Below are 57,671 nucleotides of genomic sequence, written 5' to 3' on the forward strand. Positions count from 1 at the left end.
CGCGAGGACTATGAGCGGCGCTTCGGCGCGTCGGCGGCGGACATCGCGCGCGTCGAGCAGTTCGCGAGCGCGCACGCGCTCACCGTGGCCCGCACCGATGCCTCCTCGCGCCGCGTCGTGCTGTCGGGCACGGTGCGGCAGTACAACGCGGCATTCGGCATCGAGCTGCAACGCTACGAACATCAGGTCGACCATACCGTGCATCACTTTCGGCAGCCGAGCGGCCCCGTGCATTTGCCGGAAGACATGCATGAGGTCGTGACCGCCGTGGTGGGGCTCGACAATCGCGCGAAGGTGCAACCGCACTTTCGCATCGTTTCGCCGATTCCGGGCGTCGCGACGGAAGCGAGCGGGGCGCCCATCCGCCCGCCCATCCGCGCGGCGCGCGCCGTCACTCATTCGTTCACGCCCTTGCAACTCGCGGAGCTTTACGGCTTTCCCGCGGGCGACGGCACGGGCCAGTGCATCGCGATCATCGAGATGGGCGGCGGCTACGACACGGCCGATCTCAGCGCCTATTTCGGGGAACTGGGTGTGAGCGCGCCGCGCGTGGAAGACGTATCCGTCGATCAGGTGACGAACGCCCCGAACGGCGACCCGAACGGCCCCGACGCCGAAGTGACCCTCGACGTGGAAATCGCCGGTGCGCTGGCGCCGGGCGCGCTCATCGCGGTGTATTTCGCGCCGAACAGCGAAGCCGGCTTCGTCGATGCCGTGAGCGCCGCGCTCCACGACAGCGAGCGTAAGCCAACGGTCATCTCGATCAGCTGGGGCGCGCCGGAGTCGGCATGGTCGCAGCAATCGCTCGGCGCGCTCAACGATGCGATGCAGACGGCCGTGGCGCTCGGCGTCACCGTGTGCGCGGCCTCGGGCGACAGCGGCTCGGCCGATGGGGTGGGCGATGGCGCCGATCACGTCGACTTTCCCGCTTCCAGCCCCTATGCGCTCGGCTGCGGGGGCACGCACATCGCGGCGTCGAATGGGCGGATCAAGAGCGAAACGGTGTGGAGCAGTGGCGACAATGGCGCGACGGGCGGCGGCGTGAGCGCGACCTTCGCGCTGCCGGACTGGCAAAAGGGTTTGCGCGTCGTGCGCGGCGGCGGGGCAGGCGCGCTGGTGCGGCGCGGCGTGCCCGACGTTTCCGCCGATGCGGATCCGGCCACGGGCTACGTGGTGCGCGTGGCCGGCGCGGACACGGTGGTGGGCGGCACGAGCGCGGTAGCGCCGCTCTGGGCTGCGCTGATCGCACGCATCAACGCGGCGCGCGGCACGCCCGTCGGCTTCGCGAACGCGCGGCTCTATGCCCAGCCCAGCGCCTTCAACGACGTGACGAGCGGCAGCAACGGCGACTTCTCGGCGGCGCCCGGCTGGGACGCCTGCACGGGCCTCGGCACGCCGGTGGGCAGCAAGGTGGCGGCCGCGCTCGGCGGGGCGCAGCATGAGCGCCGTATGCAGCAGCAGCGTGACGTGACGACAGGCGGATAGAAACGCGGCGATGCGCGCGGCATGGACGCTCGAATGCGAGGTCGCATGTGCTTTCCAGGACGGTCACAAGACGGGCTCATTCGCGAGGACACGAAATGAACGACGAGGCGCAGTCCACCAACGGAAACGGCGGAAGCGGCGCGGCGCGAGCGGTGGGCCCCGAGAGCGGCAACGGCAAGCATCGCACCCAGGCCGACGAGCCGTACTTCGATCCCACGGCCTACGGCAACGGTCCCGACGACTTCGTGACCAACATGACCGAGAGCGCCGCGATCACGCATCACGCCATCCAGATCGGCAAGGAAGTCATTGCCTATACGGCGACGGCGGGCCATCTCGTGACCGTCGACCCGAGCAGTTCGCAGCCCAACGCCAGAATCTTCTACGTGGCGTTCACGAAGGACGGCGTGCAGGCGCAGGACCGTCCCGTCACGTTCTTCTACAACGGCGGGCCGGGGTCGTCTTCGGTGTTCGTGCTGCTCGGCTCGTACGCGCCCAGGCGCATCAAGACCTCGATGCCGGGCTTCACGCCGCCCGCGCCCTATGCCCTCGAAGACAATCCGGACAGCCTGCTCGACAAGAGCGACCTGGTGTTCATCAATCCGGTGGGCACGGGCTATTCGGCGGCCATCGCGCCACATCACAACCGCGACTTCTGGGGCGTGGACCAGGACGTGGATTCGCTCAAGCAGTTCGTCAAGCGCTACCTCAGCGCGAACGATCGCTGGAATTCGCCGAAGTTTCTCTACGGCGAATCGTACGGCACGGCGCGCAGCTGTGTGCTGGCCTACCGGCTGCACGAGGACGGCGTGGATCTGAACGGCATCACGCTGCAGTCTTCGATTCTCGATTACACCCAAAGCGGCAATCCCGTGGGGGCGCTGCCCACGGCGGCCGCCGATGCGTGGTACCACGAGCGCCTCGGCGTAACGCCCGCGCCGAAGGACTTGCAGGCGTTTGCCGCAGAGGTCGCGCAATTCGCGCGCACCGATTATCTTCAGGCGCTCTCGAAGTTTCCCGACGCCAACGACAAGACCATCGCGGCTACGCTCAAGACACTGTCGCAATACACGGGCATCGACACGCAAACGCTGGAGTCATGGCGTCTCGACATCGCCTCCTATGACAGCCGGGGCAACTCGCTTTTCCTCACCACGCTCATGAAAGACAAGGGCGTGGCGCTCGGCTCTTACGACGGCCGCGTGACCGCCATCGACACGGGCATTGCCGGCAACATCGATCCCAACTCGGGCGGCAACGATCCGACCATGACGGCGGTGAGCGGCGTCTATACGGCGATGTGGAACAGCTATCTCAACGAGCAGCTCAAGTTCCGCACGAACTCGTCGTTTACGGACTTGAACGACCAGGCGTTCAAGAACTGGGACTTCGGCCATATCGATCCGACCGGCGCGCAAAAGGGCGTCGACGAGCAGGGCAATATCGTGCTCTACACGGCGGGCGATCTCGCGGCGGTCATGGCGCTGAACCCGGATTTGCGCGTGCTTTCGGCGAACGGCTACTACGACTACGTCACGCCGTTCTACCAGACCGTGATCGATTTGCAGAAGATGCCGCTGCTGGACCAGAAGGTGCGCAACAACCTGAGCGCGCGCTTCTATCCGTCGGGCCACATGGTGTACCTGGATGCGGGTTCGCGCACGGCGCTCAAGGCCGATCTCGCGAAGCTCTATCAGTCCGCCGTCACGGACCAGCCCGCGGTCGCGCGCATTCGCGCACTGCAGCGCATGAACACGATGAGCGCCATGCACCACTGATGCGCCCGTGCGCGGTGGCTCGCACCTATTGCGTGCGGCCCTGCGCCATCGCTTCGAGGCAGGCGCGTGCGTCGCCCTGCACGAGGTGCGCCGCACACGCGATCATGAGGTTCACGGGCAGGCCGAAATCTTCCACCAGATAGCCGCGTTCGCACACGCGCCCTTGCGCGTCGGGCAGGGAAGGGACGCGCTCGATGAGTGCGCGCGTGTCGGACGCATAAGCCCAGATTTCCTTGCCGAGCGCGGCCGCATAGCCGATCTCGAAGGCCGTGCCCGAGTCGGGCTCGCCGGGGCCGCGGAAATCGTTCACGTTGGCCATCACGATGTCCGAGGTGCGGATCGATTCGATATTCGCGCGATAGATCCATGCGGCCTTGCGCGGCCCGTCGAGGTCCGCGGGCGCTTGCTTGTCGAGCGGATAGACGCCTTCGAAGCCAAATTCCGCACACGCGGCGACGAGGCGCGCGCCGTGCTCCAGCGCGTCGCGCCGGAAGACGTCGAAGCCGGCGAGATACACCCGCGGACGGCGGGGCAGCGGAGCGGTATTCATTGCGCTAGATTCCTCACTGGTCGGGGTTGCTTCGTCGTTCGGCGATTGTAGCGCCACCTTCCAGCGGGAGGCGCGCGCTCGCGTCTGACCGTGACTTTCCGACGATTGACGGCAATTGCTGTACCTGGGTACGATCTGCCGCTTGCTTTTTTCAATGGATGTCCGATCAAGCCCGTTTGATTCGAACTGCAAATCAATTGCCGCTCCTTGTTATTTTCATCAACGGCTTAAAACGGCTGACGCGCCTGGTATTTCCCACATATTGTGCGAAGATTCGCCATGACGACAATTAGAGGCTTTTGCGCAAGCGCGCCGGCGCGAACCAGACATGACGAGGACCCACCCATGAACCGACCGAAGCTGCCGGCGCTCGCCTGCTGGGCCATCGCGCTGGGCTTTGCGCTGCCCCAGCCGGCGGCCGCCCAGGTCGCGCAGCCCACGCTCGAAAAGGTGCGCTCGGCGAACATCATCGCCATCGGCTATCGCGAGACTTCCGTGCCGTTCTCGTACGTGGTCGGCGACAAGGTGACCGGATTTTCGCAGGACATCTGCGACAAGGTGATCGAGGCGGTCAGGGCGAAGACAAAACGGCCGGATCTGCAGGTGCGATTCATTTCCGTCACTTCGCAAAACCGCATTCCGCTCGTGCAGAACGGCACGGTGGATCTCGAGTGCGGCGTCACGACCAACCTGAAGGCGCGCCAGGCCCAGGTGACGTTTTCCAATACGTTCTTCGTCGCGACCACGCGGCTGCTCACGCGCAAGGATTCGGGCATTCACGACTTTGCGGACCTCGCGGGCAAGACGGTGCTCACCAACCAGGGCACGACGTCCGAGCGCATCTTGCGGCAAATGAACCTCGACAAGCAGATGAACATGCGCATCATCAGCGCGCGCGATTACGCCGAGGGGCGCGCGATGCTCGAAGCAGGCCGGGCGGTGGCCTACATGATGGACGACGTGCTGCTCGCGGGCACGCGCTCGCTCACGTCGAAGCCTGGCGAGTGGGTGATCGTCGGCACGCCGCAGTCATCGGAGGCGTATGCGTTCATGATGCGCAACGGCGACCCCGAATTCCGGCAACTCGTAAACGGCACGATGGCGGGACTCATGAAGAGCGGCGAGATCAATACGATCTATAAGAAGTGGTTCGAGAGCCCGGTGCCGCCGAAGGGCGCGAATTTCCAGTTCCCGATGAGCGAGCAGTTGCGCGCGCTCTATGCGACGCCGAACGACCAGGCCTTCGACTGAGCGTGGCCCGCGTGCCCGAACCGTGAGATCATCTCGTTCCTCACGCGCCGGGCGGCCCACGGTCAATAGGCACGCCGGTTGCGAGACGCGCGTATGAGCCGCAGCGGCCCATGCGCGCGATGCATCGATCAAGACGGGACAGGCGCAATACAAGCGGGAGCGGACATGCAAGAAGAGGGCAGCACGGTGGTGATCGTCGGGGCAGGGCACGCGGGCGGCAACGCGGCGGCGCTGCTGCGTCAATATGGGTTCAGCGGCCGAATCGTGCTGGTCGGCGAAGAGCCGGTGCCGCCTTATCACCGGCCGCCGCTCAGCAAGGGTTACTTGAAAGGCGAGTCCGATGTCGAGCGCCTGTGGCTCAAGCCGCGCGCGTTCTACGACGAGCAGCGCATCGACCTGAAGCTCGGCGCGAGCGCGCAGTCGCTCGACCGCGCGAGCCGCACGCTCACGCTTGCCGACGGCAGTGAGCTTCAGTACGACAAGCTGATTCTCGCGACCGGCTCCGCACCACGCGCATTGACGGTGCCGGGCCACGATCTCGCGGGCGTGATCGCGCTGCGCACGCTCGCCGACGCGGACGTGCTGCGTGAGCGCGTGAAGCCTGGCGAGAAGCTCGTCGTGATCGGCGCGGGCTATATCGGCCTCGAAGCCGCTGCGGCGGCGCGCGCGCTCGGCCACGAAGTCACCGTGCTCGAAGCTGCGCCTCGCGTGTTGGGGCGCGTGACGGGCGAGACCGTCTCCACCTTTTATGCGAACGAGCATCGCGCGCAGGGCGTGGATCTGCGGCTGAACGCGCAGATCGAGGCGCTCGTGGGCGAGCACGGCAAGCTCGCCGGCGTGAAGCTCGCCGGCGGCGAGATCGTGCCCGCCACGCTCGCGCTGGTCGGCATCGGCATCGTGCCGAACGAGGCGCTGGCAAAGGCGGCGGGCATCGTGTGCGCGAACGGCATCCAGGTGGACGACGACGCGCGCACGAGCGACCCGGACGTCTTCGCCATCGGCGATTGCGCGCACCGGCCGCTCGCGCACTATGGCCGCGCGGGACGGCTGGAAAGCGTGCACAACGCCGTGGAGCAGGCGAAGCTGGCCGCCTCGGCGATCGCCGGCAAGCCGCGCCCCGCATGCGACGCGCCGTGGTTCTGGTCCGATCAGTACGACCTCAAGCTGCAAACGGTCGGCCTGCTCGAAGGCTATGACGAGGCGATCGTGCGCGGTGACCCCGCCGCGCGCCGCTTTGCGGTGTACTACCTCAAGGACCGCGTGCTGCTGGCGGTCGATGCGGTCAGTTCGATGCCCGACTTTCTCTGCGGCAAGAAACTGGTGGGCAAGGGCGTGAAGCTCGACCTCGACGCGCTGCGCGATCCGGCCACGGACATGGGCAAGTTCGTGGCGGCGGCGCTTGCGTGAAGGGAGCAGTGGGCGGCGATGTGGACCGGCTCATCGAGAGGCGCGGCGTGAAGCATCGATCCGGACAGCGCCGAACCAGGGCGAACAAAACCTCGAACCGAACTGTCACGACTCTCGGCTAGAATGCGAACGCGGCGCCGCCCACGAGGCGGCTCGATCCGATAAAGAAGCCGCGCCACACGGTGTTCGCGCCAGGACGAACGCCGCGATTCGAGGGGAATGACGCAATGGAACAACGCTCCCGCTTTGGGGCGAGCCTGCTGCCTTATCTGCTCGTCGGCCCGCAGCTTGCGGTGACCGTGATCTTTTTCCTATGGCCGGCCGGGGTAGCGCTCTGGCAGTCCACCCAGGCCGAAGACGCCTTCGGCACCGCTTCGGTGTTCGTCGGCTTTGCCAACTTCACGCGGCTCCTGCACGATCCGCTCTATCTCGGCTCGGTCAGGACCACGCTCGTTTTCACGGCCCTCGTGACGTTCGGCGGCCTCGCCATTTCGCTGCTGCTCGCGGCCATGGCCCACCACGTGACGCGCGGCAAGCGCTTTTATCAAACGTTGCTCATCTGGCCGTATGCGGTTGCGCCCGTGATCGCCGCCGTGCTGTGGGGCTTCCTGTTCAACCCGAGCATCGGCCTCGTGACGTTCGCGCTCGCGCGCTTCGGCGTGGTCTGGAATCACGCGCTCAACCCCGGCCAGGCCATGACGCTCGTTGTGATCGCATCGGTGTGGCAGCAGATCAGCTACAACTTCCTGTTCTTCTACGCGGGCCTGCAGTCGATTCCGCAATCGCTCTTCGAAGCGGCCGCCATCGACGGCGCGGGGCCCGTGCGGCGCTTCTTCGGCATTGCGTTTCCGCTGCTCTCGCCCACGAGCTTCTTTCTGCTCGTCGTGAACGTCGTGTATGCGCTTTTCGATACGTTCCCGGTGATCGACGCCGCCACGGGCGGCGGCCCCGGCCAGGCCACGCGCACGCTCGTCTACAAGATCTTCGACGAAGGCTTTCGCGGGCTCGACATCGGCAGCTCGGGCGCGCAGTCGGTCGTGCTGATGCTGATGGTCACCGCGCTCACGATCTTCCAGTTCCGTTTCATCGAACGACGGGTGCAGTACTGATGGTCGAAAACCGCAAATACTTCAACCTGTTCTGCCACGTCATGCTGCTGCTCGGCGTGGCCGTCGTGGCCTTCCCCGTGTACGTGGCGTTCTGCGCGGCCACGATGAACGAGAAGGAGGTGTTCACGGTGCCGCTCTCGCTCGCGCCCAGCACGCACCTGCTCGCGAACATGGCAACCGTATGGAACACCGGGACGGGCAGCGCGGCGAGCCCGTTCAGCACGATGCTCATGAACAGCGTCATCACGGCGCTGGTGATTTCGGTGGGCAAGATCGCCATTTCGATCGTCTCGGCCTATGCGATCGTGTTCTTCCGCTTTCCGTTCCGGCGTCTCGCGTTCTGGCTGATCTTCGTGACGCTGATGCTGCCCGTGGAAGTGCGCATTTTCCCGACGGTGCAGGTGGCGGCCACGCTGCATCTCACGAACACTTACGCGGGCCTCACGCTGCCGCTCATCGCCTCGGCCACGGCCACGTTCCTGTTTCGACAGTTCTTCCTCACGCTGCCCAACGAACTGATCGAGGCCGCGCGCATCGACGGCGCGGGCGCGCTGCGCTTCTTCTGGGACGTCGTGCTGCCGCTCTCGAAGACGAACATCGCGTCGCTCTTCGTCATCACGTTCATCTACGGCTGGAACCAGTATCTGTGGCCGATCCTCATGTCGAGCACGGCTTCGATGACGACCGCCGTGGTGGGCATCAAGAGCATGATTTCGAGCGGCGACGCGGCCACGCAATGGCATCTCGTGATGTGCGCGACGATGATCGCGATGCTGCCGCCGCTCGTGGTCGTGCTGGCCATGCAGCGCTGGTTCGTGCGCGGCCTCGTGGATGTGGAGAAATGACGATGGGTGCAATTCGGGAGACGGCATGGCGGCATTGAGCATACGGGGCGTGACGAAGTCGTACGACGGCGCGCAGCAGGTTCTGCACGGCATCGACGTGCAGGTGCAGGACGGCGAGTTCATGGTGCTCGTCGGCCCGTCGGGGTGCGGGAAATCCACGCTGCTGCGCATGGTGGCGGGGCTCGAAACGATCACGTCGGGCGAGATCGCCATTGGCGGGAAGGTGGTCAATCGCGTGGAGCCAAAGGATCGCGACATCGCGATGGTGTTCCAGAACTATGCGCTCTATCCGCACATGACGGTCGCGCGCAACATGGCGTACAGCCTCAAGCTGCAGGGGCTCGACCGCAAGACGATCGATTCGCGCGTGAGCGCGGCCGCAGAAATCCTCGAACTGGGCAAGCTGCTCGAGCGCAAGCCGCGCGAGCTTTCGGGCGGCCAGCGTCAGCGTGTGGCGATGGGGCGCGCGATCGTGCGCGAGCCCTCCGTGTTCCTGTTCGACGAGCCGCTGTCGAACCTCGACGCGAAGCTGCGCGTGCAGATGCGCCTTGAAATCCAGCGCCTGCACGCGCGACTGCGCACGACGAGCCTCTACGTCACGCACGACCAGATCGAGGCGATGACGCTCGCGCAGCGCGTGATGGTGCTCAACGCGGGCCGTGCTGAGCAGATCGGCACGCCCGGCGAGGTGTACGACCGGCCCGCCTCGATGTTCGTGGCGAGCTTCATCGGCTCGCCGGCGATGAACCTGCTGCACGGGCGCGTGAGCGACGACGGCCGGCGCTTCGAAATCGCGGGCAACGGGCCCCATCTGCCGCTCGGCGAGCCGCCGGCCTGGTTGCCGAAGGGCACGGAATGCGTGCTCGGCGTGCGGCCCGAGCATATGCACGCGCGAGGCGCCGCGGAGCCGGTCACGCTCGAAGTCGAGACCTGCGAGCTGCTCGGCGCCGACAATCTCGCGCACGGCCGCTGGGGCAACGCGGATGCGGTGGTGCGCCTGCCGCACGAAACGCGGCCCGCGCCCGGCGAGCGGCTGGCGGTGCACCTGCCGCCTGCCCGGCTGCATTTCTTCGATCCGGCGACGGGCAAGCGCCTCGGGTAGAACGCGTCCGGCATGCGGCTGCGCCGCTCGCGGCGGCCTCGATTGTCGTAAACTGTCGCATTGCGCGGGCGCGAAGCTGCCGGCGCGATCGACACAGGCACGTGCCGGCATGAACCGGCACCCCATACGAACAGGCGACATGGCCGCAATCCCTCCTCTTCGCTTTCTCGCCCTATCCGCGCGTTTCGCACGTTGCGCAGTTAACGCGCGGCTTGCACGTTTCGCACGTTTCGCACGTATTGCGCGTATCGCGCGCCGGAGCCCCGCTTGAGCGCGCGCGAACTGCCCACGGGGCTGATGCTGGTACACGGCAATCAGCCCGAGCGCATGCGCGATCTGATCGTCAACTGGATCAGCCAGAATCCGCTCGCACCGCTCGAAAAGGAAATGTTCCTCGTGCAGAGCAACGGCATCGCGCAGTGGCTCAAGCTCGCGTTCGCGGCCGATCCGGAGGAGGGCGGCTGCGGCATCGCCGCGGCGTTCGAAATGTCGCTGCCGTCGCGCTTCCTGTGGCAGGTTTATCGCGCGGTGCTCGGCAACGACGCGGTGCCCGCGGTCTCGCCGTTCGACAAGTCGCGTCTCGTGTGGCGTCTCATGCGCATGCTGCCCGCGCTGCTCGACGAACCGGGTTATGAACCGCTCAAGCGCTTCATGACGCACGACGAGGACCAGCGCAAGTGCTTCCAGCTCGCGCAGCGCGTGGCCGACCTGCTCGACCAGTATCAGGTCTATCGCTCCGACTGGCTCGCCGCGTGGGCGGCGCATGAGGACGTGCTGATCGATGCGCGCAACGCTCGCGTGCCGTTGCCCGAGGAGGCGCGCTGGCAGGCGGCGCTCTGGCGCGCCCTGCTCGCGGACGTGAGCGCTCATGCGCAAGACGGCATCGGCTTGCGCGACACGGGCCGCGCCGCCGTGCACGAGGCGTTCATGCAGCGCGCGCAGGCGTGGGAGGAGGGCGAACCGCGGCCGGCCGCGTTACCGCGCCGCCTCGTCGTGTTCGGCATTTCGAGCCTGCCGCGCCAGTCGGTGGAAGTGCTCGCCGCGCTCGCGCGCTGGTGCCAGGTGCTGATGTGCGTGCACAACCCGTGTATGCATTATTGGGCCGATATCGTCGCGGACCAGGACCTGCTGCGCGCGCGCCACGCGCGGCAGCGCCGCCGCGCGGGCGCGCCTGACCGCCTCGACGAAGCGCAGCTGCATCTGCATGCGCAGCCGCTGCTCGCGGCATGGGGCAAGCAAGGGCGCGACTTCATCGGCCTGCTCGACGAATACGACAGCGACGAGGCGCGCGAGACCTATACACCGCATTTCACGCGCATCGGGCAACGTATCGATCTGTTCGAAGGCGAAGACGCGCTCACGCTGCTCCAGCAACTGCAGGACGACATTCGCGATCTGCGCCCGCTCGCCGAGACGCGCGAACACTGGGATCCGGTCAATGTGCAGGAGGACGAATCAATTCGCTTTCACGTCGCGCACAGCGCACAGCGCGAAGTGGAGATCCTGCACGACCGCCTGCTCGCCGCGTTTGCGGCGGACCCGACGCTGCGTCCGCGCGACGTCATCGTGATGGTGCCCGACATCGAGGTCTATGCGCCGCATATCCAGGCCGTGTTCGGCCTGCTCGACGCCAGTGACCCGCGCAGCATTCCGTTCAGCGTGGCCGACCGCGCGCAGCGCGCGTTCGATCCGCTGATCGGCGCGCTGGAAATGCTGCTGTCGCTGCCGTACTCGCGCGTGACGGTGAGCGACGTGCTCGACCTGCTCGAAGTGCCGGCCGTGCGCGCGCGCTTTGGCATCGACGCCGAAGACGTGCCCACCTTGCACCACTGGATCGACGGCGCGAACATCCGCTGGGGCCTGCATGCGGCGCAGCGCGCGAGCCTGGGATTGCCGCAGGCCGACGAACTGAGCGCGCCCAATAGCTGGGCATTCGGCCTGCGGCGCATGCTGCTGGGCTACGCGGCGGGCGAGCGCGCGGGCGCATGGCGCGGTATCGAGCCATACAGCGAGATCGGCGGGCTCGACGCCGCGTTGCTCGGCCCGCTCACGCGCCTCGTCGATGCGCTCGACCATGCGTGGCGCACGCTGCGCGAGCCGGCCACGGTCGAAGTGTGGTGCGAGCGCCTGCGCGCGTTGAAGGCGGCCTTTTTCGCCGCGCAGGACGAAGACGCCTACACGCTCGACCGTCTCGACGCCGCGCTCGAAACGTGGCGTGAGGCGTGCGACGAAGCCGCGCTCACCGACACGTTGCCGCTCGCCATCGTCGCGGAGAACTGGCTCGCGGCGCTCGAAGGCGGCGGCCTCTCGCAGCGCTTCTTCGCGGGCGCGGTGACCTTCGCCACACTGATGCCGATGCGCGCGATTCCGTTCCGGCGCGTCTGCCTGCTCGGCATGAACGACGGCGACTATCCGCGCAGCCGCACGCCGCTCGACTTCGACCTCATGCGCCGCGACTATCGTCCCGGCGACCGCTCGCGCCGCGAGGACGACCGCTATCTGTTCCTCGAAGCGATGCTTTCGGCGCGCGACCATCTGCATGTTTCGTGGATCGGGCGCAGCGTGACCGACAACACGCCGCGCCCGCCCTCGGTGCTGGTCGGGCAGTTGCGCGACCACCTGAAGGCCGGCTGGCGGCTCGAAGGCGAAGAAGATGCCGATGGCCAGGCGCTGCTCGACGCGTTGACCATCGAGCATCGCTTGCAACCGTTCAGCCCGGACTATTTTCCGGCACGGCCCGAAGAAGCATTGCTTTACACGTATGCGCACGAGTGGGGCAAGCTCGCCGACGTGCGCCCCGGGGCCGAAGCGAATGCGCAAGCCCTGGCGCCGCCCGAGCGCGATGAGCCCCTGACGATTCGCGAACTCGGCGAATTCCTGCGCGACCCGGTGCGCAGCTTCTTCCGGCAGCGCCTGCGTGTCGCCTTCGAAAGCGAGGACGCGGCGAGCGAAAATCACGAGCCGTTCGAAGTGGACGCCTTGCAGGCGTGGCAGCTGCAAGACGAATTGATCCGCGCGCAGGTCAGGGCGATGGAGCGCGGCGAGGACGATCTCGAACCCGCGGCGCTCGCGCGCCTGGAACGGATGCATCGCAGCGGCGATCTCGCGTCGGGCGGCTTTGGCGAAGTGATCGGCGAGGAACTGCTTGCTCCCATGCCCGAGCTTTTCGTCGAATATCGCAAGGCGCTCGCGCGCTGGCCCGAGCCGCTCGACCACCAATACGAAATACGTCTCGATGCGACGTTCGACGGCCGCGTGGTGTCGCTCGACGACTGGCTCGACGATCTGCGTGAGGGCCCGCAAGGCGCGCTCGGCCGCGTGATTCTGGAGCCGGGCACGCTCGTGAAGGATCACCGTTATCGCGGCGACCGTCTCGTCCCGTACTGGGTCGCGCACGTGGCCGCACAGATCGCGGCGGGTCCGGTGACCACGGTGATCGTGAGCAAGGTGGGCGTGGCGGAGTTCGCGCCCCTCGACGAGCAGGCCGCGCGCGACTATCTGCTCGCGTTGCTCGCCGCGTGGGACGATGGTGCCCGCCGGCCGTTGCCGCTCGCCGTGAAGACTGCGTTTGCATGGCTGCGCAAGCTGCCGGATACCTTCGACGGCACGCGCGCCGCAGCGTCCGCGCAAGCGTGGGAAGCCGCTCGCATGGCGTACGAGGGCAACGCGCTGACGCGTGGCGAGCGCGACACGAACGCCTACTTGCGCCGCGCCTTTTCCGATTTCGACGCGCTTGCCGCGCACGACGATTTCATCACGCTCGCCACGACGCTGCTGCTGCCCGTCGCGCGCGCGCCGCTCGCGTCGTCGCGTGGGAAGCGCGCTTCGGTCGAGGCTGGAGAAACTGCATGAATCCGCTCGACAACATGGACGCCCAGGTGCTGGACCCGCTGCGCTTCCCGCTTTACGGCAGCCGCCTGATCGAGGCGAGCGCGGGCACGGGCAAGACGTTCACGATCGCCATGCTGTACGTGCGCCTCGTGCTCGGCCACGGCGCGCTCGATGCGGCGGCGGACGCTGCGGATTTCGCGGACGAGGCGCGCACGTCGGGGCGCGCGCTCACGCCGCCCGAAATCCTCGTCGTCACGTTCACCGACGCGGCGACGAAGGAACTGCGCGAGCGCATTCGCGCGCGACTCATCGAAGCCGCGCAATGCTTTCGCGTGGAGCCTGAAGACGTGCTCGAACGCGAGTCCGGCGAAGACCTGCTGCACGATCTGCGGGAGGACTATCCGCCGGAGCAATGGCCCGCCTGCGCGCGCCGCCTGCAACTCGCGGCCGAATGGATGGACGAGGCCGCGGTCTCGACGATCCACGGCTGGTGTAATCGCATGCTGAGCGAGCACGCATTCGACAGCGACAGCCTCTTTTCGCAGACACTCGAAACCGACCAGACGGAATTGCGCGCCGAGGTGGTGCGCGACTACTGGCGCACCTTCATGGCGCCGCTCGACGCGCGGTGCGCCGCCGAGGTCCGCGCGTGGTTCGCGAGCCCGGACGATCTGCACAAGGCGATTCGGGGGCTGCTTGCCCACGCCGACCTGTTGCCGGATGCGTGCGACCCCGGCGCGGCGCTCGACGACGCGCGCAAACGCGCGCAGGCAGAACTCGAAGCGCTGAAGGCGCCGTGGCGAGTCTGGATCGACGAAGTCGAGGCGCTGCTCCACGCGGCGCGCGCGGCGAAGCAGTTCGATGCCAGAAAGCTCAATTCGAAGCACTGCGAAACATGGATCGGCAAGCTGCGCGACTGGGCCAACGATGCTGATTCCGCGCATCCGGGTTTCGACGACAAGGCGGCGGTGTGGACGCGCCTCACGCCCGCCGGCCTCGCGGAAATCTGGGTAAAGGGCGATCCGCCCGAGCATGCCGCCTTCGTGGCGATGGAAAGCCTGCGCGCATCGCTGGCCGCGCCGCCCGAGGCGAAGCAGGACCTGCTGTGCCACGCGGCACGCTGGGTGGCGCGGCGCTTCGAGGAAGAGGAGGCGCGCCGCTCGCAAATGGGCTTCGACGATCTGCTCACGCGGTTGCGCGCGGCGCTGCAGCGCGAGAATGGCGCGAGGCTCGCGGAGATCATCCGCAAGCAGTACCCGGTCGCGCTGATCGACGAGTTCCAGGATACGGACCCGGTTCAGTATCAGATCTTCGATGCGGTCTACCGGATCGACGAGAACGACACTGGTACGGCGATCGTCCTGATCGGCGACCCGAAGCAGGCGATCTACGCGTTTCGCGGCGCCGACATCTATACCTATCTGCGCGCGCGCCGAGCCTGCGAAGGGCGGCTCTATACGCTGAAGAAGAATTTCCGTTCCACGCGCGCGATGGTCGAAGCGGTGAACCGTTGCTTCGAAGCGGCCGAGTCGCGGCCCGAGGGTAGCGGAGCCTTTTTGTTTCGCAGCCCTGATGGATGCGGGAACGCGCTGCCGTTCGTCGCCGCCGATGCGCACGGACGGCCCGAAAAACTGGTCGCGGCGGGCGCGGCGCTGCCCGCGCTCAACGTCTGGTGGATGCCGCCGGCCGAGGATGGCAAGCCGCTCAGCAAAGGCGCGTATCTCGCCGGCATGGCCGCGAGTTGCGCGACCGAGATGGTGCGCCTGCTCAATCTCGGCCAGGAGCATGCCGCCGGTTTTTCGGGCGAGCGCGGCATGCGGCCGTTGCAGCCCGCCGACATGGCGGTGCTCGTCAACAACCGCAGCGAGGCGCAGGCGATACGCGAGGCGCTGGCCGCACGAGGCGTGCGCAGTGTCTATCTCTCGGATCGCGACTCGGTGTACCAGACGCCGCAGGCCGAAGAACTGCGCTACTGGCTCGCGGCCTGTGCCGAGCCCGACGACGGCCGCCTCGTGCGCACGGCGCTCGCCACGCCCACGCTCGGGCTCGCATGGTCGGAACTCGATCTGCTCGGGCGTGACGAGATCGCGTGGGAAGCACGCGTGCTGCAGTTCCGGGGGTACCGCGACTGCTGGCGCAAGAAGGGCGTGCTGCCGATGCTGCGCCGCCTCTTCAACGATTTTCACGTGCCGCAGCGTCTCATCGGCGAGGCGGCGGGCGCGGGGATGAACGGCGAGCGCGCGCTCACGAATCTGCTGCATCTCGCCGAGCTGTTGCAGCAGGCGAGCACGCAACTCGACGGCGAGCACGCGCTGATCCGCTACCTGGACGAGCAGCGCGAGGACGAAAGCGCGGGCGGCGGGGGCGACGCGCGCCAACTGCGCCTGGAGAGCGATGCGGGACTCGTGCAGGTCGTCACGATCCACAAGTCGAAGGGCCTCGAATATCCACTCGTGTTTCTGCCGTTCGCCTGTGCGCACCGCGCCGTCAAGCCCGACGACGTGCCGTTCAAATGGCACGACGAGGAAGGCGAGTTGCGAGTCACGCTCGAAGCGGACGCGCGCGTGCTGTATCAGGCCGATCGCGAACGGCTTGGCGAGGATCTGCGCAAGCTTTACGTCGCGCTCACGCGCGCGCGCTACGCGACCTGGGTTGGCTATGGACCGGTGCAGGGCGTAGAAGCGAGCGCGTTCGGTTATCTGCTCAATGGCGGTGCAACTTTGCCAACTGAGGAGACCGAAGCATTTCTCGATGCCTTGCGCGGCCCGTGCACGGACATCGCCGTGGCGCCGGCGCCGCAGGCGCATCGCGAAGTGTTCGCGTTGCGCGATACCGGCGCGGTGAGAGGCCATGCGCGCACGCTTGCGCATCGGGAGCGCGAACGCTGGTGGATCGCGAGCTATTCGAGCCTCAAGACCGTGGAATCGTCGATCGGCTCGACCGCGCCCGTCGAAGCGGACGATGCCCGCGGCGCGCCCGATACCCGCAGCGAAGACGTCTTCCTCGAACTGCTCGATGCGAGCGTGCCGCCCGAGGAAGACGAAGGCTTTGCAAACGCCGGGCAAGCGAGCGTCGCGCCCGCGCTCGCGCCGATGCATGGCTTCGAACGCGGTGCGGACGCGGGCACCTTCCTGCACGAGCTGATGGAATGGGCGGCCAACGAAGGCTTCGCCGTCATCGCACAAGACGAGCCGCGCGTGCGCGACATGGTCGCGCGCCGCTGCAACGTGCGCGGCTGGTCGCACTGGATCGAGCCGCTCACGCAATGGATGCTGGGGCTCGTGCGTACGCCGCTGCGCCTGCCCGACATCGAAGGCGAAAGCGTTGCGCCCGTTGCGTTCGCGGCGCTCGAGCCGGGCTCGTACATGGCGGAGCTCGAGTTTTGGGTCACGGCGCACGACGTCGATACGCTCGAAATCGATGCGCTCGTCACCGCCTTCACGCTGGACGGCGAGGCGCGGCCCGCGCTCGACGCCGCGACGCTCAACGGCATGCTCAAGGGTTTCATCGATCTCGTATTCGAACACGAGGGCCGCTATTACGTGGCCGACTACAAATCGAACTGGCTCGGCCCCGACGATGCGTCGTATACGCCCGCGAAAATGCGCGCGCAGATCCTCCATTCGCGTTATGAACTGCAATACGCGCTGTATTTGTTCGCGCTGCACCGGCTGCTCAAGGCGCGCCTGCCCGATTACGACTACGACCGTCACGTGGGCGGCGCCGTGTATCTGTTCCTGCGTGGCGGCCATGCGCCTGGGCAGGGGCTGCATTGCGAGCGGCCGTCGCGCGAGCTGATCGAACGACTCGACGCGTGTTTCGCGCGTCGCAATGCGCTGGAGGATGTGGCATGACGAGGCGCCGCACGAAAGGACCGGACTGTTTCACCGGCGATCTGTTCCAGAATCTGGCCTTGCCCGACGCCGAGCCGGAACCCGAGCCGACACCCACGCGCAGCGCCGCGCGCGAGACGGCCGCGCAGATGCTCGGCGTCCTCGAAAACTGGGTCGAGCGCGGCTGGCTGCGCACGCTCGATGCCGCGTTTGCCCGCTTTCTGTGGACCGAAGCGCCGCACTGTCCGCCGCTCCTGTTGCTCGCGGCGGCGCTCGCGAGCCATCAGCTCGGGCGCGGTCACGTCTGTCTGGACTTGAAGGCCACGCTGGAGGACCCCGCATTTGCGCTCTCCCTGCCGCCCGACGGCCCGCAAGTGCTGGCGGCGACGCCGGCCCAGCCGCCGGCCGAAGTGCTGGCGGGCGTCACGCTCGCGCAATGGCGCGAGGCGCTCGCGGTGCCGGATCTCGTGAGCGAGGAAAGCGCGAGCGCGGAGCCCGCAAACGAGGCAGCAGGCAACACGCCGCTCGTGCTCGCCGGCACGCGGCTCTATTTGCGGCGCTACTGGCAGTACGAGCAGGACGTGCGCGCAGGCATCGAACGGCGCCTCGCGCGCGCCGCACAGGTCGAAGCAGGATTGCCGCTGGAGGTGGCCCGCGCGGCGCTCGATGCGCTGTTCGCGCCGCATTCCAAGGAAAGTCCGCGCGCCGCCGACTGGCAGAAGCTCGCGTGTGCGCTCGCCGCGCGCAGCGCGTTCAGCATCGTCACGGGCGGGCCGGGCACGGGCAAGACAACCACGGTCGTCAGATTGTTGGCACTCCTTCAGACATTGGCGCTCGGCCGCGCCGGGCAGGGAACGCGTGCGGCGAGGCCGTTGCGCATCCGGCTTGCTGCGCCCACGGGCAAGGCCGCGGCCCGTTTGAACGAATCGATAGCGGGCGCGGTGGAGCGATTGCCGTTCGAGGCGTTGCAGGCTCACGTCGATCCCGCGACGCTGCGCAACGCGATCCCGACCGTCGTCGCCACGCTGCATCGCGTGCTGGGCACGCGGCCCGGCAGCCGGCGCTTCAGGCATGACGCCGCGAATCCGCTGCCCGTGGACGTGCTCGTGATCGACGAGGCCTCGATGGTCGACCTCGAAATGATGGCCGCCGTGCTCGACGCGCTGCCGTCATCCGCGCGTCTGATCCTGCTGGGCGACAAGGACCAGCTCGCATCGGTCGAAGCCGGCGCGGTGCTGGGCGAATTGTGCGACCGCGCGCGCGAAGGGCACTACACGCAAGCGTCGCGCACGTGGCTCGAAGCGGCCACGGGCGAGCGCATCGACGCCGCGATGCTCGACGAGGACGGACTGCCGCTCGATCAGGCCATTGCGATGCTGCGCGAGAGCCATCGTTTCGCATCGGAGAGCGGCATCGGCGCGCTGGCCGAACTCGTCAACGCGGGCGATGCAGTCGCTGTCGCGAAGATCTGGTCGCGCGGCTACGACGATCTCGCGCGGATCGTCTGCCAGGCAGACGACGATGGTCCGTTGCGCGCACTCGTCGTCGAAGGCCGCGTGGATGAAAGTGGATCGGTGCGGGCGCAGCGCCACGGCTACCGCCACTACCTGGAAACGATGCGGGCGACGCGGCCCGAGCCCGGCGCGCCGCCCGAGGCGCTCGCCGCCTGGGCCGCCGGCGTGCTAAAGGCGCACGGCGCGTTTCAACTGCTGTGCGCGCTGCGGCGCGGTCCGTGGGGCGTCGAGGGCTTGAACCGGCGCGTCGCGCGGCTGCTGCACGAAGAAGGTCTCATCGATCCGCATGGCGACTGGTACGCGGGCCGCCCCGTGCTCGTCACGCACAACGACTACGAACTCGGGCTCATGAACGGCGATATCGGCATCGCGCTGGAACTGCCCGTCGCGGCGGGCGAGCCGACCGTGCTGCGGGTGGCGTTCCCGGCCGGCGACGGCTCGGGCACCGTGAAGTGGGTGTCGCCGAGCCGTTTGCAAGGCGTCGAAACCGTGTTCGCGCTCACCGTCCACAAGTCGCAGGGCTCGGAATTCACGCACGCCGCACTCGTGCTGCCCGACACGTACAGCCCCATTCTCACGCGCGAACTCGTCTACACGGGTATCACGCGTGCGCGGTCGTTTCTCACGCTCGCCGTGCCCGAGGGGCGCGCCGTGCTCGATCGCGCGGTGCTCGCCAGGGTGCAGCGCGCAAGCGGCCTCATGGCGGGACTCGCGCGCGACGCGCAGGCCGCGTGAGCGGTCGCCAAAGCACGAAGGGCCGCTCGCAGTGGCGGCCCTTCGCTCGTAGTGCGAAATACTTCGTCGAGTGTGCGCGTTAAACGATCGTGAGCGTCACGTCGATGTTGCCGCGCGTGGCGTTCGAGTACGGGCACACGATATGTGCCTTGTCGACGAGCGCCTGGGCGGCCGCGCGGTCCATGCCGGGCAGCGAGACCTTCAGTTCGACTTCGATGCCGAAGCCATTCGGAATCTGGCCGATGCCCACGTTGCCGGTGATCGAAAGATCGGCGGGCAGGGCGATCTTGTCGCGCGCCGCGACGAACTTCATCGCGCCGATGAAACACGCGCTATAGCCGGCGGCGAAAAGCTGTTCGGGGTTCGTGCCGTCGCCGCCCGCGCCGCCCAGTTCGCGCGGCGTGGTGAGCTTGAGATCCAGCTGGCTGGCGGGAATGACGGCGCGGCCATCACGGCCGCCGGTAGCGGTGGCTTCGGCGCGGTAGAGGACTTTTTCGATCGACATGACAGGCTCCTTTGAGCAAAGACGGTGAGTTAAAGGTACGGCTCGGTGCGACTTCCAATCTAGCGGTGCAAGGCGACAGGCATATGCACCGGGGTCCAGCAGAACAGCAAAGCAGCTTGCGAATTCATCGTTGTCAGTCTTTGTATTCTATCTACCACAAGATAGATTCGTAGTCGTAGAAACTCGATCATGATGCACCTTTTACGGCTATCTATCAGAAGATAGAAACCGTAGCCCAACAAAAGAGGCGGCGTACCGCCCCGGCTTGCAGCTTCAGCATTTCACTGGGCCACGCGCCACATGGCTTCTACATCTTCGAGGCGCGACTTCGTTTTGAACAGCCGGCTTGCCAGAACACTGCCCTGCAACGCCGCGAACAGGGTGCGCGCGGCGCTTTGCGCCTTACCCTTCACGACCAGCGTGCCTTCCCTGGCCCCTTGCGCCAGCACTTCGGCCAGCCAGTCTTCGTTGGCGCGGAAGAACGCCTGCACGGCCTGGCGCACGTTTTCGGGCAGCGATTCGATGTCGGCGGCCAGCATGCCGCACAGACAGATCTGGTTGCCGTCGCCCAGCGTCTTGCCGAAGAGCCGCGTGTAGATCGCGAGCTTTTCGCGCGCCGGGAGCGCTGCGTCGATGGATTGCAGTCCTGCCATGACCTCGCTGCTGTACTGGCTTACCGCTTCCAGCACGAGGTCGTCTTTCGATGGAAAGTAGTAGTGGATGCTGGACGTTTTCACGCCCACCAGTTCCGACAGGTCACGGTAGCTGAAGCCGTTGTAGCCGCGCAGCATCATGAGGGTGATGGCGTGGTCGAGAAGCTGCTCCCGCACTGTCAGTTTCGTGTCCATGGACTCCAATTTATCTACTGGAAGATAGATTGTCAAGCGGAATGGGCAATTTGTTTCCGCTGCTCCGGCGCGGCCAGGGGACCGCGCCGGGCGATGTCAGATGCCGCGATGCCCCGCGCTGAAGATCAGGCGCAAGCCGAGCGCCGCGATGGCGCCTGCGGCGATGCGGTCGATCCAGCCTTTTGCCTGCAGATACAGATCGCGCGGGCGCTGACTCGAAAAGCACAGCGCCACGACCGTGTACCAGCCGGTTTCGATCGCGAACACGAGCGGCGGCAACGCGAAGTAGCACCAGAGCGGCGGATGCTGCGGCAACAGCGCCACGAAGATGCCGCCATAGGCAATGGCCGTTTTCGGGTTGCTCAACTGCGTGGTGAGGCCGCTCCAGTAGGACTTGCCGGGCCGCTCGCCGGCCGCGGCCGTCTTGCTCACGGTGACCGGCGTGCCGGCGCCGCGCCAGATGCGCGAAGCGATATAGAGCAGGTAGGCGCCGCCCGCGATCTTCAGCGCCGCGTAGAGCCAGGCAACCGTGGCGAGCACCGTGTAGAGCCCGGCGAGCGCGATGCCGGCAAAGCAGATCGCGCCACTGCCCATGCCAAGCGCGGTGGCCACGCCGTCGCGGCGCGACAGGCCGATCGAGTTACGCGCGACGAGCACGAAGCTCGGGCCGGGACTCATGGCCCCGAGCAGAACGGCGAGGAGAATGCTGGCGACGGCGGCAAGTGCGGACATGACGGGGCTCCGATGAGGGAGGGAACCTCGAAGACTAGCACGCGCGTTTGTTCCGCGATATTCGCCTTCAGAAATTCCGCCTTGTCCGTGTCGATGTCGTCCCAGCCGAGCGTCGAGAGCGTCGAGCGGTGCGCGATGAAGAAAAGCAGAAATTGGCCGTACAGGCCAAACATGCGCACGATGCTGAGGGGATCACGCGCCGGTATGCCGGTCATGCGTTCCAGTCCCACCCGTCAACCGCGCGCTTCGCCACGCGCCATGCTGGCGAGCACACCGTCCCGGCGAATGAGCGCGTGAAAGAGCGCGGCTCCCAGATGCAACAGAATCGTCGCGTAGAGCGCCATGGCGAGCCAGGTATGCGCGGCGCGCAGCCATGCATAGAGCGTCACGTCATGCGGCGCGATGGGCGGCAGATGCAGGCCGCCGTACAGCACGATGGGATAGCCGCCCGCCGATAGCATCGACCAGCCGATCAGCGGCATGGCGATCATCAACAGATAAAGGGCGAGGTGCGAGGCGTGCGCGCCCGCGCGCTGCCAGGCCGGCAACCCGGCGGGCAGGCGCGGCGCTCCGCACCGGAGCCGCGTTGCGATGCGCACGATCACGAGAGCAAGCAGCACGATGCCCAGCGGACGGTGGAGCGCAAGCAGGGCCTCATGCAACCGCGAGACCGTGGAGACCATCCCCACGCCGACGAACAGCATCGTGACGATAAGGACTGCCATCGACCAATGCAGGAGGCGCTGCAACGTGCTGAAATGTTGGCCCGGTTGTTTCATGGCTGGGAGCCTCCATGCGTCTGCGCGAGTTCGGCTTCCTCGCGCGTGCGGCGATTGAACGAAACTGAATAGGCCGCCGAGCGCGCGGCGAGCAACGGGTCGTCGGAAGGCTTCAGCCCGTCGGGCAAAATGGTCGGATCGTAGTTCACGTCGCGGCACATGCCGTTGCTTTGCGGCTCGGCGCGCTGCAATACCAGCGTGCCGGCGTCGATCTGCTCGCGGTCCGCGGGCCATTGCTGCGTGGCGTCGTTCGTCGGATCTGCGGCGGCAGCGACGGTGAGCACGAGCCTCCAGCGCAAAGGGATCGCCGCGGGGCCCGCTGCGAAGCGCGCGGCGAAGTCGTCGGCGAGGAAGTTCGGGTCGGCCTTTTGCGCCGGCGTCTCCGGCGCCCAGGCCGCTTCGGGCACGGTTTGCCAGCGCACGGCGTGCCGGTTGCCGGCGGCGTCCGTGGCGATGAACGCGTTGACGCTGTAAAACGCCGTATTCGCGAAACTGGAGGAGGGCGGATGCGCCTTCACCCAATTGCGGAACGGCAGCGTTTCCGGGTTCGCCCGGAAAAAAGCGTCGAGCTTCGCTGCGTCGGGCTTTCCCGTCGCCGGGTCTGGCTTCGAAGCCACGAGCTGCCTATAGAATTGGTCCGGAGTGCGAACGATGAAGACAGGCACCGAGTTCATGCCGGTGCGCCACTGCTCGCCGTTCTGCAACTGGAATAGCAGAGCCATGCTGCGCACAGGCGTGCTGGCGTCCGGCGCGGCGGGGTTGCTGCCGGGAATGGCGAAGCGTCCGACTACGGGCGTGCGTCCCGGCGCGAACACGGCGGCACGCGACACGCTCGCGCCGTTGCCATTGCTTTCGAACCAGCCCTCCACACAGAGTCCCTTGGCGTGATTGCGCCGATAGCCCGGGTGGACGCCATAATTCGACTCGAACGTGTTGATGATATGCGGGGCGTCGAGGCGCTTCGGCGTGAGCCAGCCGGCCGTCCACGCGAACGCGGCGCCCGCGCAGCCCACCACGGCTGCGATGGCCGCGAATCGGCACGGCACGCAGATCGAGGCGCGATTCACGGACGGGCCCCTGTGCACGGGCGCGCGCCCGGCAATGCATGTGAAAGCGTAAGGTGTGCGAGAGTGTGCATGAACGATTCCAGTCGATGGCCGGAGGGCCGTTACTGGCGTCAACAACGCATGGCTGCGTTCTATTCCCAATGCGAAGAGAAATAATGCGAGCGTGCTCGGGCGTCATGTTTACGGGATTGAAAGCGCGGAATTCGATAGCTGCGCGATAAGCGGGCGGTGAATGCACGAATCGTGCGCGAAGTGAAAGAGCAACATTGACTGGGCTGGTTACGCGGAAAGGGTTCCGCTACCAGATCTTGGCTGCGCCGCCTGGCAGCACGGTGTGTCACTGCGTGGGTGGCCGGCGCGCATCGGGCGCGCCGTACGTCGGCTGGGTCAGCGTGCCGTGGAGTGCGTTCAATCTCGTTGCGTGAGCAACGAAATCGCATGCGTCGAGTCGAGGCGTGGGGCGTCCAGAGGCCGGACCAGCGATTTTTGCTGGGCTCGCGAATGCGTCGGCAGGCACCCGGCAAACTCAGTGCGACGCTCCGCTCACGGTTCCTGGTGGTTGCTGCGCCTCCCATGCCTCGACTGCCCGCTCCAGATTGAAGAACATCCGGTCGCGTCCGAGCGTCTTGCCGAGCGGTGAATTTTGCACCATTGCCAGTACGCCCGGGTTGAGACCCACGAGCCAGAGCATGATGTCCTGCTTGCGCAGCTTCTGTTCCGATTCTGTCAGCATTTTCAGCGCGGTGTACTCGAGGTCGGTTACGGCGCGCAGATGGAGCACGACGACCCTGGGATGCGTCTGCTCGATCAGCGTGCGGACCTTTTGGCCGACGCGCTCGGCATTGGCGAAAAAGATGGTCCCTTCGGGCCTCAACAGCAGAAGGCCGGGAAACGCCTCGTCGTCGGGGTGCTCGGCAGACACCGGACGAAACACGTTCGTGCCCGGCTTGCGGCGCAGCACATGCACGGGTGGATCGGACGTCTGGTGGGCAAGCGCCAGCAGTGACACGACAATGGCGACGAGGATGCCCTGCAACGTGCCAAGCAGTACGACGCCGGCGAGCGCAACCAGCGCCCACACCAGCTCTGTGTGTCGCACAGCGGCGATCGCACGAAATTCCGCGGGCTTGATCAGGCCGATCGAATAGACGATGACAACGGCTGCCAGCGTGGCATGCGGCATCAATCCGATGAAGGGCGCGAGAAGCAACATCGTGCCGAGCGCGACGGCAGCCGTGACCAGTTCGGCGAGCTGAGTGCGGGCGCCCGCGAGACGGTTGACGGCCGTCTGCGTCGTTCCGCCGCCCGCTGGCATGGAGCCCAGCAGCGCGCCTCCGACATTGGCAAGACCAATGGCCAGCAGTTCTCGATTCGCCTGTGGCGCAGGTTCGCCGCTCTCAGCGAATGCTCGCCCCGACGCGATCGTCTCGGTAAAGCTCATCAAGGCAATGCACGCGGCAACTGGCGCAAGCGACGCAACGAGGGAAACGTCGGGCATGGTGATGGGCGAGAAGCCCGTCGGCACCTTGCCGACGATCTCGACCCCATACGAGCGCAGGCCGAAGAGGCTCACGCCGCCGATCCCGCAGGCCACCGCGATCAGCGGTGCGGGTGCACGTGGAAAGAAGTGCTCGATTGCCACGAGGATGCCCACGGTAATCGCTCCCACAGCGACTGTCGCCGCTGACAGGTGAGGAATACCCGTTACGATGGCCAGCACGTTGTGGAAGAACGATCCCTTCGGGAAGTGAATGCCGAGCAGCTTCGGCAACTGATCCAGCACGATGATGACCGCTACCCCTGCCTTGAATCCGGTGAGCACCGGATCGGAAATGAAGTTGGCAACGAATCCCAACCGCAGGACCGCGGCGAGCGTAAGCATGCCCCCGACCAGCAAGGTCAACGTTGCCAAGGCGCTCAGCAGTTCCGCCGTCCCTCCTCGAGGGGCCGCGCGGGCGAGAGCGGCTGCGGCGAGGATGGCGATCGTTGCGCTGGTGCTGACGCTGAGCGGCCTTGACGACCCCAGGAACGCATAGATCACCATCGGAAGGAAGGCCGTATACAGCCCGACCTGGACTGGCAGACCCGCGACAGTCGCATAGGCCATGGCTTTCGGAAGAACGACCGCCGCAGCGGTCGCGCCAGCAATGACATCCGGCCTGAGCCAGTCCTTCTGGTAGTCGTGGACCCACTCGAGCACCGGAATGCGAAAGCCGCCTGCGGGATGGGTTGATGAAGCGTGTCTCATGAGCGACTCCCGAAGCCACGAGGCCAGTTTTGCGGAGCAACGTGCAATCGCGCCGACAACGGGCGGCAGACTACCCGCAGATCGCACCTGTCGAGCGATATGCTTTATGAGCGGTGCTGCGCCTGCCGTGCATCGCTCTCGCGCACCATGGCGGACGCAACGATGTCGTTCTCGTCAATGACAGTCGACGCGCCTGCCCTCAGGAGTAACAATCTGCGCAGTTCGTTCTCGCCCGACACCACGATCTTGAGCGCGGGATTGAGCGTGTGCGCCACCAGCGTGATCTCGAGGTTGCTGTTGGGATCGGCGCCCGTCACGAACAACGCACGGGCGGTATCCAGCCTGGCGCGCTCAAGTACGTCGTCGAAGGACGTCTGATCGCCGAGAATGACCATGTATCCCAGTCCAGAGGCTTTTTCGGCGCGCTTTGCGTCGCTATCCAGCACGAGCACGGTCGCTCCGGCATCCAGCAAACGGGCGGCGACCAACTGACCGACCGGACTAAACGGGCACACGACGATGTGGTTGTTCAGTGTTTCGAGCTTGTGCTCCATGGCCCTGTTCTCCCAGAAGACCATCACGTCGTCGCCCGACAGCATCCCTGCCAGTTGCCGTAATGCATAGCCGGCGACCACCACCGTCGCAAGCATCGCGACCAGCATGAATACCTTTTGGTCCGTATTGAAATCCGAGAAGTCGCCCAGGGTCGTGACGAGATTCACCGCATCCCAGAGGGCCGTGAACATCTTCGTGGTCAACGGCGCATCGGAACGATCGAGCAGCACCAGCCCGACCGACGAACCTAGCAGCACCAGAATCAGCAGGCCAATCGCGAAGCGTGCGCGGCGGTGCCATTCCTGGATGCGTAGTCCGCCAAGGCGTGGTTCTGCGATCCGGTACATCCGATCATTCCTCGAATCCGCTTTTTGAATTGCAGTCCGAACCATTCATGGAGGGCACGGACGAATAACCTGCTTTCCATACTGCCGCTTGACCAATCGGATCATGTCCTTGCCCGCGCGTTGCAGGAACACGTGGAGGCATTCGGTCGCGCGTCGTTTGCGACTTCGGCGTGCAATCCCGGGTCTCCTTTCTGGCGGACGCGATGCGGCGCTACTCAATATTTTTCGGGCACGTACCTGAAAGGATGGTCCAGTTCGCGGTACCCCCCGGCCTTTTGCCGGTGAGGCAACGACACCTTCTCCCTCGGTACGCTATGGTACGGAATCTTGCTGAGCAAATGACTGATCGCATTCAGCCGCGCGCGCTTTTTGTCGTCGGAACGCACGACGAACCAGGGTGCGATGTCGGTGTCGGTCAATGCAAACATTTGGTCGCGGGCCCGTGAATAGTCATACCAGCGACGATAGGACTCGAGGTCCATCGGCGAAAGCTTCCAGACTTTGCGCTCGTCGTGGATGCGGTCTTCGAGCCGCCGGGTCTGCTCCTCGGGACTCACCTCAAGCCAGTACTTGATCAGGATGACGCCCGAATGAATGACTGCACGCTCCACGAGCGGCACGATCATCAGGAATTCCTGCGCCTCATCCTCCGTGCAGAAGCCCATGACGCGCTCGACGCCCGCGCGGTTGTACCAGCTCCGGTCGAAAAGGACGACCTCGCCGGCGGCCGGCAGGTGCGGTATATAACGCTGCATGTACATCTGGGTCTTTTCGCGTTCCGACGGCGCAGGCAGCGCAATCACCCGGAACACGCGCGGGCTCGTGCGCTCGGTGATAGCCTTGATGGTGCCCCCCTTGCCGGCACCGTCGCGCCCTTCAAACACCACGCAGACTTTCGCCCCGGTGTGCACAACCCATTCCTGCATCTTGACCAGTTCGACGTGCAGGTGACGAAGTGCCTCCAGATACATCTTGTCGTCGACTTTGCCGTCTGCGTTCGGCTTGTCGCCCCTGGCTTCTTTAGGTGTTCCAGACATTTCGCTACTCCTGGAAAAAGCCATGCCCACTTTCCAGTCGTGTCACCGTGCAGGGAATGCGAGCAGAATGACCGATTCTGTCGGACCGCCCACGAGTTGAACACGACGAGAGTGCTCGGGTAGCGGCTCGGCATTTAAAGCCTAAGAGAACGCACTTTGCGATGATTGACCTAGATCAGCGAACAGCGTCTATTGCCATGCGGAGCCAACATCGCGATCGGAGGGACGTAACCCATCCGCTCAGACTGTTGCAGTGCTGCCGCCGCGAACCTGCTGCTCGAAGGACCGAAATGGAGGAGCGCGTGATAAAGAACGAGTATCGGTTCCACCGGTAGTCCGGTCAGCGAGCACGTTAACTAACATTCGGATTAGCTTGCTGAAATTCGACCTGCATTTCGAATGACTACTGCTACGTTCGTTCAAAACAAAGACGCTCGCCGATACGCTGGACGATTTTCTGATGCTCGGTGCATATGATATTCATCCCATCAGAAATCCTTACTACAATTTTTGGATCGGGTTAATGTCGGTCCTCGTGGCCGTGCCGATTGGCGGTTCTGGATCGTTCCATGTCAGCGAACAAGGAGAGAGCAAATGCCCGGCTATGAGGTCATCAGTAAATATCGATTCCTGAAAACCAAAAAGGAGAAGGGCAAGGACCGGGAAATCGTGAAGCAGGACGGTGATGCGCTGGACGCCGATTACCGGGACTTTGGGAAGATTTTTGATCTCTTTGAAAATCTCGATAGTTTCAAAGCGGGCCTCGAGACCGTGTCGGGTTTGTTGTGGGAGAACTATCGCACGATCACCAATCAGCGCAACCAGCGTCTCTACACGCCTGTTCCTGCGCCTCCTCCCGGCAATCTGTTCACGCGGTGCCTGGGCATGCTGGCACATCAATATGGCTTCACTTTTCAACAAGGGCTTTCCGCCGAGACGGATTTCAATACGGCGCCAATCGGGACCACGCTCATCGCCGGCGATCCGTTCATTGGCTCCTTGATCAGGGCGAAGCTGTTCTGGAAAGATGCCATCAGCGCCGATCATGGTGAACACAGTCACAGCCTGCAATGGCTCGTGGCCGCGCAGCTATTGAACGGCCAGACAACGAGCAGCATTCCCGACCTGTACGCCAGAACGGTGGACTACTGGATCATGAGCCGGGGCGTGGACACCATCAATTTATGGCAGCTTCTCGTCGACAGTTTTCCTGCCACCGGCACCACCGCGCGGGATCCCGACAAGCGGCTGCTAACCGATTCCTGGCGCTGCCCGCAAAATGTCACCCGCTACCTGCTTGGGAACCGCAATGGCTTCCAGCCCATTGCCGGGCATTTCGTTTCCAACTATCTGTACAAAAGATATTCAAACAGGAACTGGATCAGCATCACGACAAACAAGGAGACAAATACGAGCAAAATTAATCTGGCGAACATTTATACCGATACCGCCGCCAAAGCCAAAGAAGGCTGGAAGCAGGGTGAAGTCAACCCCGCGCGGCTGACACGCAAGACCGTCACGCCCGGCGACATAGGCGATCGCGGCGTGACTAAGGTGGAGTTTCACAGCGCTCCGGGGCTGTTGTATATGAAAGAAGGATGACGAAAATGCAATGCGGCGAACTCAGTGCTCGGTCGTCGAATTCCCGAGCGCTGAAGCGCCTGGTCGAAATCCAGTGAACCACGGGGCGAGGTAAAAAAAGCGGCGCCCGGAAGACGCCGCAACCAGGGAATAGACAGGAAACCTGATGGTGTAAGCAGCTTCGCACCGGGCTCAGCCTAGCCTGCTCACCGGCACGACCGCCGCCGGGTCGCTGATGCTCGGCCGGCCGTTCTCGATGTGTCCGGCGAAGCGCCACGCGAAGGTGGCGTCGTCGCGGCTGGTGACCGTGAGGTCATACCAGTGATGGCTCGACGCAAGAACCCAGACTTCCTCGATGTGGCCGCCTGCCGGCACGATCACATTGCGCCCGTGTGCGCCATAGGCGTTGTCGGTCACGTTCAGGTGCGCGACGCTCGTCCCCGTGTTCGAGAACGCGAGGAAGAGATTGCCGTTGGCGATGTCGTAGTGCGCCGACACGTAAGGTTGCGGCGAGCGGCCTGACTTCCCCGGACCCGATTGCGCGGCCGTGCCCGCGAAGCGCCGCACGAAACCGTTGGGGCCGTGCACTTCGAACGCGTAGATGCCGTTCGTCACGCTCAGATCCCATGTGTCGTCGAGCGACTTGCCCGCTTCGACGGTATAGCGCCAGGGACCGTCGCTGCGATTCGTGCCGTACACGTAGAAGTGCGCGCCCTCGCGGCCCGTATTTGCGATCGTGATTGAAAGCGTGTTGTTCAGCGCTTCCGGCTTCGCATTCACATGAAGCTCGTAAGGGAGCGCGCGTGCGTAACGCACACCGGGCTCCTGCGGGTCGATCGGCTGGGGCGTGGCCGGCACCGTCGGCGCCGAGTTGACCGAGCACTGGTTGTCGGCCAGCGCCATGTAGTTGCTCGTGTCGGGCAGTGAGGGCATCGTGGCGTCGGGCGTGCGGAAGTCGAAGCATGTCGTGAGATCGCCGCACACCGCGCGTCGCCATGCCGTGATGTTGGGCTCCTGTACGCCGAACCGTGCTTCGATGAAGCGGATCACCGAAGTATGATCGAACACCTGCGAGCAGACGAAGCCCCCCTTGCTCCACGGCGAAACCACGGTCATCGGCACGCGCGGGCCCAGGCCATACGGCAGGCCGTCGGCGGTGTACTTGCCGCCGCGCAGCGGGTTGACCACGTTGTGAATCTCGCCGTCCACGCTCACGGTCGACTTGCCCTGGGTAGGCAGCGTGGGCGGCTGCGGCGGCACGATGTGGTCGAAGAAGCCGTCGTTCTCGTCATACATGATGAATAACACGGTCTTGCTCCAGACTTCGGGGTTCGAAGTCAGGGCGTCGAGAATCTGCGACGTGTACTCCGCGCCATAGGCCGGCGTGTACTTCGGGTGCTCCGAGAACGCCGCAGGTGGCAGGAGCCACGAGACCTGCGGAAGATTATTCTGGAGTACGTCGTTTTTCAGCTCGGCGATCGTGCGCACGGTTTGCGCGCGCTGGTACAGCGCCGAGCCCGGCTGCGCGTTGATGAAGTTCGCGAAGTTCTGCAGGATGTTCGTCCCGTAGTTGCCGTTCAGCGGATCGCTGCCGTTCGTGCCCTGCTGGTAGATCTGCCACGAAATGCCGGCGGCTTGCAGGCGCTCGGGGTAGGTCGTCCACGAGAGGAGTTGATACGTGGGCGGCACGTCGTTGTCCACGTAGTCGTTGTTGTCGAGCAGCGGGCCGCCCATCGTGCCGGTCGGATCGACCATGCCGGTCATGAGGTAGGCGCGGTTCGGATGCGTCGGACCGGGCAGCGAGCAGAAGTAGTTGTCGCACACCGTGAAGGCATCGGCCAGCGCGTAATGGAATGGAATGTCGGCGCGCAGGTAGTAGCCCATCGTCATGTCGGTCTTGTACTGCGGCCACTGGTTGTAAAGACCGTTGTTGATCGCGTAGTGCGTGGGGTACCACGCGTGGTCGAGATCGCCCACGCATTGTGCGCTCGTCTTGAACGTGTCGAGATGGAACGGCAGCACGGGTTTCGTCGCGTCCGCCTTCGAGGGCTGATACCACACGGGCAGGCCGCCGGGCAGCGGAATCGGCAGGCGGTCGTTGTAGCCGCGAACGCCGCGCAGATGGCCGAAGTAGTGGTCGAACGAGCGGTTCTCCTGCATGAACACGACGATGTGCTCGACATCGCGGATCGTGCCCGTGCGCGAATTGGCCGGTATGGCCAGCGCATTGCGGATCGATTCGGGGAGAACGGTCATCGCGGCGGCGGCGCCCGACTGCGCGACGGTCTGCAGGAAACGGCGGCGACTGGTTGACGTCATTGCTGTTCACCTTTCTGCTTGAGGTTGGCGTGTCGTGCCCCGACGGTGGGCTGGCACAGGGGCACGCAGGTGCGGTGCTTCAATGGCTGGGCATGGCCGAACTGCTGGAATCGTTGCCGTTGCTGGCCTGGGTTTGCGCGGTTTCGCCTGGCGCGTAGCTCATGACCGGCGTGACCTGATCGCCGTCGGCGGCGAGGCTGGCCTGTGCCCTCTGCACGGAGTCGCTCGCGGTGGTTGCCACGTTCGCGCCATGAGCGGGCGTGGCGCCCGGGTTCGCCAAAACGCGCGCATCGGGCTGCGGCGATGTCGCCGCGCTGTTTGCCGATGGCGATGGCGATGGCGTTGCGGCTTGCTGGCTTTGCGCGGACGTCGGCGTTAGCGGCGTCGATGAGCCGTAACCGGGGCCGCATGCATCGAGCATGATCGTTGCGAGCACAACGATAACTGCGGTCGGCAGGGTCGCCGACACGCGGTAGGGGAGGTGCATTCTCACGTGCGCATCCGTTCTCTGAGGATGGGTCGCGCACAGTTTCGTCGCCGTTGAAGAAAAAATTGTGAAACGCGAGAAAACGTTTGCGCGAGTCGAAATCAGCGCTTCAACGCTCCGCATTACAAGCATGTGCTCGCAGATTCTCTGCTAACGAAATGCTTTCGCGTCGTGTGTCACGCAGCGGGAGGATCGCTGTCATGGTGGGCGGCGCGCAGAACGTCGGTAGCGCGATGCGGCATCTCGACCTGATCGATCAGGAACACGTCGCCGCGCGAATGTCCGGTGCGCAGCGGCAGGATCGCCTGATAGGCGCTCGAGCGATACCACTCGCGCGCGATTTCGCGGCTCGCGAACTCGATCATGATGAGGTCGCCGGAAAACTTGCCTTCGAGCCGCTCGACGCGTCCACCATGAATGATGAAACGGCCGCCATAGGGGGCGAGGGTGGCGTCGATCTTCCCCAGGTACTCGACGATGGCGGGGCACGGTTCGACGTCGCGCAGATGGGCGATAGCGTAAGCGGTCATGGCAGTCCTCGTGAGCGTGAAGCAGGATGAAAGGGGCTAACGCTTGCGAGAATAGGGCGCGCCGGGCGGCGAATCGATTACCTGGGAGGTAAGGCCGGCGGAGTAAAATACGCACATTCCGAAGCCCGGCCCGGGACGTTCCCGCTTTTCGCCACCGCCGCCATGAACCCGTCACCCGAGAACAAGCCTGCGCGCAAGCAGCCGCCCAAATGGCTGTTGAACACCCTCACGGCGCTCGTGGGCGTGCTGACGCTCGCGCTCGGTATCGGCTGGATCGTCTACAAGTGGGTCGTCGATATGGAGATTCCGTACTTCGCCATTCCGCTCGTGATGTGCGTGCCGGTGATCGTCGCCGTGGCGTTCCGCAACATCTGGGATTGAGGCGCGCCCAGCACCGCTTTCAAATCCCGAAGCGCTCGGCGCACGCCACCCGCACGCGCTCCACTACGGCCGGCCACGCTTCGTCGACGCGCTGGCGGAAGAGGCGCATCGTGCCCGGATACCACGGCGAATCTTCGCGCTCGTGCATCCAGCGCCAGTCCAGGTCGTAATGCGGCAGCAGCACCCAGCACGGCTTGCCGAGCGACGCCGCCAGATGCGCGGTGGACGTATCCACGCAAACCATGAGATCGAGCTGCGCGACGATGGCCGCCGTATCGACGAAATCGCGCACGTCCGAGCCGAGGTGCAGCAGCGGCAGGCTCGCGGGCGGGTTGCGGGCTTCGTCTTCGCCCTGACCTTTCTGCAGGCTCACGAAGCGCACCCCCGGCAGGTTCCAGAGCGGCGCGAGCGCGGCGAGCGTTGGCAGCGAGCGGTGCGCGTCGTTGAAATGCTTCGCGTTGCCCTTCCAGACGATGCCGATGCGCGGCCCCGGCGCGAGCGTGGCAAGGCGCGCGCCCCAGTGCTCGACGAGCGCGGGCTCGGGCGTCACGACGAGCGGCGCGGGGATCGTGTCGAGCGTCGTGCCAAGACGGTGAGGCACGCTTATCGGGCTCACCCAGTAGTCGAACTGCGCGGTGGCAGCGGCGGCGGCTTCGTGGCCCAGCACGGCGTCGATGCCGTCGGCGCCGCTGAAGAGCCGATGCAGCGGCGCCTGGCACGCGAACGCGATGTGCGCCGCGCCTTGCGCCTTGAGCACGCGAGCATAACGCCCGAATTGCAGCATGTCGCCGAGGCCGTCTTCCTGCCACAGCAACAGCGACTTGCCGGCCAGCGGTTCGCCCTGCCAGACGGGGCACTGCAGCAGGCCTTGTGTCGCGTGATGCACGAAACCGGGCATCGTATAGCGGCATTCGTAGCGCGCGAAGCCTTCCTCGAATCGGCCCATGCTGATGAGCAGCGTGGCGAGGCGGAATTTGGCGTCGCCGTACTCGGGGTTCGCGTCGAGTGCGCGGCGGTAGGCCGCTTCCGCTTCGTCGAGCCGGCCGTATTCCTTCAGCAGGCTCGCCACGTTGAAATGCGCCTCGGCGAAGTCGGGCCGCACGGCAAGCGCCTCGTGAAGCACGTCGAGCGCTTCGCCGCGCCGCCCGAGCGCCATCAGCACGCAGGCGAGATTGTTCCAGGCCTCGACCCGGCCGGGCAAGCGGCGCATCGTCTCGCGATAAGCGGCCTCAGCTTCGGGCAGCCGCTCCAGCGTATGCAGCGCGACGCCCAGGTTGTAATGCGCCTCGGCGTGATCGGGCGCGAGCGCGAGCGTCTCGCGAAAGGCCGCCTGGGCCTCGGGCACGCGCTTGAGATCGGTGAGCACGCAACCCAGGTTGTTGAGCGCGTCCACGAAATTGGGGCGTATCTGGAGCGCGAGGCGCACCGCGAGTTCCGCTTCGGCGAGCCTGCCGGATGCCTTGAGCAGCATGGCGAGATGGTTGAGCGCCTCCGGATACTGCGGCTGGATCAGCAGGGCCTGGCGAAAGGCCTCCGCCGCGTCGTCGCCTCGTCCCAGGTCTCGCAGCAACGTGCCGAGGCCGTTGTACGCCTTCGCATGGCGTGCATTGGCGGCAATGGCGGCGCGCAACGCGCTTTCGGCTTCGGTGAGGCGGCCTTGCCGGTGCAGCAGCAGTCCCAGGTTGTAGTGCGCGTCGGCGTGGCTGGGGCATTGCGCGAGTACCGCGCAAAACGCAGCTTCCGCTTCGGCGTGCCGCTCCTGGCGCTGCAGGACGACGCCGAGATTGCTGCGTGCGTCGATGTCGGCGGGCGTGAGGTTCAGCAGCCGTTCATAAAGCGCCTGCGCTGGCGCGAGGGCGCCGAGCGTCGCATAGAGCCCAGCGAGTCCGCGGTACGCCTCCGCGAAGTCCGGTTTTGCGGCGAGGCAGCGCTGCCAGAGCGTCTCGGCGCGCGCGACGTCGCCCATGCCCGTTGCGCTGAGCGCCGCGAGATTGAGCGCCGGCGCGAGCGTCGTGTCGTCGGTCGTCGCGCCCTCGCCGACGAGCGGTTCGAGCAGCGCGAGCGCTTGCGCGAAGCGGTGCGCCTCGCAATGCGCGTTGGCTTCGCGCAGGATGTCGTCGGGGGCGGGCGCGAGGGGCGTCGTAATGATCACGGTGAACGGTAGAAGCGGTGGTGCGCAGCTGTCTGCCTCGCACGAACAATGGGCCAGTCTCGAGGTTACGACAGCTGCGCTTCAGGCAACGGCGCGAACTGGGCGCATACGTTGCCCTTATTCGAGCAATGAGCGCGCAATGAGCCGGGTTGGCTGGCCAAGGCTTGCAGAACGCTTGCGAAATGGCGCGGCGCAGTGGGGAGACCGTAAGGGACATTGTTCGGCACGCACGGGCAGACCGGATGTGCCGATTTCTCGCTGGCGCCGCGCGCTCGGCGGCCACGTTCCCGAACTGCCGGAAACCCGCGCGAGCAAGAGCCGCCACGCGCTCACGCCGACACTCGCGCGACACGAGAATCCGGGCCCCGGCGCCCGCAGGCGCGATATGCGTGGGAACGGGAGGCGACTCAACCGGTGAATTGATTCGGCATCCGGATGACATGGCATCGCGTGCGGCGAGCGCCCGCGCGCAATGCCATGCCGCGTGCTCACGGCACGAGAACTTGCCGCCCGACCACCTTGCCTTGTGCGAGCGCCTCGAACGCGTCGTTGATTTCCGTGAGCGGCCGCGCCGAGACCGGCGAAGGCTGCATCCTGCCTTCGCGCGTGAGCGTCACGAGTTCGCGCAACTCGGGCAGCGTGCCCACATAGCTGCCTTCGATCTTCAGCGGCCGCATCGGGATGATGGGTAGCGAGAGCGTGAGATCCCCGCCCATCAGCCCGACGATCACGACATGGCCGCCGCGCGCGCAGGAATCGAGCGCGAGCCTGACCGTAGGCGTCGCGCCCACGAGGTCGAGCACCGCGCGCGCGCCGCCGCCCGTCGCGGCGATGACCTGCTGTAGCGCGTCGCTCGCTCGCGCGTCGATGGCGGCTAGCGCGCCGGCGGCGAGCGCCGCTTCGCGCTTGGCGGGGTCCACGTCCACGACGACCGCGCCCTGCGCGCCCAGCGCCTTGAGCACTTCGAGCGCCATCATGCCAAGACCGCCCGCGCCGATCACGACCACGGGGCCTTCGTGTATGCGCTCGCCAAACTTCTTCACGGCCGAATACGTCGTCACGCCCGCGCAGGCGAGCGGTGCGGCCTTCACGGGATCGAGGCCGGCGAGATCCACGAGATAGCGCGGATGCGGCACGATCACGTAGTCGGCGAAACCGCCGTCGCGCAGCACGCCGAGCGACTGCGGCTTCGCGCAGATGTTCTCTTCGCCGCGCTTGCAGGCCGCGCATTCGCCGCAGCCGATCCACGGATGCACGACTGCGGACGTCCCCGCTGGGAGTGCTTCTGTAGCGGCTTGCGCATCGGGCCCGAGCGCCACGACCTCGCCGCAGATTTCATGGCTCGGCGTGAGCGGCAGCTTGATGCCGCGATCGGCGAGCGAGAGTTTCTTGCCGCCGCCCAGATCGTAGTAGCCCTCCCAGATGTGCAGGTCGGAATGGCACAGGCCCGCGGCCTTCACGCGCAGCAGCACCTCGGTGCCCTTTGGCTGGGGCACCTCGCGCTCGATCAGTTCCAGTGGCTTGCCGTGATGGATAACGCAGTAGCAGCGCATTTGCATCGATGTCTCCGTGATTGTGGTGTTCGACGGCCAGGCGATGACGATTGCTTCGCATCATAACGGATGCGGTGCAAACGCTATTTCCCTTGCAGGGTGCTCGATTCGTCCGAGGGTAGACGCAACACATGCTGATCGTTGCATAGCTAACGATATCCGGATATGCTACGCACATGTTCGATCATTGCCTTTACTTCAACACCACGGCGCTCGCGCGGCGCCTGGAGCGCGAATGGGCGGAGGCCTTCGAGCGCTTCGAGCTTACGCCGCCGCAGGGTTTCATGCTGCGCGCGGTGCTGGAGCGGCCCGGTTCGCTCCAGCGCGAACTGGCCGAGTTGCTTTCCATCGCCCGGCCCACGGCCACGCGCGTGCTCGACGGTCTGGAGGCGCGCGGCTATGTGGAGCGCCAGCGCACGGAGGGCGACGGACGCGAAGTGGCGATCGTGCCCACGGCACAGGCCCTTGCGATTGGCGAGGCGCTCAACGCCGCGAGCGCGACGGTCACGAGCCGCATGAAGCGCACGCTGGGTGGCGAAGCGTTTGTCGATACGGTGTCGCGCCTGCGCACGGCGCGCGCCACATTGGGCTGAATCCGCACGGCACGCGCGAAGCCCGGCAGGCTACAAGAAGGGCATCAAAGCGGCATCAAAGTGGCATCAAAAAATACGGAGTTGCATCATGCGGCGCATCGGCGCTTTTTGTATTTCGACGTGGCTCGCGGCCGCCGTTCTTTTTCTCGGCCGTCACTCGGTGCCGTTGATGGCGCTGAGCGGTGTAATCGTGTTTGCGGGCTTCGATCTTTTTCGTCCCGATTCCGGCGATCAGCAATAAAAGCCGGCGGCCGCCGCGCGGCGCCCGCCGTGTCTCACATTACATTTCCTCGGCCCACGAGAGGTTCTCGCGCGCGAGCAGCGCCGACGATGCCGCCGGCCCGAACGTGCCCGACGTGTAAGTGCGCGGGCGGTCGTTCAGTTCCTTCCAGCCGTGCAGAATCGGCTCGACCCACTTCCATGCGGCTTCCAGTTCGTCGCGGCGCATGAAGTGCGTGAGGCGCCCGCGAATCACGTCGATCAGCAAGCGCTCGTAGGCTTCCGCGCGGCGCTCGGGAATGGCCTGCTGGAGATCGAGGTTCAGGCTCACCGGCAGCATGTTCATGCCGCTGCCCGGTTCCTTCGCGAGCATCTGCAACTGGATCGATTCTTCGGGCTGAAGCTGGATCACGAGACGATTGCCGTAATTGCGCGGACCGCTCGGGAAGATCGAGAACGGCAGGTCCGCGAATTCGATCACGATCTCCGACTGGCGCTTCTGCAGGCGCTTGCCGGTGCGCAGGAAGAACGGCACGTTGGCCCAGCGCCAGTTGTTGATGTGCGCGCGCAGCGCCACGAACGTTTCGGCCTTGCTGTCGGCCGGCACGTTGTCTTCTTCCAGGTAGCCCTTCACCGGCTGGCCGTCCACGGCGCCCGCCGCGTATTGGCCGCGCACGGTGTCCCGCGCGATATCGGCGAGCGACATCGGGCGCAGCGAGCGCAGCACCTTGAGCTTTTCGTCGCGCACGGCGTCCGGGTCGAGCGAAACGGGCGGCTCCATTGCCACGATGCACAGCAGTTGCAGCAGGTGGTTCTGCACCATGTCGCGCAGCGCACCCGTGTGATCGTAGAAGCCCGCGCGGCTGCCCACGCCCACCGTTTCCGCCACCGTGATCTGCACGCTGCGGATGTACGGCGCCTGCCAGAGCGGCCCGAAGATCGGGTTGCCGAAGCGCAGCACCATCAGGTTCTGCACCGTTTCCTTGCCCAGATAGTGGTCGATCCGGTAGATCTGCGACTCGGCGAAATGCCGGCCCACCGACTCGTTGATCTGCTGCGCCGAGGCGAGATCGTGGCCGAGCGGTTTTTCGAGCACCACACGCGAGCTGCCGTCGACGAGGCCGCCCGTCGTGAGGTTGTCGCAAATCGTCGTGAAGAGTTCGGGCGACGTCGAGAGATAGAACACGCGCAGCGCATGCTCGCGCGACGCCGCCTTCAGGTTCGCGTAGTCGGCGGGCGCGTTCACGTCGATGATCACGTACTGGAACAGGTTCAGATAGCGGTCCCACGCCTGCGCGTCGAACGCTTTGGCATCGATGAACGGACGCGACTGCTCGTCCATGAAGCTGCGGTAGTCGTCGATCGTCCAGTTCTTGCGGCCCACGGCGATGATGCGCGTTTCGGGCGGCAGGTTGCCGTGCAGGTGCGCCATGTAGAGCGCGGGCAGCAGTTTGCGCGCGGCCAGGTCGCCTCCGCCGCCGAAAATGATCATGTCGACGGGCTGTTCGGGCAAGGCTTGGGCAGGCTGATTCGTCATGGCAGGTCGGAGGTGGCGCGCGCTCGGGTCTGCGCTTTGGGCTCGCTCTGGATTCGCTCAGGGCTCACTTTGGGCTCATCCATGCGGCTTTCGGGCGGGGACGCTCGCGCGCGGTTGCAAAAGCCGCGCCCGTCACGAGAACGGGGCGCGGCGAAAACGCTAATGGTGCATGGTTTCGCCCGAGTTTGCACGCGTGGCGCGAAGGGGCCGTTGCGCGGCACGCTCACATCGATAAACCGACCGGCCGTTCATTTTGACGATCGCGCGGGCATCCGGCTTTTTTACGCGCGCGTCACCCGAGTCCAGGCAGCGCCCCGCCGAAGGTCACCAGCAGCAGCGCAACGTTGAGCACGAGCACGACGAGCGCGCCCGCAGCGGCGCCAATCGCCGTGAGCGCGCGATTGCGATGCGGCCCCATGATGTCGGCGCGGCACGTGAGCCAGACGAGCGCGGCCATCGGGAACGGCAGCGCGAGGCTCAGCACGACCTGGCTCATCACGAGCGCCTCGGTCGCGTTCACGCCGAGCGCCACGACGACGAAGCTCGGCACCATCGTCACCACGCGGCGCAGCCATAGCGGAATGCGGAAGTTCACGAAGCCCTGCATGATCATTTGCCCGGCGAGCGTGCCGACCACGGAGCTGGAAATGCCCGAGGCGATCAGCGAGACGAGGAAGATGCTCGCGGCGGCCGCGCCCAGCAGCGGGGCGAGCGTGCGGTAGGCGGTCCCGATTTCGGCGACATCGGCATAGCCCTGGTGGAAGGCGCCCGAGGCCATGACCACCATCGCCATGTTGATGAGGCCGGCCACCGAAAGCGCGACCACGACTTCGACGTTAGAAAACTTCACGAGGCGCGCGCGCTCGGTGTCGTCGCGCGCGAGCACGCGCGCCTGGGTGAGCCCGGAGTGCAGGAAGAGTGCATGCGGCATCACCGTTGCGCCGATGATGCCCACCGCGATCGTCACGGCTTGCGCATCGGGCAGGCGCGGCGTGGCGAGCTGGCGGAGGAGAGTCGGCCACTCGACGGGCGCGATGAAAAGTTCGAGCACATAGCAGATGCCGATCACACCCACGAGCGCGCCGATCACGAGTTCGAGCGGCCGGAAGCCCGCGCGCTCCAGAAACAGCAGCGCATAGGTCACGACAGCGGTGACGGCCATGCCCGCCAGCAGCGGCAGATGAAAGAGCAGCGCGAGGCCGATCGCGCCGCCGAGAAATTCGGCGAGATCGGTGGCCATGGCCGCGATTTCGCTCACGATCCACATGAGCCACACGAGCGGCGCGGGCAGCGTGTCGCGGCACAGTTCGGCGAGATTGCGGCCCGTGGCGATGCCGAGCTTCGCCGAGAGCCCCTGGAAAAGCATGGCGATCACATTGGCGAGCAGTACCACCCACAGCAGCGCATAGCCGTAGCGCGCGCCGGCCTGGATGTTGGTCGCGAAATTGCCGGGGTCGATATAGGCGACGGAGACGACCACGGCCGGACCCGCGAGCGGCAGCAGAAGGGCGACGCCGCGGCGGCGTCCTTCGAGCGCTTCGCGCACTGCGGCGGCCGTGCTGCGGGTCAGGCCGTCGGGGGCGCGCACGGCGGTGTCCGCGCTATCTGCGCGGTCTTCGCGGGCGCGATGGTCCATGCAACTTCTCGCGAGAGTTAGGGTCTGTACGCGCAGCCCATCGCCGTAACCGTCGCATCGCGTGGCTGCAAATGCGTTGCACAGGCGTCATCGGAATCGGGGCCTCACACGTTAAGCAGGCAATCCGCGCGCCTGCCTTAGCGGTATCTCAGCACAAACCGGCGCCGCGCGCCTTCGCTGCAGTTTCTCCCTTACGAAATGCCTCAATTCCCGATCTTTTCGCTTACACCGGTGCGCATAAAAAAAACGCTCGCGACTGCGCTGCTGAATTGCGGCCTCATCGGCGGCCTTGCATGGGGCGCGCTCGCCCACGCCGACGACAAGGTCATCGTGCTCGATTCGGGCGAGGCCAGGCTCTCGCTCATCGACGAGGCAAGCCGCACCGTGGTCGGCACCGAGCCCACCGGCAAGGAGCCGCATCACCTGATGATCACGCCCGACGGCAAGTCGCTGATCGTCGCGGATTCGGTGTCGAACGACCTGCTGTTCCTCGACCCGCATACGGGGCAGGTGCAAAGCCGCCTGGAGGGCATCGAAGATCCGTACCAGCTCGGCTTTTCGCCCGACCACAAATGGTTCGTGACCGCGGGCCTGCGCCTCGACCGCGTGGACGTATACCGCTACGACGGCAAGAACCTCACGCTCGCGAAACGCATCGCGCTCGGGAAAACGCCGAGCCACATCACCTTCGCCTCGGACAGCAAGACCGCGTTCGTGACGCTGCAGGACACGGGCGAAGTGGCCGCCATCGATCTGCCGACGCAAACGGTGCTCTGGAAGCTGCCCGTGGGCAGCACGCCCGCGGGCCTGTGGATGACGCCCGGCGACAAGTACCTGCTGGTCGGCATGACGGGCGAGGACGACGTGGCCGTGGTGGACTGGCACAACCGCACGGTCGTGAAAAGGATCCAGACCGGCCGTGGCGCGCATAACTTCCGCAATCTCGACGACGGCACGCATGTGGCCGTCTCGAACCGCGTGGAAAGCACGATCAGCATTCTCGACTACACCACGCTCACGAAGGTCGGCGACATCACGGGCCTGCGTCCCGGCCCCGACGACATGGAGCTGTCCGCCGACAAGCGCTACCTGTGGGTGACGTTCCGCTTCGCGAGACACGTGGGGATCATCGACCTGAACACGCGCCAGCTGATCGACACCATTGCGGTGGGCCGTTCGCCGCACGGCATCTATTTCGCGAACCGCGCGCCCGTCTACGCGCCCAACGCGGATTGATGCAGGGGTCCGAATGATCGATACGCTGATTTCGCAGGCCGACAACCTCGTGTCGTGGCTGCAGACGCTCGTCTACGTGGACGTGGTGCAGCCGGCCTTCTACAAGATCGGCCTGATGGGCTACGACGAGGACACCTACGACGCGCTGTACTGGGTGATCGTGGGCGTGCTGCAGGTTTGCGCGTCGTATCTGCTGCTGCGCCCGCTCGAAGCGTTGCGACCCGCGGAGCAATGGCGCGACCGCAAGGCGCTGCGCGCCGACGTCTGGTACACGTGGATCGCCAAGCTAGGCATCCTGAACATCGCGTTCTTCTTTCTGTTGACGCCGTTGTTCAATCACTGGCAGAGCCTGATGGCGATCTACAGCGTCCCGAACATCGAAGTGGACAGTCTGTGGCCCGGCGTGACCGACAAGCCGCTGGTGTCGTTCCTGATCTATCTCGTCGTGCTCGACTTCGCGGGCTACTGGTATCACCGCTGGCAGCATCGCTTCGGCGTGTGGTGGGAGCTGCACGCCGTGCACCATAGCCAGCAGCAGATGTCGATGTGGTGCGACGATCGCAATCATTTCCTCGACGATGTTCTTCAGGCCGCGTTTTTCGCTGGCATCTCGCTCTTCATCGGCGTGCAGCCCGCGCAGTTCGTCGTGCTCGTGGCAATGAGCAACTTCATGCAGAGCGTGCAGCACGTGAACGCGCGCCTCGATTTCGGGTGGCTGCTCGAACGGATCGTCGTGAGCCCGGCGTTTCACCGCCGTCATCATGCGATCGGCTACGGGCACGAAGGCACGCGCTACGGCTGCAACTTCGGCGTGCTGTTTCCCTGGTGGGACATGATGTTCCGCACCGCGTCGTGGAGCAAGGCGCAGGAACCCACCGGCATTCGCGACCAGTTGCCCGCGCCGCACGGCAAGGGCGTGAGCTATGGCGAAGGGCTGCTCGCCCAGCAGTGGTTCGCGCTGGTGCGCATCGCGCGCCGGCTGGCGGGCAAGGGCTATCCGATGGGCGATGCGGCGCGCTGATCGTGGCGGCGCACGTTGCGGGTTCTTTCGCGAGGCGGTCTTCGGGCCGCCTCGTTTCGTTTCGGAGGCTGCCGGCGCGCCGGATGCGATAATCGTGGCTTGATCCCCCATGCATCTAGCCCGTAGCTGGAGAACATCTTGAGCCGTATCGACAATCCGCAGCACGACCAGGAAGTCGGCGTGGCCGACGCCACCCAGGACACGACCCGCATCGACGACACGCGCATCGGCGCCGTGCGTCCGCTCATTTCGCCCGCGCTGCTGCTCGACGAGCTGCCCGTGCCGCAGGACACGCAAACGCTCGTCGAGACGAGCCGCGGCGAGATCGCCGAGGTGCTCGCGCAGCGCGACGACCGGCTCGTGGTGGTGGTGGGCCCGTGTTCGATCCACGACCACGATCAGGCCATCGAATACGCGAAGCTGCTCAAGGCGAAGGCTGACACGCTCGAGGACGATCTGCTGATCGTCATGCGCGTGTACTTCGAGAAGCCGCGCACCACCGTGGGCTGGAAGGGCTATATCAACGATCCGCGTCTGGACGGCAGCTTCCGCATCAACGAGGGCTTGCGCGCGGCGCGCCAGCTGCTGCTCGACATCAACGCGCTGGGCCTGCCCACGGCCACGGAATTTCTAGATCTGCTGAGTCCGCAATTCATCGCCGACCTCGTCGCGTGGGGCGCGATCGGCGCGCGCACGACCGAGAGTCAGAGCCATCGTCAGCTCGCCTCGGGCCTTTCGTGCCCGATCGGCTTCAAGAACGGCACCGACGGCGGCGTGCAGGTGGCCACCGACGCCATCGTCGCCGCGCGCGCGAGCCACGCATTCATGGGCATGACGAAGATGGGCATGGCCGCCATCTTCGAAACGCGCGGCAACGACGACTGCCACGTGATCCTTCGCGGCGGCAAGAGCGGGCCGAACTACGATGCGACCTCGGTGGCGGCGTGCTGCGCGTCGCTCGCGAAGGCGGGGCTGCGCGAGCAGGTCATGATCGACTGCTCGCATGCGAACTCGAACAAGGCGCATCAGCGGCAGATCGACGTCGCGCGCAACATCGGCGAGCAGCTCGAAGGCGGCGAAAAGCGCATTGTCGGCGTGATGATCGAGAGCCATCTCGAAGAGGGCCGCCAGGATCTGAAGCCGGGCGTGCCGCTTCAGCGCGGCGTGTCGATTACCGATGCGTGCATCAGCTGGGCGCAGACGGCGCCCGTGCTCGATGGGCTGGCGCAGGCGGTGCGGGCGCGGCGCAAGGCGGGGTGAGGGTGTGGCGGATAGCGATCAGTGCGCTGTAGGTGGCCAAGCTGCGCCGAGTTGAGCGGCGAGTGCTGCCAGTCGGTGGTCGAGAGTCCAGAGGCGGGCGCCGGGTGTCATCAAGGTCGATGCGTGCAGCGTAAGGTCGATGCCGCCGCAGCCTTTGCCGTAAAGCCGCTCGACTTCGATGAACTGCATGACATCAGTTGGCGTTGCGTGTTGGGCGTGTTGCAGCAACCCGATGTCATGCAGCGTGCGCGCCCGTGGCGCGGGTGGTGTCCCGCAGGCCAGCTCGACGAGCACGAGTGGATGCGTGAGAGCTTGGTCGCTCGTGATCAACTCGACGAGCTGCTCGTTGCCGTGACGGAAATGGTCGACCCAGACCGACGTATCGATCAATACGCTCATTACGCGGTTGGCTCGGGACGTCGACGCTCGATGGCCGGCATGTCGGGCGCTGCGCCGCCGAGTGCGGCGAGGCGTTTGGCGGCCTGGACGCGGACGAAGGTCTGGATTGCCTCCCGGATGAGTCCCGCCTTGTCGATGCCTGGTTCGGCCAATTCGAGCGCCTGCTGGTACAGGGCGTCGTCGATCGTGACAGTGGTGCGCATGGGAGTTGCCTCGAAAACTGATGCCTAAGTGCACCAAAGGGATCGGAGCCGGGATTAGCGCCCCTTCCCCCGCGCCCCCTTCTTCGCCGATGAAGCGCGCGGCGCTTCCTTGACCGGCGCCGCGACCGCCACGCTCGCACTCCACTGCTCGAGCCACGAAAGCGCATCGGCATACGCGAGGAAATGCTGAAGATAGCCCGGCGAGACTTCGCGCATGAGCGAGAGCGCGCGATGCACGAGGCTACTCGAATTGAGCGGCCCCGCGTTCCTCGGCACCTGGTCCAGCGACTGGCGCAGCTGCTTTTCGGTGCGTACGCGCGACCAGGTTTTGCGGAAGTATTCGACCAGCTCCGGGTCCGGCTCGTGCCGCGCGCTTCCCGCCGGTCGCGCCGGCTCCACGCGCGCGAGCGAATCGACGAGGCGGCCCAGCTCGCTCCTCGCCGGCTCGTCGCCCAGCACGCGCGTGGTCTTCGATGTCCCGCGCGCGAGGTCGCCGGCGAAGGCGTCGAGCAGTTCCGCCAGGCGCGCGTCCATGAGGCGCCGCGCTTCACCCGCGTGCGCGGCGGCGCGCCGCTCCAGCGCCTCGATCAGATGAAAGCGCACCGGGTCGAGCCGGTCGGCGCCGCGCGCGCGCCAGACTTCGAGCAGGGCGCGCGCGCCGGATGCCTCGGGCGCGGCAGGCGCTCGATGCGGGCCCGCGTCATTCACCATGCTTGCCCTCGCCGACAGTCGGCCGCGGCACCGGCGCGATCTCGACGCGGCGGTTTTTCGCGCGGCCCGCTTCGTCGGTGTTCGCGCTCACCGGCTGCTCCGAGCCGAACGCGGCCGCGAACACCGACTTCGCCGGAACGCCCTGATCGATGAACGCGCGTGTGACCGTCAGCGCGCGTTCGGCCGAAAGCTCCCAGTTGTCGGCGAAGCGGCGGTTGCCCGCGTGCACCTGCTGATCGTCGGCGAAACCGCTCACCATCAGGATCTCGTCGCGGCTCTTCAAATACGCCGCGAGCGGCCCCGCGAGGCTCTTGAGCAGATCGCGGCCCTGCGGCGTCAGCTGGTCCGAGTTCAGCGCGAACAGCACGCTGCCGCTGATGCCGATGCGCCCGTTCACGAGCGTCACGCGCCCGGCGGCGAGCGGGCCCGCAAGCGCCTCTTCGAGCGTCTTGCGCCGCTGCGTCTCGGCCTTGCGCTGCTTGACCTCGTCGGCGAGGCGGCTCGACAGTTCGAGCTGCATGCCGACCACGCCCACGAGGATCAGCAGGAACGCGCCCAGCAGCACCGACATCAGGTCGGCGAACGCGGGCCAGACCGGCGCGGCGGGGGCCGCGCCGCCGTCGATTTCGTCGTTCATGCCGCGTCCACTCCTTCGGTGGCGCGCTGGCCGGCGAGCTGCTGGAGGTTCTCGACGATCTGCTTCTGCGACAGCATGCTCAGGTCGATCACTTCACGCGCCTGCGCCACGTAGTAGGCGAGCTGGTCGTCGCTGCGCGCGAGCGACTTGTCGAGCGCGGCCTCGATGCGCTCGAGATGCGCCACGAGCTTGTCGTTCGATTCGCCGAACACGGTGACGGCCGCGCCGAACGCGTCGCCAAGGCTCGCCACTTCCACGGCGCTGCCGCTCACCTGCGCGGCGATCGCGCCGAGCTTGCCGCTTTGCGCCTCGACGTTCGCGCTGAACTGGCCGCCCACGCGCTCGAGCAGGTCCGCCGAGGTGGAGACGAGCGCGTCGATCGCCGAGCGCTGCTCGGTGGAGGCGCGGTTCACGGCGTCGAGCAGGGTTTCGAGCGTGGCGAGCAGGCGGTTGCGCTCGTCGAGCATCGCGGTGTCGCGGACCATGCTGTCCGAGAGCTTCTGGCGCAGCTCGGCGATGACTTCGGCGGCTGCCTGCGGGGCGGCGGACGCGGCCTGCACGAGGCTGCCGATTTCGGCGATCGTGCTCGCGTTATGGGCCTGCGATTGCGAGGTGATGTCGCTGGCGGTTCGGGCCAGGGTTTCGCAGATGTCCTGCTGGCGTTGCGCGGTGGCCGCGCTCGTGGCTTCCCATTCCTGGCGCAGCGCGGCGGACATCGTCGCAAGCGAGGCGGTCCAGGCTTCGAGACGTTGCTCGTCGCGCGCGGAGATTTCGGCGTGCAGGTTCGCGGCGGCCTTCGGTGCTTCGGAAGCGGCTTCGACCAGACGATCGATTTCGGCGATCGTCTTGCTCGAGTGCTGCTGGGATTGCTCAGCGATGTCGTTTGCGGTCTGAGCAAGCGTCGCGCAGATTTCCTGCTGACGTTGCGCGCTCGCCGCGCTCGTTTCTTCCCACTCTTTGCGCAGCGCGGCGGACATCGTCGCAAGCGAGGCGGTCCAGGCTTCGAGGCGTTGCTCGTCGCGCGCAGAAATTTCCGCGTGCAGGTTCGCGGCGGCCTTCGGTGCTTCGGCGGCCGCTTCCACCAGACGATCGATTTCGGCGATCGTCTTGCTCGATTGCTGCTGGGATTGCGCAGCGATCTCGTTCGCGGTTTGGGCAAGCGTCGCGCAGATGTCCTGCTGACGTTGCGCGGTGGCCGCACTTGTCGCTTCCCACTCCTTGCGCAGTGCGGCGGCCATCGTCGCGAGCGCTTCGGCCCAGCTTGCGAGCCGCGCTTCGTCGCGCTCACCGAGCTTCGTTTGCAGCTCGGCATGCGACTCGTCCACCGCGCGCAGCAGCGAAGCCGAGTGTTGTTCGAACGCGGCTGCGGCCCTGGCGAGCGCCTGTTCGTTGCCGGCAGCGAGCGTTTCGCCCGCGCGTTGCTGTTGTTCGAGCGCCGCTTGCCACGCTTGCGACATCGTTCCCGAGGCGCTTTCGATGCGCGTCGACACGTTTTCGAGCAGTCCCGCCGCCCGTTGCTCGAAGCTGGCGTTGAAGCGCTCGAGCGCGCCGCCCAGGCCGGCGGCGAACGCCTCGTTCGTCTCGCGATGCTGGGCGAGCGCGCGGTTCCAGATTTCGGCGACGTTCGCGGTCGAGGCCTCGAAGCCGCTCACGAGCCCTTCGACTTGCCGCTGCACGGCCTGCGTGAGCGCGGTTTGCATCGACGCCGATTCGCGCGCGAGGCCCGCCATGGTCGCTTCCACGACCGGCTGGAGCGCCGCCCCCGCGGCGCGCGCGCTTTCGGCGGCGCTCGACTTGAGCGACTGGCCCACGGAGGCCGCGAGGCGGCTCCAGGCGGCCTCGGCGTTGGCGGCGAAGGCCTGCTGGCTCGCGATCTGCTGCTCGTGCTGCGCGGCGCTCTGGCGCTCGGTCAGCGTCATCAGCGCCTGCAGCTTGTCGACCAGCGCGGGCATGGCGTCGGCCTGGCGTTGCAGCAGCTTGAAAGAGGCGTCGCGCTGGTGGGCGGGCGAAAAGGCGCGCAGCGTCGTGGCGATCTTCACGTCGAGCTGTTGCGCGGCTTCGATGCGCTCGCGGCGGCAGAGCGCCGAAAGCAGGCCGAGCATGGCGGACGTGGCCACACCCGCGATCGAGGTGCCGAACGCGAAGCCGAGGCCGTTCACGGGCGCGGCGAGCGAGGCGCGGATCGCATCGAGGTCCGCGGCGCTCTCCAGCGCCGCGCCCGTGCCCTTGAGCGTGACGACCATGCCGAGCAGCGTGCCGAGCATGCCGAGCAGCACGAGCAGGCCCGTGAGGTACGGCGCGAGCGCCGGGCCAGGCAGGGCCGCGCGCTCGCCTTCGATGCGTGCGCGCACCGGGTTGCGCAGGCCGGGGCTCAGGGTGTCGAGCCAGCCGGCGAGGCGCGCGGGCGGCGCGCTCAGTTGCGCGATGGCCTTCGCCAGCGTAGCCGTGGCCTGGTGAAACCGATAAAGCTCCCACGCGCCCGTGACATAGCACGCGCCGATCAGCAGCGTGACGGCGCTCGCTAGCGGATTCGAGACGAGATAGCCCGCGCCGATCCAGCAAACGGCGGCGAGGCCCACGACGAAGACAACGGGTTCAATGCGAAAACGGGACATAGCGCGGGACATAGCGTTTGGGTTAGCGGGTGCGAAGGGCGGCAAGGAGCCCCTCCACCGGTTGAAACCGGATCTCAAGTTCGGCGAGCAACACGCTCTGCATATCCTTGCGAAAGTCTGCGAGCCAGGCGTGGGGCGCCGCGCTTTCTCCTGAGGATTCGACCTGCGCCGCGGCTGCCGCCGCGCGCAGACGCTCGAAATGCGTGCCCAGCAGCGCCGGCACCCCGGCGAGCAGGCTGCGCTCGCGGGCGCCGAGCGCCTGCTCCATCACGGCATCCACCGTGGCGAGGCGTGCGAGCGCGGGCGCGCGCGCGGCCAGCGCGGCACGCAGACGGACGCGCAGCGTGCCGATGTCCGTCTCCATGGCCTGCTGCAGGGCGAGGTAGCGCTGGCGGAAATCCGCGAAATCGGGTTCCACATCGGCTTGGGCCTGGGCGCTGGCGGCCGGTGTGCGCCGTCCGTCGCGGCGCGCGGACGCATCTTCGCCCACAATGGCCTTTCTCAGCGCCGCGCGCACGCGCTCGCTCTGGCTCTGCTCGGCGATGGCGCCCACGCGCGCCGCTGGCTCGCCGCCCGGCGCCTGAGCGCTGAGCGCCGTCGAAAGCGCGATCGCGTCCGTCCAGCCGAGCCACTGGCTCAGATGGTCCGAGATCGATTGACGGGATTCGGTCACCTCGGCGTCGCCGAAGCGGGCGAGTAAGCGAACGAGCGTCGGGCCGCTCAACGCGAGGCGTTGCGGGGCTAGCACTTTTTCACCTGGGTCACCTGGGCAAAAACCCGCTAGTTTACACGCCCGGGAGGGCGCGGCCGGGATCGGCGGTGTAACGGGCGCGAGAGCCGCGAGCGCAGGAGGCGTTCTCGCGGTCGCGAGGCCCCGCCGCGCGGGGCTTCAGCGGTTTCAGGCCCTGGCTTCCCCGGCCAGGATCTGCAGGATCGCCCGCTCGAACGTTTCGACGGGCTGGCCGCCGCTGATCAGATACTGCTCGTTGAAGATGATCCCGGGCACCGACTGGATGCCCGCGGCCTGGTACTCGTGCTCTTCGGCGCGCACCTCGTCGGCGTACCGGCCGCTCTCCAGCACCTCGCGCGCTTGTTGCGCGTCGAGCCCCACGGACTGCGCCGCCGCGACGAGCACCGTGTGATCGCTCGTGTCCTTGCCCTCGCCGTGATACGCGCGCAGCAGCGCGAGCTTGAGCGGCACCTGCTTGCCCTCGATGCCGGCCCAGTGCAGCAGGCGATGCGCGTCGAAGGTGTTGTAGATCCGCTCGCGCGGGCCGAACTCAAAGCCGACGCTCGCGCCGCGCTCGCGGATCATGGCGTGCGTCTGCTCGATCTGTTCGGGCGTACGGCCGTACTTCTTGCCGAGATAGTCGAGCACGGACTCACCGCCCGGACCCATCTGCGGGTTGAGCTCGAAGGGATGCACGACGATCTGCGCGTCGACGCGTTCGCTCAGACGTTCGAGCGCGAGATTGAGCGACGAGAGGCCGATTGCACACCACGGGCATGCGATGTCGGAGACGAAGTCGATTCTGATCGGTTGTTTCATGGCATTCCTGATACGGTTGAGCGGCGGCGCCACGCATCGAGACTGAGCAATTGCCGTGCGCGCTTCGCTGCGGTTTCGTCGGCTCATTCGTCCATCATGCGGGCCCGGACCTTCTTGCCCTTGACCTTGCCCGCGTTGAGCTTGCGCAGCGCGTCGCGCGCGATGCTGCGCTCCACGGCCACGTAGGTCGAGAAGTCGGTCACGTTGATCTTGCCGATCTGCGTGCCGCTGAAGCCCGCTTCGCCGGTGAGCGCGCCCAGCACGTCGCCGGGGCGGATCTTGTCCTTCTTGCCGCCGAGGATCTGTAGCGTCTCCATGGGCGGCAGCAGCGGCTCGTTGCTGGCGGCCTTGAGTTCCGCGAGGGGACGCCATTCGACTTCGCGCTTGAGCGCCTGCTCGATGCCGCCCACGCGGCCCATCTCGTCCATGCTCGCGAGGCTGAGCGCCCAGCCGTCCTGATCGGCGCGGCCCGTGCGGCCGATGCGGTGCACGTACACTTCCGGGTCGGGCGTGACGTCCACGTTGATCACGGCTTCGAGCTGCGCGATGTCGAGGCCGCGCGCGGCCACGTCGGTGGCGACGAGCACCGAGCAGCTGCGGTTCGCGAACTGGATCAGCACCTGGTCGCGCTCGCGCTGGTCGAGCTCGCCGTGCAGCGCGAGCGCGTGGAAGCCCTGCGCGCGCAGCACGTCGAGCAGATCGCGGCATTGCTGCTTCGTGTTGCAGAACGCGAGCGTGCTCACGGGGCGATAGTGATTGAGCAGCATGCCCACGGCGTGCAGGCGCTCGTCCTCCGTCACTTCGTAGAAGCGCTGGCGGATCTTGCTGTCGTCGTGGTGCTCTTCGAGCTTCACTTCCTTCGGATTGCGAAGGAACTGCTGGCTCAGCTTCGCGATGCCCTCGGGGTAGGTCGCCGAAAAGAGCAGGGTTTGGCGCTCCTTGGGGCACTGGCGCGCCACGGTGGCGATGTCGTCGAAGAAGCCCATGTCGAGCATGCGGTCGGCTTCGTCGAGCACGAGCGTGTTGAGCGCGCCGAGCGCGAGATTGCCGCGCTCCAGATGATCCATGATGCGGCCCGGCGTGCCCACGACGATGTGGGCGCCATGTTCGAGGCTCGCGGCCTGCGGGCGCATGGGCGTGCCGCCGCACAGCGTGAGCACCTTGATGTTCTCCTCGGCGCGCGCGAGGCGGCGGATTTCCTGCGCGACCTGGTCGGCCAGCTCGCGCGTGGGGCAGAGGATCATGGCTTGCACGTCCTGGCGGCGCGCGTCGAGACGCGAGAGCAAAGCGAGCGAGAAGGCAGCGGTCTTGCCGCTGCCGGTTTTCGCCTGGGCGATGAGGTCGTGGCCCGCGAAAGCGATGGGCAGGCTCGCCGCCTGGATCGGCGTCATGTCGACGTAGCCGAGCCGGGTGAGGTTCTCGAGCATGGCGGGTGCGAGCGGCAGTTCGCTGAAGGGCGTGGCGGGCGTTGCAGTGGCTTTGTTTGTCATGACGGGGTCTCGCGCCGGACGGGGTGAGGGCGACGCGGCCGTTCGGTAGAAGTGGCGTCGATGCGGGTGATGCGGGCGCGGTGAATGCGCGCGTTGGGGATTTTAACGGATGCGGGCGATTGCGCCCGCGCGCGTGTTCGCGCGAGGGGGATGGCGTTGCGGTTGATAGTATCCCCGCCACGGTTAGGGAAACTCCGTGCGCCGGCCAGGATGCAAGGCACGTAGATCCATTGTAGAAACAACCGCAGCAAGGCGATTTTCGTCCTGCGCTCGTGCTCTCTCCCGCCGCGTTCAACGCCCTGGGTTTGGCGCTCGTCGCCCCGATCACCCAAGGCGACGAATTTGCCCGCTTTGCGGGCTTCGCGGTGCCACTCGCGGGTTCGGGAACGCAGACGCAGGGCGTAGCGCTCGTGAACATGGTGCGCATGCTCGACCTGGAAGGGCGCGGCGCGCGCAAGATCGAACGCGCGCCCGTTGAAGTAGTCGAGGACGCACTTGCGCGGCTTCAGACGATCATTGACTAGGGAAAACAGCACACGAAATGTGCTGAAGCCGATGAATATCTAAAAGCGCTTATCAGCAAGCCACAAAGCCGGTCGATGATTAGGGTTACGGTGCGCGCAGGCAACCACATCCCGAGCGAGTCCATCGGAATTACTTCATGCTTCGGCGCAGTATGGATACCGCGTCGTTCATTTGACGATTACTCGCAATAATGAATTTCGCGTAAAGAAATAATTCGCGCGCGCGATTCGACAATAGCCCACATAAAAAGTTTCATCGATCGAAAAACGATCGACTGTTTGAAATCCCCGGTAATTAAACCGATTTACACAATAATCGAATCTATGCCTGCAGGCGTCGCGTGATTGCCACACAGCGTATTCGTGCCGATCACCGCATTACCCCATATTTCCCATGCCGTACAACCACTTACGGCATATCAATCCGATATTTCCAGATTTCGCAAATAACTGTTACAGCCCTTGCTGGCCCGATTTAATCTGTTTGCCACGTAGACTTCCGCCGGGATTGCGGGGGTGGCTCCAATACCCGGAGCCGCTTTAGCGCGGTCTGAATGTCATAAGGAAAGTCATGAAGAATACTTTGATTATCGCGGGCGTCCTCGGCGCATTCGCAGCCTCGGCTCATGCACAAAGCAGCGTTACGCTCTACGGCGCGCTGGATGCGGGTATCGTCTACGCGAACAATGCAGGCGGCCACGCCGCATGGAACCAGGGTAGCGGCACCGTTGGCGACACGTACTTCGGCCTGAAGGGCAGCGAAGACCTCGGCAATGGCCTGCATGCGATCTTCACGTTGGAAAACGGCTTCAACCTCAACAACGGCAAGTACACCGAGAACGGCACGATGTTCAACCGTCAGGCGTTCGTCGGTCTGCAAAGCAATCAGTTCGGTACGCTGACGCTCGGCCGCCAGTACGACTCGATGGTCGACTACCTCGGCCAGTTCTCGGAAGCAGGCCAAGGCTACGGCAACAATCTCGCCGCTCACCCGTTCGACAACGACAACCTCGACCACTCGTTCTCGATCAAGAACTCGGTCAAGTACCAGAGCGTCAACTACCAGGGCTTCAAGTTCGGCGGCCTGTACGGCTTCAGCAACGACGCCGGCCAGTTCGCGAACAACCGCGCATGGAGCGTTGGCGCCTCGTACGGCAACGGCCCGCTGAACTTCGCGGCTGCCTACCTGCAGATGAACAACACGCGCAGCGGCAACACGAACGGCGCGACTTCGGCATCGAACGGCAACAACTTCAACCTCTCGGCTGAAACCCAACGCACGTTCGGCGCAGGCGTGAACTACAACTACGGTCCGGCGACGGTCGGCTTCGTGTGGACGCACACGCAGTACCAGAACCTGATCGCCGGCGGCCAGGGCGGCAACACGTTCTCGATCCCGACGGGCTCGAACCTTCGCCTCGACAACTTCGAGCTGAACGGCGCGTACGCGCTCACGCCGGCTCTCGCGCTGAACGCGTCGTACACGTACACGGACGGCAAGGCCACGGGTTCGAACGGCGGCGGCGATCCGAAGTGGCACACCGTTTCGCTGACGGCTGACTACTCGCTCTCGAAGCGCACCGACGTCTACGCAGGCGCCGTGTACCAGCACGCTTCTGGCCAGCTCGGCAACCTCGGCACGAACGTCGCAATGATCAACACGCTGTCGCCTTCGACCACGCAGAACCAGGTCGCCGGAACGGTGGGTCTGCGTCACCGCTTCTAAGCATCCTTTGCTCGCTCCCTGTCGGAGCGACGAAGCGTGCGGACCCGATCGGCCGGTCGGGTTCCGCGCTTCACGCGGGCCAGTCCCGCAGTTTCAATTGCTTTCTACCTGAAGCACGACCGGTTCGCGGTGCGTTGCGCGCTCATGAGGTGCGCAACGCCTGCGAACCGGTTTTTTTTGGTTCTTCGCAGCGGCGTTGCGACGTCGTTACGCAGCCACGGCGCGCGGCTTGTCATCCTTCTGGTCGATGCCGTGCACGAGGCCATCTGCATAGAGTGAGGGTCGCGCCGCCTTCGCCACGGGCAACGGGTTCGGCGCACCCGTTCGACGAGCCAGCCAGGAGCCCAGCCCATCATGTCGCAACCCGTATTCATCCAGGTCGGCGCGCTTGCCGAAGGATTCGCCCCCGCGAGCCACATTCTTCAACCCGTGAACGATCTCGAAGGGCGCACTTTCGCGCTGCATTTCGACGACGGCGGCGCTGACACGCTGCATTTCGCGCTCGCGCAGAGCGTCGAAGTCGAACGCACGCTCAGAGGGGCGACGATGCCGGCGCAGCCGCGCGAACGGCATCCGTGCCGCGTGACGTCGGTGCGCGACGGCATTTATCTGGTCGACTATCTCGGCGCCGACGAGCGCCTGTGCGACGACGAAGGCAAGCTGCGCCCGGCCGCCACCAGCTACGTGCTCGACATACGCCGGCACCTTTGCACGGCTGTAACAGGCACGCTGCCGAGTGAAGCGGAAACCCATATCGACGCCTTCACGCGTGTACAACGCGGTCTGGAGCTCACGGGCGTGCAGGCGCGGCTTCGTCACGGCCGCATCGGCGCGCGAGGCACGCCGTCCGCATCGCAAGCGCCGTTGCATGCCCCGACGCGCGAACTCATCGGCATGCGTAATCTCTACGCTTATAGCGCGACCGAGTGCTACGAACACATTTATCTCAACGACAACTTCTACGCGTGGCAATGTCTCTCGGGCGTCGAAGCAGGGCTCGCCGACGTGGACCGCTGTCATATGATCGGCATCGACACGCAGCTCTACCTGTTCGTGTGGCGCGAGAAGATCGTGCCTACGCTCGGCGTGGTGATGATCGATCTCGAACGCATGAAGACCGATGGCAAGATATTCGGCTACCAGGGCAGCCGCTTCGATGCGCTCTCGAACTTTCCGGTCGGCGCGCATGCCCAGGTGCTCAACGTGACGCGCTATCCGTCATGACCGGCGCAACGTCGTACTCGCACGATTTCGAAGGCAAGACGGTGCTCGTGACAGGCGGCGCGCAGGGCATCGGGCGCGGCATCGCCCTGGCGTTCGTGCGGTGCGGCGCGAGCGTCGCGCTCGCCGATCTTCAGGCGAATGTCGCGTGCGACTGGCTCGCGCTCGAATGCGCTCGCGACGAACCAGAAGGGCCGACGTATCGCGTCTATGAAGTGGATCTTGCGAGGCGCGAGGAAGCCGTAGACCTGATCAGGCGCGTCGAGGCCGACTTCGGCCGGCTCGACGTGCTCGTGCACAATGCGGCGTATTTTCCGCTCACGCCGTTCGACGCCATCACGCCCGCTATCCTCGAGCGCACGCTGGCCGTCAATCTGTGCGCGGCTTTCTGGCTCACGCAGGCCGCCACGCCCGCGTTCGTGCGCCAGGGCGGCGGCCGGGTGCTCGTGACGTCGTCGGTGACGGGGCCGCGCGTGGCGTACCCGGGGCTCGCGCACTACGCGGCGTCCAAAGCCGGCGTCAACGGCTTTATCCGCGCGGCGGCGCTCGAGCTGGCGCCGCTCGGGGTCACGGTGAATGGCGTCGAGCCCGGCATGATCCGCACGCCTGCCATGGAGAACCTCGGCGACGCCGCGTTGTGCGGGCACATTGCCCGCGCGGTGCCGCTCGGGCGTCTTGGCGAGCCGCGCGATATCGCTGGCGCGATGCTCTACCTCGCGTCGGAGCATGCCGCCTATGTAACGGGCCAGACGATCGTGGTGGATGGCGGCGCGACGCTGCCCGAAGCGTCCGCTGCGTTCGCGTGACGGTACGTGGCTTCGAGGCGGCCGCAAGCCGCACTGAGGCGACTCACAGGCGGCCGAAGGCGAGCGTCGGCACGTCGACGATCGAGGAGCCGCCGTCCGCGACGATCGCGGCCCCGGTCACGATCGATGCGGCAGGCGACGCGAGGAACGCGCACACGGCGGCAATTTCGTCGGCGCTCGCGGCGCGCCGCAACGGCACATCGGCGCAGACGCGCGCATAGGCTTCGTCGAGCGTATCGCCGTAGCGTGCGATGAGGGGCTGCATTTCCTCGTCGGCCATCGGCGTTCGCACCCAGCCGGGGCAGACGGCATTCACGCGCACGCCATGTGGGCCATAGTCGCGCGCCAGCGAGCGCGTCAGGCCGAGCAGGGCATGCTTGGCCGTGGTGTAGCCGCACACATCCGGGCCGGCCGCGAGCGATGCGATCGAGGCGACCAGCACGATCGCGCCGCGGCACGCGATCAATTGCGGCAGGCACGCGCGCGCGCTGACGAACGCGGTGTCGAGGTTCGTGCGCATCGCGGCGGCCCATGCCGTGTCGGCGGTTTCGGTCGCGCGGCCCGCGCCGAGGCCGCCTGCGCATGCGATCAACGCGCTGATGCCGCCATCCAGTTCTGCCGTGATGCGCGTCCAGTCGGCGGCGCTCGCAGCGTCGCCTTCGAGGACGAGGCCGCCAGTCTCGGCTGCGACGCGCTCGAGCGGCGCACGCCTGCGGCCGACCAGCGCGACGCGTGCGCCCTGGGCGGCGAAGCGCCGCGCACACGCTTCACCGATACCGGTGCCGGCTCCCGTAATGACGACGTGGCCCAAGCCGGCCGCGGAGGGGTAGTTCATGGGGCGCTCCTGGGGGTGTCGATGAACATGGGGCGAGCATAGGCAATGCGCGCGCAGCGGCCTATCGAGCAAAAGGATGACAAGGCGCGCCGCCTCCGTCGCGCGCCGTTTGCCGAATAGCGCTCACGCCGTGCGAACGCTCGTGCGTAGCATCGAACGTCTGTCGCGCGGGAACAGGAGGACCGGTCATGCAGAGCAATACGCAAGGCAATGCAGCGCTCGAGGCGGCGGTCGCCACGATCGCGGGACTCTTGCGGCCCGGCGCGGTGGTTTTCTATCGCATCGGCGCGGATCATGCACCGTCGGGGTTCGAGCTGTTCGGGCTCGCGGAGTCGATGCATCGAACCTGGCTGCAACGCTATTGCGCGCTCGATCCCATGCATCCTTCGCGCAGCGTGCAGCAGCGCGGCAACGTGCTCACGCTCGACGGCGAGCTGCCCGCAGCGCTGCGTGAAGCTTCGGCCTACTGGCTGCACTTTCTGAAGCCTTACAGGGTGGTCGACGTCATGGAAGTGCTGCTGCGCGAAGAGGGTCGTGCGGCCGCGGCATTCTCGCTGCTGCGCTTCGCGCCCGACGCGCCCTTCAGTGCCTGCGATATCGAGCGCATGCACGTACTCCAGCCGCTGCTCGAAGTCGCGTTGGCAGCCACATGGGGCAGCGAGCCCGCCATGCACGCGCCGCGGCACGGAACGAGCCTCGCGCCGTGCCTCACGCATCGCGAGGAACAGATTGCCCGGCTGGTACGCAAGGGCCTTTCCAACAAGGCGATCGCGCGCGAGCTCGACCTTTCGCCGCCGACGGTGAAGACCCATCTGCTGCGGATGTTCCGTAAGCTGGGCGTGTCGAGCCGCACCGAACTGGTCGGTGCGTTGTTCCTGTAAAGGCATACTTC

47 protein-coding genes and 1 pseudogene (1 of these 48 only partly in view) are annotated in these 57,671 nt (G+C 66.0%); 22 read left to right on the forward strand and 26 right to left on the reverse strand.

Annotated elements, in window-relative coordinates:
- Positions 1-1,485, forward strand: the 3' portion of a protein-coding gene (locus tag VSR34_RS04695; protein ID WP_342961983.1) for a S53 family peptidase. It extends 186 nt beyond the left edge of the window; the window shows 1,485 of its 1,671 coding nt (coding positions 187-1,671); its start codon lies beyond the left edge, outside the window; it ends in the stop codon at positions 1,483-1,485.
- Positions 1,486-1,580: 95 nt separating this feature from the next.
- A complete protein-coding gene (locus VSR34_RS04700) occupies positions 1,581-3,263 on the forward strand; it encodes a peptidase S1 (protein WP_342961984.1) in 1,683 nt (560 codons plus the stop codon).
- A gap of 25 nt (positions 3,264-3,288) precedes the next feature.
- On the opposite strand, the gene VSR34_RS04705 is transcribed toward VSR34_RS04700, so the two are convergent.
- A complete protein-coding gene (locus VSR34_RS04705) occupies positions 3,289-3,813 on the reverse strand; it encodes a nucleoside 2-deoxyribosyltransferase (RefSeq protein WP_036018016.1) in 525 nt (174 codons plus the stop codon).
- 345 nt (positions 3,814-4,158) lie between these two features.
- Here VSR34_RS04705 and VSR34_RS04710 point away from each other — a divergent pair, with 345 nt between their 5' ends.
- The 8 genes from VSR34_RS04710 to recD all read left to right on the forward strand — a co-directional run bounded on the left by VSR34_RS04710 (position 4,159) and on the right by recD (position 19,440).
- Positions 4,159-5,064 carry a transporter substrate-binding domain-containing protein gene (locus VSR34_RS04710; protein ID WP_342961985.1) on the forward strand — a complete coding sequence of 302 codons (906 nt, stop codon included), beginning with the start codon at positions 4,159-4,161 and terminating at the stop codon, positions 5,062-5,064.
- A gap of 165 nt (positions 5,065-5,229) precedes the next feature.
- Positions 5,230-6,471, forward strand: a complete 1,242-nt coding sequence (locus VSR34_RS04715) for an FAD-dependent oxidoreductase (protein ID WP_028210373.1) — start codon at positions 5,230-5,232, stop codon at positions 6,469-6,471.
- A 227-nt stretch (positions 6,472-6,698) separates the two neighbouring features.
- Positions 6,699-7,580: a sn-glycerol-3-phosphate ABC transporter permease UgpA gene (gene ugpA / locus VSR34_RS04720; RefSeq protein ID WP_342961986.1), complete on the forward strand. Its 882-nt coding sequence runs from the start codon at positions 6,699-6,701 to the stop codon at positions 7,578-7,580.
- Positions 7,580-8,425, forward strand: coding sequence for a sn-glycerol-3-phosphate ABC transporter permease UgpE (gene ugpE / locus VSR34_RS04725; RefSeq protein WP_028210371.1), 846 nt, complete (start codon positions 7,580-7,582; stop codon positions 8,423-8,425). The genes ugpA and ugpE overlap by 1 nt, the downstream gene beginning before the upstream one ends.
- A 25-nt stretch (positions 8,426-8,450) precedes the next feature.
- The gene (locus VSR34_RS04730) at positions 8,451-9,527 is read left to right on the forward strand and encodes a sn-glycerol-3-phosphate import ATP-binding protein UgpC (protein ID WP_342961987.1); all 1,077 of its coding nucleotides are present in this window, start codon (positions 8,451-8,453) and stop codon (positions 9,525-9,527) included.
- A gap of 267 nt (positions 9,528-9,794) precedes the next feature.
- Positions 9,795-13,379, forward strand: a complete 3,585-nt coding sequence (recC, locus tag VSR34_RS04735; protein WP_342961988.1) for an exodeoxyribonuclease V subunit gamma — start codon at positions 9,795-9,797, stop codon at positions 13,377-13,379.
- Entirely contained in the window at positions 13,376-17,212 is a 3,837-nt protein-coding gene (gene recB / locus VSR34_RS04740) for an exodeoxyribonuclease V subunit beta (protein WP_342961989.1), read from the forward strand. The genes recC and recB overlap by 4 nt, the downstream gene beginning before the upstream one ends.
- Complete coding sequence (gene recD / locus VSR34_RS04745) at positions 17,209-19,440, forward strand: exodeoxyribonuclease V subunit alpha (RefSeq protein ID WP_342961990.1); 2,232 nt, start codon at positions 17,209-17,211, stop codon at positions 19,438-19,440. Before recB ends, recD begins: the two co-directional genes overlap by 4 nt.
- 79 nt (positions 19,441-19,519) lie before the next feature.
- On the opposite strand, the gene VSR34_RS04750 is transcribed toward recD, so the two are convergent.
- The 9 genes from VSR34_RS04750 to ppk2 all read right to left on the reverse strand — a co-directional run bounded on the left by VSR34_RS04750 (position 19,520) and on the right by ppk2 (position 27,558).
- A complete protein-coding gene (locus tag VSR34_RS04750) occupies positions 19,520-19,945 on the reverse strand; it encodes an organic hydroperoxide resistance protein (RefSeq protein ID WP_028210368.1) in 426 nt (141 codons plus the stop codon).
- Positions 19,946-20,226: 281 nt separating this feature from the next.
- Entirely contained in the window at positions 20,227-20,793 is a 567-nt protein-coding gene (locus VSR34_RS04755; RefSeq protein WP_028210367.1) for a TetR/AcrR family transcriptional regulator, read from the reverse strand.
- Positions 20,794-20,889: 96 nt separating this feature from the next.
- Positions 20,890-21,525 (reverse strand): LysE family translocator, encoded by a 636-nt coding sequence (locus tag VSR34_RS04760; protein ID WP_028230358.1) that lies wholly within the window; start codon positions 21,523-21,525, stop codon positions 20,890-20,892.
- Positions 21,468-21,740 (reverse strand): CerR family C-terminal domain-containing protein, encoded by a 273-nt coding sequence (locus VSR34_RS04765; RefSeq protein WP_342961991.1) that lies wholly within the window; start codon positions 21,738-21,740, stop codon positions 21,468-21,470. The genes VSR34_RS04760 and VSR34_RS04765 overlap by 58 nt, the downstream gene beginning before the upstream one ends.
- 18 nt (positions 21,741-21,758) lie before the next feature.
- Positions 21,759-22,304: a cytochrome b gene (locus tag VSR34_RS04770; protein ID WP_342961992.1), complete on the reverse strand. Its 546-nt coding sequence runs from the start codon at positions 22,302-22,304 to the stop codon at positions 21,759-21,761.
- Positions 22,301-23,371 (reverse strand): catalase family peroxidase, encoded by a 1,071-nt coding sequence (locus VSR34_RS04775; RefSeq protein ID WP_342961993.1) that lies wholly within the window; start codon positions 23,369-23,371, stop codon positions 22,301-22,303. Before VSR34_RS04775 ends, VSR34_RS04770 begins: the two co-directional genes overlap by 4 nt.
- Positions 23,372-23,897: 526 nt before the next feature.
- The gene (locus VSR34_RS04780) at positions 23,898-25,619 is read right to left on the reverse strand and encodes a SulP family inorganic anion transporter (RefSeq protein WP_342961994.1); all 1,722 of its coding nucleotides are present in this window, start codon (positions 25,617-25,619) and stop codon (positions 23,898-23,900) included.
- A gap of 104 nt (positions 25,620-25,723) precedes the next feature.
- Positions 25,724-26,521 (reverse strand): NAD(P)-binding protein, encoded by a 798-nt coding sequence (locus VSR34_RS04785; protein ID WP_028210361.1) that lies wholly within the window; start codon positions 26,519-26,521, stop codon positions 25,724-25,726.
- 215 nt (positions 26,522-26,736) lie between these two features.
- A complete protein-coding gene (gene ppk2 / locus VSR34_RS04790) occupies positions 26,737-27,558 on the reverse strand; it encodes a polyphosphate kinase 2 (protein WP_028210360.1) in 822 nt (273 codons plus the stop codon).
- 594 nt (positions 27,559-28,152) lie between these two features.
- Between ppk2 and VSR34_RS04795 the strand changes: the two genes are divergently transcribed.
- Positions 28,153-29,160, forward strand: a complete 1,008-nt coding sequence (locus VSR34_RS04795; protein ID WP_342961995.1) for a hypothetical protein — start codon at positions 28,153-28,155, stop codon at positions 29,158-29,160.
- A gap of 171 nt (positions 29,161-29,331) precedes the next feature.
- Here the strand turns inward: VSR34_RS04795 and VSR34_RS04800 are convergent, their stop codons facing one another.
- The 3 genes from VSR34_RS04800 to VSR34_RS04810 all read right to left on the reverse strand — a co-directional run bounded on the left by VSR34_RS04800 (position 29,332) and on the right by VSR34_RS04810 (position 32,475).
- Positions 29,332-31,458 carry a phospholipase C, phosphocholine-specific gene (locus tag VSR34_RS04800; protein ID WP_028210359.1) on the reverse strand — a complete coding sequence of 709 codons (2,127 nt, stop codon included), beginning with the start codon at positions 31,456-31,458 and terminating at the stop codon, positions 29,332-29,334.
- A gap of 79 nt (positions 31,459-31,537) precedes the next feature.
- Entirely contained in the window at positions 31,538-31,951 is a 414-nt protein-coding gene (locus VSR34_RS04805) for a hypothetical protein (RefSeq protein WP_155836769.1), read from the reverse strand.
- 170 nt (positions 31,952-32,121) lie between these two features.
- Positions 32,122-32,475, reverse strand: coding sequence for a DUF1330 domain-containing protein (locus VSR34_RS04810; RefSeq protein ID WP_342961996.1), 354 nt, complete (start codon positions 32,473-32,475; stop codon positions 32,122-32,124).
- A 162-nt stretch (positions 32,476-32,637) separates the two neighbouring features.
- On the opposite strand from VSR34_RS04810, the gene VSR34_RS04815 reads away from it, so the two are divergent.
- A complete protein-coding gene (locus tag VSR34_RS04815) occupies positions 32,638-32,856 on the forward strand; it encodes a hypothetical protein (protein WP_028210358.1) in 219 nt (72 codons plus the stop codon).
- Positions 32,857-32,875: 19 nt separating this feature from the next.
- On the opposite strand, the gene VSR34_RS04820 is transcribed toward VSR34_RS04815, so the two are convergent.
- Together VSR34_RS04820 and VSR34_RS04825 are read right to left on the reverse strand one after the other, a co-directional pair.
- Positions 32,876-35,008, reverse strand: a complete 2,133-nt coding sequence (locus VSR34_RS04820) for a tetratricopeptide repeat protein (RefSeq protein WP_342961997.1) — start codon at positions 35,006-35,008, stop codon at positions 32,876-32,878.
- 488 nt (positions 35,009-35,496) lie between these two features.
- Entirely contained in the window at positions 35,497-36,561 is a 1,065-nt protein-coding gene (locus VSR34_RS04825) for an alcohol dehydrogenase (RefSeq protein ID WP_342962110.1), read from the reverse strand.
- 176 nt (positions 36,562-36,737) lie between these two features.
- Here VSR34_RS04825 and VSR34_RS04830 point away from each other — a divergent pair, with 176 nt between their 5' ends.
- Both VSR34_RS04830 and VSR34_RS04835 read left to right on the forward strand, forming a co-directional pair.
- The gene (locus tag VSR34_RS04830; protein ID WP_342961998.1) at positions 36,738-37,154 is read left to right on the forward strand and encodes a MarR family transcriptional regulator; all 417 of its coding nucleotides are present in this window, start codon (positions 36,738-36,740) and stop codon (positions 37,152-37,154) included.
- An 88-nt stretch (positions 37,155-37,242) separates the two neighbouring features.
- Positions 37,243-37,395, forward strand: coding sequence for a hypothetical protein (locus VSR34_RS04835; RefSeq protein WP_028210353.1), 153 nt, complete (start codon positions 37,243-37,245; stop codon positions 37,393-37,395).
- A gap of 39 nt (positions 37,396-37,434) precedes the next feature.
- On the opposite strand, the gene zwf is transcribed toward VSR34_RS04835, so the two are convergent.
- Complete coding sequence (gene zwf, locus VSR34_RS04840) at positions 37,435-38,910, reverse strand: glucose-6-phosphate dehydrogenase (RefSeq protein WP_028210352.1); 1,476 nt, start codon at positions 38,908-38,910, stop codon at positions 37,435-37,437.
- A 292-nt stretch (positions 38,911-39,202) separates the two neighbouring features.
- Complete coding sequence (locus VSR34_RS04845; protein WP_342961999.1) at positions 39,203-40,546, reverse strand: Nramp family divalent metal transporter; 1,344 nt, start codon at positions 40,544-40,546, stop codon at positions 39,203-39,205.
- A gap of 264 nt (positions 40,547-40,810) precedes the next feature.
- Between VSR34_RS04845 and VSR34_RS04850 the strand changes: the two genes are divergently transcribed.
- The 3 genes from VSR34_RS04850 (at position 40,811) to VSR34_RS04860 (ending at position 44,063) form a co-directional block, all read left to right on the forward strand.
- Positions 40,811-41,782, forward strand: a complete 972-nt coding sequence (locus VSR34_RS04850; RefSeq protein ID WP_342962111.1) for a beta-propeller fold lactonase family protein — start codon at positions 40,811-40,813, stop codon at positions 41,780-41,782.
- Between the two features lie 13 nt (positions 41,783-41,795).
- Positions 41,796-42,803 (forward strand): sterol desaturase family protein, encoded by a 1,008-nt coding sequence (locus VSR34_RS04855; RefSeq protein WP_028210349.1) that lies wholly within the window; start codon positions 41,796-41,798, stop codon positions 42,801-42,803.
- Positions 42,804-42,941: 138 nt separating this feature from the next.
- Positions 42,942-44,063, forward strand: a complete 1,122-nt coding sequence (locus tag VSR34_RS04860; RefSeq protein ID WP_342962000.1) for a 3-deoxy-7-phosphoheptulonate synthase — start codon at positions 42,942-42,944, stop codon at positions 44,061-44,063.
- A gap of 18 nt (positions 44,064-44,081) precedes the next feature.
- Here the strand turns inward: VSR34_RS04860 and VSR34_RS04865 are convergent, their stop codons facing one another.
- The 8 genes from VSR34_RS04865 to dbpA form a co-directional block, all read right to left on the reverse strand.
- Positions 44,082-44,462: a PIN domain-containing protein gene (locus VSR34_RS04865; protein ID WP_342962001.1), complete on the reverse strand. Its 381-nt coding sequence runs from the start codon at positions 44,460-44,462 to the stop codon at positions 44,082-44,084.
- Positions 44,462-44,665 carry a type II toxin-antitoxin system VapB family antitoxin gene (locus tag VSR34_RS04870; protein WP_342962002.1) on the reverse strand — a complete coding sequence of 68 codons (204 nt, stop codon included), beginning with the start codon at positions 44,663-44,665 and terminating at the stop codon, positions 44,462-44,464. The genes VSR34_RS04865 and VSR34_RS04870 overlap by 1 nt, the downstream gene beginning before the upstream one ends.
- Positions 44,666-44,719: 54 nt before the next feature.
- Positions 44,720-45,376: a DUF2894 domain-containing protein gene (locus tag VSR34_RS04875; RefSeq protein ID WP_342962003.1), complete on the reverse strand. Its 657-nt coding sequence runs from the start codon at positions 45,374-45,376 to the stop codon at positions 44,720-44,722.
- Entirely contained in the window at positions 45,366-46,013 is a 648-nt protein-coding gene (locus tag VSR34_RS04880; protein WP_028210346.1) for an OmpA family protein, read from the reverse strand. The genes VSR34_RS04875 and VSR34_RS04880 overlap by 11 nt, the downstream gene beginning before the upstream one ends.
- Positions 46,010-48,628, reverse strand: a complete 2,619-nt coding sequence (locus VSR34_RS04885) for a DUF802 domain-containing protein (RefSeq protein WP_342962004.1) — start codon at positions 48,626-48,628, stop codon at positions 46,010-46,012. Before VSR34_RS04885 ends, VSR34_RS04880 begins: the two co-directional genes overlap by 4 nt.
- A 22-nt stretch (positions 48,629-48,650) precedes the next feature.
- Positions 48,651-49,376, reverse strand: a complete 726-nt coding sequence (locus VSR34_RS04890) for a DUF3348 domain-containing protein (RefSeq protein ID WP_028210344.1) — start codon at positions 49,374-49,376, stop codon at positions 48,651-48,653.
- A 150-nt stretch (positions 49,377-49,526) separates the two neighbouring features.
- Positions 49,527-50,177, reverse strand: a complete 651-nt coding sequence (locus VSR34_RS04895; protein WP_028210343.1) for a DsbA family oxidoreductase — start codon at positions 50,175-50,177, stop codon at positions 49,527-49,529.
- 83 nt (positions 50,178-50,260) lie between these two features.
- On the reverse strand, positions 50,261-51,667 hold the full coding sequence (gene dbpA, locus VSR34_RS04900; RefSeq protein ID WP_028210342.1) for an ATP-dependent RNA helicase DbpA: 1,407 nt from the start codon (positions 51,665-51,667) through the stop codon (positions 50,261-50,263).
- A 245-nt stretch (positions 51,668-51,912) separates the two neighbouring features.
- On the opposite strand from dbpA, the pseudogene VSR34_RS04905 reads away from it, so the two are divergent.
- The 4 genes and pseudogenes from VSR34_RS04905 to VSR34_RS04920 form a co-directional block, all read left to right on the forward strand.
- A pseudogene (locus tag VSR34_RS04905) lies at positions 51,913-52,191 on the forward strand (type II toxin-antitoxin system ChpB family toxin); the annotation flags it as partial.
- Between the two features lie 571 nt (positions 52,192-52,762).
- Positions 52,763-53,917: a porin gene (locus VSR34_RS04910; protein ID WP_028210341.1), complete on the forward strand. Its 1,155-nt coding sequence runs from the start codon at positions 52,763-52,765 to the stop codon at positions 53,915-53,917.
- A gap of 351 nt (positions 53,918-54,268) precedes the next feature.
- Positions 54,269-55,141, forward strand: a complete 873-nt coding sequence (locus VSR34_RS04915; RefSeq protein ID WP_342962112.1) for a MoaF C-terminal domain-containing protein — start codon at positions 54,269-54,271, stop codon at positions 55,139-55,141.
- On the forward strand, positions 55,138-55,944 hold the full coding sequence (locus tag VSR34_RS04920; RefSeq protein ID WP_342962005.1) for an SDR family oxidoreductase: 807 nt from the start codon (positions 55,138-55,140) through the stop codon (positions 55,942-55,944). The genes VSR34_RS04915 and VSR34_RS04920 overlap by 4 nt, the downstream gene beginning before the upstream one ends.
- Positions 55,945-55,987: 43 nt before the next feature.
- Here VSR34_RS04920 and VSR34_RS04925 read toward each other — a convergent pair whose 3' ends face one another.
- The gene (locus VSR34_RS04925; RefSeq protein WP_342962006.1) at positions 55,988-56,779 is read right to left on the reverse strand and encodes an SDR family oxidoreductase; all 792 of its coding nucleotides are present in this window, start codon (positions 56,777-56,779) and stop codon (positions 55,988-55,990) included.
- A 188-nt stretch (positions 56,780-56,967) separates the two neighbouring features.
- Here VSR34_RS04925 and VSR34_RS04930 point away from each other — a divergent pair, with 188 nt between their 5' ends.
- The gene (locus VSR34_RS04930; RefSeq protein WP_342962007.1) at positions 56,968-57,660 is read left to right on the forward strand and encodes a response regulator transcription factor; all 693 of its coding nucleotides are present in this window, start codon (positions 56,968-56,970) and stop codon (positions 57,658-57,660) included.
- The last annotated feature ends 11 nt before the right edge of the window (positions 57,661-57,671 follow it).

This window comes from Paraburkholderia sp. JHI2823 (assembly GCF_038900695.1).
Taxonomy (GTDB): Bacteria; Pseudomonadota; Gammaproteobacteria; order Burkholderiales; family Burkholderiaceae; genus Paraburkholderia; species Paraburkholderia mimosarum.

Coding starts and splice junctions, on each gene's coding strand:
- VSR34_RS04830 (WP_342961998.1), top strand. CDS start 36,738: ATGTTCGATCATTGCCTTTACTTCAACACCACGGCGCTCGCGCGGCGC.
- VSR34_RS04815 (WP_028210358.1), top strand. CDS start 32,638: ATGAACCCGTCACCCGAGAACAAGCCTGCGCGCAAGCAGCCGCCCAAA.
- recB (WP_342961989.1), top strand. CDS start 13,376: ATGAATCCGCTCGACAACATGGACGCCCAGGTGCTGGACCCGCTGCGC.
- VSR34_RS04870 (WP_342962002.1), bottom strand. CDS start 44,665: ATGCGCACCACTGTCACGATCGACGACGCCCTGTACCAGCAGGCGCTC.
- VSR34_RS04705 (WP_036018016.1), bottom strand. CDS start 3,813: ATGAATACCGCTCCGCTGCCCCGCCGTCCGCGGGTGTATCTCGCCGGC.
- VSR34_RS04795 (WP_342961995.1), top strand. CDS start 28,153: ATGCCCGGCTATGAGGTCATCAGTAAATATCGATTCCTGAAAACCAAA.
- recD (WP_342961990.1), top strand. CDS start 17,209: ATGACGAGGCGCCGCACGAAAGGACCGGACTGTTTCACCGGCGATCTG.
- VSR34_RS04730 (WP_342961987.1), top strand. CDS start 8,451: ATGGCGGCATTGAGCATACGGGGCGTGACGAAGTCGTACGACGGCGCG.
- VSR34_RS04760 (WP_028230358.1), bottom strand. CDS start 21,525: ATGTCCGCACTTGCCGCCGTCGCCAGCATTCTCCTCGCCGTTCTGCTC.
- ppk2 (WP_028210360.1), bottom strand. CDS start 27,558: ATGTCTGGAACACCTAAAGAAGCCAGGGGCGACAAGCCGAACGCAGAC.
- VSR34_RS04825 (WP_342962110.1), bottom strand. CDS start 36,561: ATGCGCTGCTACTGCGTTATCCATCACGGCAAGCCACTGGAACTGATC.
- dbpA (WP_028210342.1), bottom strand. CDS start 51,667: ATGACAAACAAAGCCACTGCAACGCCCGCCACGCCCTTCAGCGAACTG.
- VSR34_RS04700 (WP_342961984.1), top strand. CDS start 1,581: ATGAACGACGAGGCGCAGTCCACCAACGGAAACGGCGGAAGCGGCGCG.
- ugpE (WP_028210371.1), top strand. CDS start 7,580: ATGGTCGAAAACCGCAAATACTTCAACCTGTTCTGCCACGTCATGCTG.
- VSR34_RS04810 (WP_342961996.1), bottom strand. CDS start 32,475: ATGACCGCTTACGCTATCGCCCATCTGCGCGACGTCGAACCGTGCCCC.
- VSR34_RS04755 (WP_028210367.1), bottom strand. CDS start 20,793: ATGGACACGAAACTGACAGTGCGGGAGCAGCTTCTCGACCACGCCATC.
- VSR34_RS04910 (WP_028210341.1), top strand. CDS start 52,763: ATGAAGAATACTTTGATTATCGCGGGCGTCCTCGGCGCATTCGCAGCC.
- VSR34_RS04895 (WP_028210343.1), bottom strand. CDS start 50,177: ATGAAACAACCGATCAGAATCGACTTCGTCTCCGACATCGCATGCCCG.
- VSR34_RS04765 (WP_342961991.1), bottom strand. CDS start 21,740: ATGACCGGCATACCGGCGCGTGATCCCCTCAGCATCGTGCGCATGTTT.
- VSR34_RS04715 (WP_028210373.1), top strand. CDS start 5,230: ATGCAAGAAGAGGGCAGCACGGTGGTGATCGTCGGGGCAGGGCACGCG.
- VSR34_RS04800 (WP_028210359.1), bottom strand. CDS start 31,458: ATGACGTCAACCAGTCGCCGCCGTTTCCTGCAGACCGTCGCGCAGTCG.
- VSR34_RS04885 (WP_342962004.1), bottom strand. CDS start 48,628: ATGTCCCGTTTTCGCATTGAACCCGTTGTCTTCGTCGTGGGCCTCGCC.
- VSR34_RS04750 (WP_028210368.1), bottom strand. CDS start 19,945: ATGTCGATCGAAAAAGTCCTCTACCGCGCCGAAGCCACCGCTACCGGC.
- VSR34_RS04880 (WP_028210346.1), bottom strand. CDS start 46,013: ATGAACGACGAAATCGACGGCGGCGCGGCCCCCGCCGCGCCGGTCTGG.
- ugpA (WP_342961986.1), top strand. CDS start 6,699: ATGGAACAACGCTCCCGCTTTGGGGCGAGCCTGCTGCCTTATCTGCTC.
- VSR34_RS04780 (WP_342961994.1), bottom strand. CDS start 25,619: ATGAGACACGCTTCATCAACCCATCCCGCAGGCGGCTTTCGCATTCCG.
- VSR34_RS04835 (WP_028210353.1), top strand. CDS start 37,243: ATGCGGCGCATCGGCGCTTTTTGTATTTCGACGTGGCTCGCGGCCGCC.
- VSR34_RS04920 (WP_342962005.1), top strand. CDS start 55,138: ATGACCGGCGCAACGTCGTACTCGCACGATTTCGAAGGCAAGACGGTG.
- VSR34_RS04865 (WP_342962001.1), bottom strand. CDS start 44,462: ATGAGCGTATTGATCGATACGTCGGTCTGGGTCGACCATTTCCGTCAC.
- VSR34_RS04875 (WP_342962003.1), bottom strand. CDS start 45,376: ATGGTGAATGACGCGGGCCCGCATCGAGCGCCTGCCGCGCCCGAGGCA.
- zwf (WP_028210352.1), bottom strand. CDS start 38,910: ATGACGAATCAGCCTGCCCAAGCCTTGCCCGAACAGCCCGTCGACATG.
- VSR34_RS04845 (WP_342961999.1), bottom strand. CDS start 40,546: ATGGACCATCGCGCCCGCGAAGACCGCGCAGATAGCGCGGACACCGCC.
- VSR34_RS04710 (WP_342961985.1), top strand. CDS start 4,159: ATGAACCGACCGAAGCTGCCGGCGCTCGCCTGCTGGGCCATCGCGCTG.
- VSR34_RS04855 (WP_028210349.1), top strand. CDS start 41,796: ATGATCGATACGCTGATTTCGCAGGCCGACAACCTCGTGTCGTGGCTG.
- VSR34_RS04770 (WP_342961992.1), bottom strand. CDS start 22,304: ATGAAACAACCGGGCCAACATTTCAGCACGTTGCAGCGCCTCCTGCAT.
- VSR34_RS04925 (WP_342962006.1), bottom strand. CDS start 56,779: ATGAACTACCCCTCCGCGGCCGGCTTGGGCCACGTCGTCATTACGGGA.
- VSR34_RS04785 (WP_028210361.1), bottom strand. CDS start 26,521: ATGTACCGGATCGCAGAACCACGCCTTGGCGGACTACGCATCCAGGAA.
- VSR34_RS04930 (WP_342962007.1), top strand. CDS start 56,968: ATGCAGAGCAATACGCAAGGCAATGCAGCGCTCGAGGCGGCGGTCGCC.